Raw genomic sequence first — 55,747 nt, forward strand, 5'->3', positions numbered from 1 at the left:
AGCGTCACGTTGCCGGTGTTGGTGGCCACGAACGTGTAGGTGATCACGTCACCCACCGCGTCGTAGGTCTCCACATTCGCCGTCTTGACCAGATCGATGTCGGGCAGTTGGCTGGCCGGCACCGTCTCGTCGTCGGTGTCGGTCACCGGCTCACCGGCAGGCGGGGTGCCCTCGGTGGTGGCGGTGTTGTCCACAGAACCCGCGTCCAGATCGGCCTGGGTCACCGCGTAGGTGGCCGAGCACTCCATCGAGGCACCCGGAGCCAACGTCGTCGGCTGGGCCGGGACGCAGGTGAGCCCGGACATGCCGGGAAGCGGATCGACGATGGTGACATTGGTCAGCGTCACGTTGCCGGTGTTGGTGGCCACGAACGTGTAGGTGATCACGTCACCGACCGCGTCATAGCTCGCCACATCGGCGTCCTTGGTCAGCTCGATCGCAGGCGACTGGGTGCCGGGGACGGTCTCGTCGTCGGAGTCGGTGACATCGTCGCCGACCGGCGGGGTGCCGGTGGTGGTGGCGGTGTTGTCCACCGAACCGTTGTCCAGGTCGGCCTGGGTCACCACGTAGGTGGCAGTGCAGGTCATCGAGGCTTGCGGAGCCAACGTCGCGGGCTGGGCCGGATCACAGGTCAGTGCCGAGAGGCCCGGGAGCGGATCCGTGATGATCACGTCTGTGAGCGTCACGTTGCCGGTGTTGGTGGCCACGAACGTGTAGGTGATCACGTCACCCACCGCGTCGTAGGTCTCCACATTCGCCGTCTTGACCAGATCGATGTCGGGCAGTTGGCTGGCCGGCACCGTCTCGTCGTCGGTGTCGGTCACCGGCTCACCGGCAGGCGGGGTGCCCTCGGTGGTGGCGGTGTTGTCCACAGAACCCGCGTCCAGATCGGCCTGGGTCACCGCGTAGGTGGCCGAGCACTCCATCGAGGCTTGCGGAGCCAACGTGGTGGGCTGGGCAGGCGTACAGGTGAGGTCCGACAGGCCCGGGAGCGGATCAGAGATCGTCACGTTCGTGAGGGTCACGTTGCCCGTGTTGGTGGCCACGAACGTGTAGGTGATCACATCACCCACCGCGTCATAGCTCGCCACATCGGCGTCCTTGGTGAGCGAGATGGCCGGGAACTTGTCGCCGGTGACCGTCTCGTCGTCCGTGGCCGTCACATCCTCACCCGCCGGCGGCGTGCCGGTGGTGGTGGCGAGGTTGTAGATGGAACCACGGTCAAGGTCGCTCTGACCGATGGTGTAGGTCGCAGTGCAGGTCATGGTGGCATCCGGCGCCAGGGTGGAACCCTGGACCGGGGCGCAGACCAGCGCCGAAAGGCCCGGCAGCGGATCAGCGATCGTCACGTTGCTCAGGGTCACGTTGCCGGTGTTCGTCGCCACGAAGGTGTAGGTGATCTCGTCACCCACCGCGTCGTAGGTGGCAGGATCAGCCGACTTGACCAGCGTGATCGCAGGAGATACATCCGCCGGGACGGTCTCGTCAGCGGTGTCGGTCACATCGTCGCCCACCGGCGGCGTGCCGGTGGTGGTGGCGGTGTTGTCCACCGAACCGTTGTCCAGATCGTCCTGGGTCACCGAGTAGGTGGCCGTGCAGGTCATGAACGCTTGGGGAGCCAAGGTGGTGGGCTGGGCAGGCGTACAGGTGAGGTCCGACAGGCCGGGCAGCGGATCCTCGATCGTCACGTCCGTGAGGGTCACGTTGCCGGTGTTGGTGGCCACGAAGGTGTAGGTGATCACATCACCCACCGCGTCGTAGCTCTCCAGGTCGGCTTCCTTGGTGAGCGAGATCGCCGGGAAGCGTTCTCCGGTCACCGTCTCGTCGTCATCGTCCGACACCGGGTTGTCCGAGGGATCGGTGCCGGTGGTGGTCGCGGAGTTGTAGATGCTGCCCGCGTCGAGATCGAGCTGGGTGACGGTGTGTGTATCGGTCACCGTGCAGGATGCGCCCGGAGCCAGCGTTGCGGCGCAGGGCTCGTCCACGAGGCCGAGCATGGCGTCATCGATCGTCACGTCCGTGAGGGTCGACTGGCCGGTGTTGGTCGCGACGAGCGTGTAGGTGATGACGTCCCCGACAGCGTCGTAGGTTGTCGGCAACGCCGTCTTCGTGAGGGTGATGTCCGGCACGCAGAGGGTGGCCTTCGCGCTGGACGTCTGCTGCGTCTCCGTGATGGTGGCGGTGTTGGTGTACACCTTGCACGCGTCGGCCTCAGCGTCGGCCGCGAGGTTGCGGGTGTAGCTGAACGTGGCCGTCAGGCCATCCACAGTGGCGTCGGGAGCGGTGATCGAGCCGCCGCCGGCTGCCGCGGAGACGGTGCCGAGCGGGCTGGTCGCTCCGCCGAAGGTGTCGGTGACGGTGATGGACTGGTTGACGCGGGCGCCGGCCGAGAACGCATAGTTCGCGGTGCCGGTGGTCGTGGCGTCATCCGAGCCGGTGGGGTAGGCGGTTTCCCAGTTGGCCTTGCTCACCCTGAGGGTGGCGGTGTTGGTGCCGCTGAGCGGGATGTCGCCCAACTGCCCGTCACTGGTGCACGTGTAGTTGTACGTGGTGGTACCAACGGGCAGGTCGAGGTTGCCGGTGCCTTCGGCCACGCCGGCGACGGTGCAGTCCATCCCCGGGGCCAGCTGATCGGTCAGGGCGACCTTCATGGCGACATCCGGGTTGTTGACGGTGATGACACCGCTCAGCGAGTAGTTGGAGCGTTGCACTCCGGCCAGCGAGACGTCGACGTCGTAGCCGGCGACCACTGGAGCGGTGCCGTCGACGTGATAGGTGACCTCCTTGACGCCGTCGATGGTCTTCTCGATGGCCCACACGTAGGTTTCGGTGAACGTGGCGACGGCGGTCTTGGACACCGTCGGCACCTGCGGATCTGCGAACTGCAGGGTGGCACCGGCGCTGAGCGTGACCGTTGCGGTCTTGGTGCGGTCTGCGGCTGCGGGGAGCAGGTAACCGGTGGGCGGCGTGATCTCCTCGACGGTGTACTGACCGTTCTTGGCCTCGTTGAACTTGATGATGCCGGCGGTGGCGGAGTCGTCGCCCGCACCGTTGTCGGTGATGGTCACGGACGCCACGCTGCGGTTGCGCGGATCCGGCGAGATCCGGAAGGTGGCGCCCCCGATGAGGTCACCGTCCATGTCGCGCTTCTCGATCTGGAAGCTGGGGCACGGGTTGACGTCGATGGGGCCGGTCAGGAAGTCCTTCAGAGCGGAGCCGAGGGTGGCAGCCGCCGTGGAACGCAGGTACATCGAGTTGAACGCCAGGCGTCCGCACTCGACCTCGCCACCGCCTGGGACCAGCGCGCTCAGGTTGAAGGTGAACTCGGCAGTGTCGCCCGAGGTGTTGTATGTGAAGGCGCTGCTCGGGACGGTGATCTGGACCCACGAGGAGCCGTTCCACTCGTAGACGACGGGCTGGGAGAAGCCTCCGTTGGTGGACGTGGTGAACGCGAAGCGCAGGTCGCCGACAGTGCGGTTGGGGATGGGCGTACCGTTGCCGTTGACGGTGTTGGGCGCCTGGTTGAGCTCCAGGTAGAAGCCGCCGTCGCCCTGGCCGGAGAAGCGGTTGAAGCCGAAGTAGAGGATGGGGTCGCCGTTGACGTACGCCACGTCGACGCCGGCGCTCACGAGGTCGGTGCTCTGACCGGTGCCGCCGAACTCCTGCTGCCAACTGCTCAGCGCGCCGTCCTCCTTGGAGCCCTGGGTGAACATGTTGTCCGGCGAACTGCCACAGGCGTCGTCGACGTACTCGGGAGTGCCGGACCAGGCGATGGGCGTGAACCGGTCGCGGATGCAGGTCGCGGTGGCGAGCACGCCGATCTCGGCTGCAGGCGCCACCTGCGCCTCCTGCAGGAGGGGGGCCTCGGGCGCCGCGGGCTCGGAGGCCGCGGGCTGCGCCGTCGTGGGATCGGCCTTCGTGGGGGCCGTCTGGGCCGGCTTCTGCGTCACGGGCTCGGCCGTCTCCGCAGCGGGAGCAGAGGGTTCAGTGGCCGGGGCAGGCTCCTCCGTCACCACGGGCTCCGGCGTGGTCTCCTCGACCACCTCGACGGGGACCGGTTCGGCGCTGGCCGGCTCCTCCGACGTCGCGGCTTCCGGCGCAGAAGAAGACGCTGGTGTCTCCTCCGCCGTTACCTGGACTGTTGTCGGGCTCTCCGCCGCCACTTCGCTGAGGGTCACGGAGCCCTCCGCCAGCGCGATTGCCGCCGGCGATTCGGGTTGGGTGCTCTCGGTATCGGCCTGGGCACCCAGGACCCCCATCAGTGGGAGCACCAGGATGAATGCGGACCAGGTGGAGAGAAGCCTCCACGTACGGTTCCGCCACGAATGATGACTTGTGGTGTGCGACTGCCCAGGCATGTGACTTCCTCTTTCGGATCTCCTGGGGAGCAGCGGCTCTGCGCGCCTTCTGCTTCCCCGGGGATGGCCGAGGGAGGTCACTTCGAATTTAGGAGGAAAGCGGCCACGGATCTGGTGACAACCAGTTCCACACAACCGTCCCCCGAGGTCGAAAGGTTCCCCCCTTGTTACCCCTTAGGAGGCACTGTAGGGCACCTTTGCGCTTCTGTCTCGGAGAAAACGTAAGGAAGTTTCTATTTTTCAGACCACTCAGGACTTTCACAGGATCCGCAAAGCGTCCGCCACCCGGCCCCGAACCCTCGCATTCACGCGTAGAACGCACAGGGTGGCCAGGATCGGAGAAAGAAACGCAGTCGAGCCCCGCGAAGGCTGTCACCCGTTTAGCCGACACGTACCTCCGAATTACGCAACGCATTTACGTCACGTAAGTTACTTTTGTCACTGAGCCTCCCGCCGTGACTTTTGTCACAGTGAACCGCCCCTGCGTCAATAGACGCAGGGGCGGCCCTGTTCGATCCAGTCGAGGCCGGACCCGGCATTCCTCCCTGGAGGGACGGGGGGGACGGACCCTACCCGGGAGGTTTCACGCCTCAGCTACGGCGACGCTTCCTGCCTGCCATCGCCGCGGCACCGCCGGCCAGCGCGAGGAGCGCCACGCCGGTGAGCACCAGCCCGGAATCGGGACCGGTACCTGTGGGATCACCACTCCTGACCATCGGCTTCGGAGCCGGGGCCATGGGGCGCGGTGCCGGTGCAGGGGTGGGCTCTGCCGGCACCTGGTGATCGTCCTGATCCGTCACGGGCTTGTCGTCAGGCGTGAGGCCTGTCGTCGTCGCCAGGTTGAGAACCTTGCCCGCCGCCACGTCGGCGGCCGTGACCACGTAGGCCGCAGTTGCGGCGCAGGTGGTGGATTCACCCGGATCCAGCTCTGTCACCGGGCAGGTGACGGAGATACCCGCAGCCATCAGCTTGGGATCATCGACGCGGACGTCGGTCAACAGCGTCTCACCGGTGTTGGTCACCGTGAAGCTGTACATGATCCGGTCGCCGAAGCGGACGGGGCCAGCCTTGTCGGCATGCTTCACCAGGTCGATCCCAGGCGTCAGGACGGGCTCGGACGGGGTCGGAGCCTCGACCAGGGCGTCGTCCTCGTCGGTCACGATCTCGTCATCCGGCGCCGTTCCCTCGACCACGGCGATGTTGTGGATGAACTCGGCATCGAGATCCGCCTGCGTCACTTCGTGCTTCAACTCGATGACGCATTCCTCCCCCGGAGCCAACGACTCGGCGCACAACGCGTCTTCGACGCCGAACATCTCGTCGTCGATGACCACGTTGGTCAGCGTGACGTTGCCGGTGTTGGTGGCCAGCAGGGTGTAGGTGATGATCTCGCCAACTTCGGCGTATTCCTCGCGGTCAGCCGTCTTCACCAGCGAGATCGCCGGATTCTGGTCACCCGGAACCGTCTCGTCATCGGTGTCCGTCACATCCTCACCCTCCGGCGGCGTGCCGACGGTGGTGGCGGTGTTGTCAACGGAACCGTTGTCGAGGTCTGCCTGGGTCACCTCATAGGTGGCCGTGCATTCCATCGACTCCCCCGGAGCCAACGTGCCCGGCTGCGCCGGATCACACGTCAGGTCCGAAAGGCCCGGCAGCGGGTCGGTGATCGTCACATCGGTGAGCGTCACGTTGCCCGTGTTGGTGGAGACGAACGTGTAGGTGATGAGGTCACCCACCGCGTCGTAGCTCTCCACGTCGGCCGTCTTGACCAGGTCGATCGCCGGGAACTGGTCGCCGGTGATGGTCTCGTCATCGGTGTCGGTGACATCCTCACCCTCCGGCGGCGTGCCGACGGTGGTGGCCATGTTGTAGACCGAGCCGGCGTCGAGATCCGCCTGCGTCACCGTGTAGGTGGCGGTGCATTCCATCGACTCCCCGGGGTCAAGCGTGGTCGGCTGCGCGGGATCGCAGACGAGCGTGGACATGCCCGGCAGCGGGTCGGTGATCGTCACATCTGTGAGGGTCACGTTGCCGGTGTTGGTGGCCAGGAACGTGTAGGTGACGAGGTCACCCACTGCGTCATAGGTCGCGACGTCCGCAGTCTTGACCAGGCTGATCGCCGGCATCTGCTCTGCAGGCACGGTCTCGTCATCGGTGTCGGTCACATCCTCACCCTCCGGCGGCGTGCCGACGGTGGTGGCGGTGTTGTCAACGGAACCGTTGTCGAGGTCTGCCTGGGTCACCTCGTAGGTGGCGGTGCATTCCATCGACTCCCCCGGAGCCAACGTGGCGGGCTGGGCCGGATCACACGTCAGGTCGGAGAGGTCCGGCAGCGGGTCCGTGATCGTCACATCGGTGAGCGTCACGTTGCCCGTGTTGGTGGAGACGAACGTGTAGGTGATCACGTCGCCCACCTCGTCGTAGCTCTCCACGTCCGCCGTCTTGACCAGGTCGATCAACGGGAGCTTGTCGCCGGTGATCGTCTCGTCATCGGTGTCGGTCACCGGCGGGCCGCTCGGCGGGGTGCCGACGGTGGTGGCCACGTTGTAGACCGAGCCCGAGTCGAGATCCGCCTGCGTTACCGCGTACGTGGCGGTGCACTGCATCGACTCTCCCGGATCCAGCGTCGTCGGCTGCGCGGGAACGCAGACGAGGGCGGACAGGCCGGGTAGCGGATCAGAGATCGTCACGTTCGTGAGGACGGACTGGCCGGTGTTGGTGGCCAGGAAGGTGTAGGTGATCACGTCGCCGACCGAGTCGTACGTGGTGGGCGAAGCGGTCTTGGTCAGCGTGATGTCCGGCACACAGACCGTGGCCTCGGTTTCCGAGGTCTGCTGGGTCTGGGTGATGGTTGCCGTGTTGTCGTACACCGCGCACTCGTCGCCCTGGGTGTCGGGCGCGAGGTTCCTGGTGTAGGTGAACGTCGCCGTCGTCCCGGACACCGTGGCGGTGGCCGTGGTGCCCACTGCGGTGACCGCGGTGCCGGCGTCATTGGCCGTGACGGTGCCGAGCGTGGTGGTCGAGCCGTTGAAGGTGTCGGTGACGGTCACGCTCTGGTTGGTCTTGGTCGACGAGGCGAACATGTAGTCGGCCGTGGCGGTGACCGTGGCATCATCTGCGCCGGTCGGGAACGCGGTGGCCCAGTTCGCCTTGCTGACCTTCAGCGTGGCGGTGTTGGTGCCGCTCAGCGGAACATCACCCAGCTGCCCGTTGCTGATGCACGAGTAGTTGAAGGTGCTGGTTCCGATGGGCAGCTCGACATTTCCGGTGCCGGCGGCCACGCCGGTGACGGTGCAGTCCATGCCCGGAGCCAGCTGGTCGGTCAACGAGGCTTTCAGTGCGACATCCGGGTTGCTGACGGTGATGACACCGGTCAGTGAGTACGCCGAGCGCTGCACCTCGACGAGCGACACCTCAACCTCGTAGTTGGCGACGACCGGGGCCTCGCCTCCCACGTGGTAGGTCACTTCCGTCTCACCGTCGACGGTCTTCTCGATGGCCCACACGTAGGTCTCGTGGAAGGTGGCGACGGCGGTCTTGGTCATGGTGGGGACCTGCGGGTCGACGAACACGACGCTCACGTCGTCGGTCAACCCGACGGTGACCTGCTGTGTGCGGTCCGCCAGGGCGGGCAGCAGGAAGCCGGTGGGCGGCGTGATCTCTTCGATCGTGTACACGCCGTTCTTGGCCTCGTCGAACCGGATGATGCCGAGCGTGTCGGAGTCGTCGCCCGCGCCGTTGTCGGTGACGGTCACCGAGGCGATGCTGCGGTCACGCGGGTCAGGCGAGATGCGGAAGGTCGCGCCTCCGACGAGGTCGCCGTCCATGTCACGCTTCTCGATGTCCAGGCCAGGGCAGGCGTCGACATCGACAGGCCCGGTGAGGAAGTCCTTCAGCGCGGAGTTCGCCGACGACGAAGCCGTAGAACGCAGGAAGAGGGAGTTGAACGACAAGCGGCCACACTCGACCTCGCCGCCGTCGGGAACGAGCGCCGTCAGGTCGAACGTGAACTCGGCGGTGTCGCCACTGGTTTCGTAGGTGAAGGCCGAATCAGGGACGGAGACCTGCACCCAGCTGTCGCCGTCCCACTCGTAGACGGTGACGCTCGAGAAGCCGCCGCCGGTGGACGTGGTGAACGCGAACCGCAGGTCGCCCACCGTGCGATCAGGCACCACTGCGCCCTGATCGTTGACGATGTTCGGCTCCTGGTTCAGCTCGAGGTAGAAGGCACCATCGCCCTGGGGCGAGTAGCGATTGAATCCGAAGTACAGGATGGGATCACCGTCGACATAGGCGATGTCCACCGCTGCGCTGACGAGGTCCGTGCTCTGACCCACACCGGCGTTGTCCTGGGTCCAGGTCGACGGGGGATCCGGCTCCTGGGAACCCTGCACGAACACGTCGTCGGTGTCGTTGCCACAGGCGTCGTAGACGAACGACGGCGAACCGCTCCAATCGATGGGCGTCACAGCGTCCCTGTTGCAGTCGTCGGTGGCCAGGACGCCGATCTCGGCTTCCGGGGCGGCGAGCGGTGCGGTTTCGTCGAGCGCGGGAAGCTCGCCCTCAGGAGCAACGGCGACCGACGGGGCCGCCTCTTCCTTCACGGGCTCTTCCGGTGCGGCCTCTTCGGCGGGAGCCGGCGCTTCTTCAACGGGCGCCGCTTCCTCGACCACGGGGGCCGGCTCTTCGCTCACCGGTTCCGGCGCCGGTGCGGGAGCCGGCTCTGGTTCGGGCGCGGTCTCCTCAACCACCTCAACGGGCACCGGCTCCTCTGCCTGCGGTGGCGCTGGCTCTTCGAGCGGCGGCGCCTCTTCACTCACTGACGGTTCCGGCGCGGCTGGAGTCTCCTCCGGCGCAGCCTCCGTCAGGGTCACGGTGGGGGATTCCTCGGCCATCGCAGCGACGGCGGAGGTCACCTCCCCCGTTGCGTCAGTATCGGCCTGCGCTCCGAGCATTCCCATCAGCGGGAGTACGAGGATGAACGCGGACCAGGTGGAGACCACTCTCCACGTGCGGCTTCGCCATGGAACATGGCCTAATGTGTGCGACTGCCCAGACATCAATCTTCCCCACTTCGGTCTGCGGGGGCCGCGGCAATCGGCGCCGCAGCTGCCCCGGGATCGGCCCGGGAGGCGTGTGTCGAACGTCGGGGAATGACCGTTGTGTCAGTAGATGTCCCCCACGATGGACGGTGCCCCCCTTTAAACCCTTGTTCAGCACCATATGCCACGCCGGGGGCGTTTGTCGCCACCTTTTAGTAATGAACTTTCAGGCAATTCCTTACGTGCCTGCGAAGTATTGAGCGGCTGGTCAGCGCATTGATCAGGGGCTTGGCGGACGCAGATGAGCCATGGCCGGAAACAGACATCGCGCTCACTGCCGCTACTTCACGGAGTTACGCCTGGCTACGACACCGGAACGGCGGTCACGACGATGTTGTCGGAGTAGATCCAGCCGCGGCTCGTCCGGATGAAATCCCCACCGCAGGTCACCAGGTGGAGCCGGCGTTCGCCGTCTGTTGCGAAGAGCCTGTCCGGGAGTTCGGTCTGGCGGTACAGGTGCACGCCGCTGACCACCCACTCCTGGCGTCGGCCCCGGTCGTCCCAGGTGCTGATGCTGGCGCCCGGTTCGACCTCCCCCAGGTAGTAGAGAGCGCCGCGGTCCCCGCTGTAGACGACATGGCCGGCGAGGAGAGTGGACCCGGTGCCGGCCCGCAGCGGCTGGACGGTGTTGAGAAGGCCCACCTTCGAGAGGTTGCGCGGCAACGTCATGGCGTTGTCCGCGGAGACTCCCTGGTTCACAATGCCGGCATCCACGTAGATCGACGGGATCTGGAGTCGACTGACGAAGCTTCCGCCACCGTCACCATCGGCCGGAGGTTCCTCGACCGGCTCGGTACGCACGAACGGCCCCAGTTCAGCCTTGGCCTCTTCCTCGATCACGAGCGGCTCGACGTCGGGGGCCGCCGACGGCCTGGCCGCGATGGCCTCCTCGGCGCTCATGGAGAACTGCCGGCTGGGTTCCGGGGTCTCCTCCGGCGGACGTTCCTGGAGCCCGGACCAGACGAGGTACCCACCGCCCATGGTCAGTGCCACGGCGAGCAGCACCCACAGGCCTGCCCGCCACCCCCTGCGGCGCGTCGCTCCAGTCACCAACCCAGCCTAACGCGGGGAGCGAAGCGCGACAGTCGCCCAGACGGAGGGAACGAAGTCAGACGGAGGGAACGAAGTTGAGCGCGGTTGACTCAACTCGGACTTGACTACCGACACGCACGGATTAAACTTGAGTCCAAGAGGCTCAACCCAGAGCTGCACACAGAGAAAGGGAAACCATGGCACGCACGTTTGATCCGTTCCGCGACATGGAGCGCCTGTTCGAGCAGCGCTCCACCTCCCAGCCGGGCATGAACATGGATGTCTATCGTTCGGCCGATCACTTCGTGGCCGAGATCGACCTGCCTGGCGTTGACCCGTCGAGCATCGACATCGACATCGACGACCGCACGCTCACCATCCGCGCCGAGCGCCAGAGCAAGGCCGCGGAGGACACCCAGTGGCTGACGCGGGAGCGCGCCACCGGGACGTTCGCCCGCCAGTTGATGTTGGGACGCGGCATCGACGCCGGCAAGATCGAGGCCGACTACACCGACGGCGTCCTCACCGTCATGCTGCCGGTGGCTGAGGAGTCGAAGCCGCGCAAGGTGTCCGTCGCCCATTCCGGCGGTCAGCGCGAGATCCGCTCGGAAGTTGTCGAGGAGGGCAGCGAGGGCTGATCCCTCCTGCTGGAGTTGCCACGGGGCGCCGCACACCACGTGCGGCGCCTCTTTGTCACCCCCTGCGCAGCGCGACGGGGCAGACTGGAGACATGACGAAGCTCGACGACGCATTCGACGTGGTGGCGCGCGCCGACTTCCTGCCGCCGAAGGTCAAGCCCTTCGCTGATCTGGACAGGGCGCTGGCGATCGGTCACGACGCGACCAACTCGCAACCCTGGACGGTGCGCTACATGCTGGAGCATCTGGACCCGCAACCCGGAGACAAGGTGCTCGACGTGGGCAGCGGCTCGGGCTGGACCACCGCCCTGCTCGCCTACCTGGTGGGTGAGAGCGGCTCGGTCGTCGGCGTGGACATCGTGCCTGAGCTGGTGCAGATGGGTCGCCTGCACATGGACAACCGGTTTCCGTGGGCGCGCTTCGAGGAGGCGGAGGAGGGTGTGTTGGGCTGGCCCGAATCTGCGCCCTACGACCGGATCCTGGTCTCGGCCGACGGCGGGAGCGTTCCGGAGGACCTGGAGGCGCAGCTCGCCCCCGGCGGCCGGATGGTGCTGCCCGCGTCGCAGCGCATCATCATCGTGGCGAAGGACGCCGACGGGAAGCTGACGCGCAACGCCGCCGCCGGGATGTTCAGCTTCGTGGAGTTGCGGTAACCGGCTCGGTACTCAGCCGGCGAGGAGCGCCTGCGCGGTGGGCTCGTCGGTGACCAGGGCCGTGATGAGCCGGCCGCGGATCGCGCCGCGGATGGCGCCCACCTTCTCCACACCGCCGGCGACCCCGACGACGTTGCTCATCTCCCGCAACTCGTCCAGCCCCAGTCCGATGCGCCGCTCGGACCACGGGGTGGCGACCACCCGGCCCTCCGCGTCGTACCACTCCCCCAGCATGTCGCCCACCGCTCCACGCGCGGCGAACCCGGCCACCTCCTCGTCGGTGGTCACCCCCGCCAGGACAGCTGATCCGCCGGGGGTCGCCGACCCCATCCCCGTCAGCGTCACGACGGCGGACCGGGCCAGGTCCAACACCTCGCGGACAGCCTGCTCGTCGGCCAGCGCGCTGGCCATCTCGGCGCTCGAGACCAGCAGCGGTGCGGGCACGGTGCGCAGCCGGCGCAGCACCCCCGGGGAGCGGGTGAGCACGTCGTCGATCCCGCTCAGCTCACCGGCGCAGGCGACGAACTGCACACCGTCGAGCGACTCCTCGGACAGCTCGACCAGTGCACGGGCCACCGAATCGCCCCAGGAGACGCCGACGACGGCGCCGGGGTGCAGGTGTCGCCTGGCGTAGGCGGCCAGCGCAGCGGCGACGCGCTCGTTGGTGCGCTCGCGCGAGAGCCTGCCCTCAGCGGTGGGGACCACGATGACGTCGGTCAGCCCAGAGGCCTCTTTCAGCCTGGTGGCCAGCTGCATGGCGGCGAGGTACTGCGAGTCCATCTCGATGCGCACGATCCCGTGCTGGCGGGCCGCTTCGAGTAGCCGGCCGACGGTCTGGCGCGAAACGAACAGCCGCTTGGCCACCTGCGCCTGTGTGAGGTCGTCCTCGTAGTAGAGCCAGGCGGCACGCACGACGAGGTCGAGGTCGTTGGGCGTGGGGGTCAGCACCTTGGTGAGCATATGCCCAGTTCGCGCGGACAGCCTTCCTTCGGACGGCAACGCGCCTAGATTTGATCCGTAGCACTCAGAGAAAGGGTGTCCCTCGTGACCCAGATTCCCGCCCTGCAGCATGCCATCCAGTTCGTCGGCGTCGACGAGATCGTGCTGAACACCGAGAAGCCCGTCGACGAGGTCGGCCCGCATCAGATGCTCCTCCAGGTGGAGGCGTGCGGCATCTGCTTCTCCGACACCAAACTGCTCCACGCCTTCGACTCCCACCCCCGCAAGGCCGAGGTGGTCAAGGGCATCGACCTCGACGCGCTGCCGGAGATCCCGTCGTACCACCCCGGCGCCGCTCCGGTCGTACCGGGGCACGAGCCCGTGGGCCGCATCGTCAAGGTGGGCGACCAGGTCACGCACTTCGCCGTGGGCGATCGAGTGCTCGTGCAGGCCGACTGGAAGCACCTGCGCACCGCCAAGTCGAACGGCGCCTTCGGGTACAACTTCGACGGCGCCCTGCAGGAGTACGCCCTGATCGACGAGCGCTGCGTCGTGGCGCCCAACGGTGAGGAGTTCCTGATCCACGTCTCCGACGGCCCGTCCGCGGCCGCGGTGGGTCTCATCGAGCCCTGGGCCACCGTCGAGGGCTCCTACGCGTGGGCAGAGCGCGACCATCTCAAGGACGGCGGTCGCCTCCTGGTCGTGAGCGACGGCGAGCCCACCGGGCTGGACGCGCTCACCTCGGCACACGTGCCGGCAGAGACCGTCTCCGTGACTCCGGGCGAGGTCGCCTCGCTCGAGGGCCAGGTGTTCGACGACATCATCTACTACGGCTCAGACCCTGAGGTCATCGAGGCCACGGCGCCGCTGCTCGGCACGCGCGCCACCTACTGCCTGGTCCTCGGCGGCGGGACGATCGGCCGCAAGGTGGCCCTCGACATCGGCCGCGTGCACTACGACTTCATCCGCTTCGTCGGCACCACCGGCGACGACCCGGCCGACGGCTACGCCTGGGTGCCGGCCAACGGCGAACTGCGCGCCGGCGACAACGTCGCCATCATCGGCGCAGCGGGCCCCATGGGCATGATGCACACCATCCGCGCCGTCACCTCCGGGGTGGAGGGCATCCGCGTCACCGGCACAGACCTCAGCGACGACCGGCTGACGCACCTGTCGCGCACCGTCGATCCCATCGCCGCCGGCCGTAGCGTGCCGATCACCTACGTGAACACCGGCGACGAGGAACTGCAGCACGGTTTCACGCACATCGCGTGCATGGTGCCCGTCCCGGCCCTGGTCAGCCAGGCCGTGGACCTCGCCGGCGAAGGGGCGATCCTCAACGCCTTCGCGGGCATCCCCGCCGGCACCCTGGGCGACTTCGACCTCCAGGGCATCGTCGAGCGCCGCATCTTCATTCTGGGCACCTCAGGCTCGGATGTCTCGGACATGCGCACAGTGCTGCGCAAGATCGAGGAAGGCATCATCGACACCCACATCAGCCTGGACGCCGTGACCGGCATGAAGGGTTTCCAGGACGCGATCGACTCGGTGATGAACCGCACCAGCGGCGGCAAGATCATGGTGTACCCGATGCTGCACGACCTCGAGCTGACGCGTCTGGTGGACATGCCGGAGAAGCTTCCGCATGTCGCCGCGAAGCTGAACAACGGCGTCTGGACCAAGCAGGCCGAGGAGGCGTTGCTGGCCGGCGCCTAGCCGACTCTAGTGGCCGCGGAGCTGCTCGATCGCCCGGCGTTCACGCTTGGTCGGGCGGCCGGCTCCGCGGTCGCGCACCGCCACGCGGCCCACCATCTCCGGGATGGGTGGCGGCTTCTCGGGCGTCCGGTCGATGTAGGCGGCCTGCGCCAGCGGCGCGCTGACCCGCTTGGCCAGACCGGGGTCCACCACCTCGAGGATCTTCTCGTCCTGGTCCTTACGCACCCGGATGACCTGGCCCGCCACCACATGCTGCGACGCCTTGGGCAGCAGGTCGTTCACCCTCACGTGCCCGCCGCGCACGGCCGAGGTTGCGAGCGAGCGGGTCTTGTACACGCGCACCGCCCACAGCCAGGCATCCAGTCGGGTCATGCGCTGATCCTAATCGCCCGGTCAATGGGCCTCGGGGAGGCCCGGTACGGTGGCGACGAGAGACCTGCCAGAAAGGAACCCCATGACCAGAAAAGCCATCGTCACCGGCCACAGCAAGGGCCTCGGTGCCGCGCTCGCCTCGCAGTTGGAGGCCGACGGCTGGGCCGTCCTCGGCGTGTCGCGCTCTGCCGGCGCCCAGGTGGACCTGGGGTCGGCGTCGGAACTGGCCGCGTGGCTGGAATCCGGCGCACTCGCGGAGTTCCTGGCGGGCGCCTCGGACATCATCCTGATCAACAACGCGGGGGCGGTGTCGCCCATCGGCTTCGTGGGCACGCTGGACCCGGCGGAGATCGAGCGGTCGGTCAACGTCAACGTGACCGCTCCCATCATCCTGACCGACGCCGTGGTGAGGCTGCGCACCGCTGGGGCGCCTCTGCGCGTGGTGCACATCAGCAGCGGGGCGGCGCGCCGCCCCCACGCCACGTGGAGCACCTACTGCGCGGGCAAGGCCGCCGTCGACATGCACGCCGTGGCGCTCGCCGAGGAGAACCTCGAGGGCGTGCGCGTGGCCTCCATCGCCCCGGGCGTGGTGGACACCCAGATGCAGGAAGCCATCCGCGGCACGGACTTCCCGGCGCGAGACCAGTTCCAGGCACTGAAGGACGAGGGCCGTCTGTCATCGCCAGACGAGGCGGCCCGCAGGATCATCACGCTGCTCAACCGCGCAGACTTCGGCGAGAAGGTCATCGCGGACGTCCGCGACGCCGGCTGATTCACTTCTTGTCGACTGCCTTCTCCAGCTCCGCCTTGTTCATCTTCGAGCGGCCCTCAATGTTCTTGCGCTTGGCCTCTTCATAGAGCTGGTCCCGGGTACGGCCACCCGGCCCCTTGTTGGAGCGGAGGCCACCGCGTCGGCCTGACGAGATGTCCTCCCGGGACAACCTGCTGGATTCCTTCGCCTCGCCTGCCCGAGCGCGCTCCTTGTTCACTGTGCGGGCGGCGATCTCCTCAGCCGTGTCCTCGTCCTCGCCGCGCTCCTCGAGGCCCTCCTTGATGTGCTCGTACTGCCGTTCGCGCTTGGCGCTCCATGCCTTGGGGCTCATCTCCACCTCCTGCTCGGTCCACCAACGCTACGGCGGCGTTCCACGTCCGGCTACCCCCTTTAGCGCGGGCCGACGGTGGGCTAGGGTGCTGCCATCCACGCGGGTGCCCTCGGCAGAGGGCTGAGATGGGGCTGATGCGGCCCGGACCGTCCGAACCTGTCCGGGTCATGCCGGCGAAGGAAGTGAACCATGTCACACACCCTTGCAATGCCCACCACCGCGCCCTCCCGGACGCTGCCTCCTGAGGGAAAGGCTGCGCTCCGCGGCGGCGTCCTGGGCAACTACGTCGACCAACTGCACATCTTCCTGCCACTCGTCGCGCTGGCCCCGGCCCTGACCGTGCTCGCGGGGCCGCATGCCGCGGCCACCACGGGCGCCATCGTCGTGATGGCGATGCTGCTCGGCCGCCCCATCGGGGGCATGGTCTTCGGCCAGATCGCCGACCGCCTCGGCCGCACCACGACGACGAAGGTCGCCATCGCCGGCACCGCGGCGTGCACGTTCGGCATCGCGGCCGTCCCCACACACGAGTCGATCGGAGGCGCGGCGATCATGATCGTCATCGCCCTGCGCTTCCTCGGCGGCATCTTCATCGCCGGGGAGTACTCAGCGGCGATCCCGCTCGCGATGGAGTGGTCGAAGCCGAGGCGCCGCGGCCTGTTCTCCGGCCTGATCATGTCGATGGCGCCGTGGGCGCAGGCCACCATCGCGTTCGCCACGGGCATCCTGCTGGTGGCGCTCGGGGCCGAGGACTACGCGGCCTGGGGCTGGCGGGCCTCCTTCGCGGCGGGCGGCCTGGCGTCGGTGGGGATGCTGATCTACTACGGGCGACACGTCACGGACGCGCCGGTGTTCCACCGCAGCCGCGCCACGGGGCGCAGGCTCGGGCTGCTGGAAGTGCTGACCGGCGCCTACGCACCCGCGTTCTGGCAGATGTTCGGCCTGATGAGCGGTTTGTGGTTCCTGACCAACACCACCGTGATCATGCTGACGCCCCGGCTGGGCACCGACGTGGGGCTGGCGCCCACGAGCGTGAGCCTGGTGATGGGGTGCGCCGCCGTCGGTCAGGCCATCGTGATGGGTGTCACGGGGCACCTTTCCACCGTGCTGGGCCGCCGGCGGTTCTTCGTCATCTGGGGAGTGCTCGCGGCGGTGTCGGCGCCGCTGTTGTGGCTGGCGATCATGAGCGGCCCGGCCGTGTGGCTGATCGCCGTGTGCGCCGTCGCCCTGCAGGTGCTGACCGTCACTGCCTACGGCCCAGTGGGCGCGTACCTGTCGGAGCGCTTCCCCACGGCCGTGCGGGCCACGGGTTACGGCACGGCCTACAGCGTGTCCATCGTCATCCCGGCCCTGTACCCCTTCTACCTGCCCACGCTGGAGGGCTGGTTCGGGCGCGACACCGCCGTCGTGGGCCTCATGGTGTTGGGCGGCGCTCTCGTCGCGGTGTGCGGCGCGGTGGGCCCGGCCCTGCGGCCGCGGGAACTCACAGACGACCTCGAGGCTGTCGCCTCCCGTCAGGTGGCCGCATGATCGCCGACGTCATCACGGCCGTGCGCGAACGGGCGCCGCTGGTGCACTGCCTGAGTGCGGCGGTGTCGATGAACTTCGTCGCCGACGCCCTGCTCGCCGCGGGCGCGCGGCCCATGATGACCGAGACGTCGGAGGAGGCGCCGTCGATGGTGGAGGTGGCCGACGCGCTGCTGATCAACCTCGGCACCCTGTCCTCCGACGGTATGGCGGGCATCCCCGCCACCGTCGCCAGGGCCCACTCGCTGGGCACTCCCTGGGTATTGGACCCGACGGCGGTGGGGATCGCGCCGGTCCGCACGCCGCTGGCCCGCCGGTTGCTGTCCGAGGCGCCGGCCGTGGTCCGCGGCAACGCCTCGGAGATCCTGAACGTCGCGGGCACCGGGGTGACGGGGCGGGGCGCCGACACCGCGCACACGCCTGAGCAGGCTGCGCAAGCGGCGACCCTGTTGGCTCGGGCCTCCCACGCCGTCGTCGCGGTGTCGGGACCGCGCGACCTCATCACCGACGGTGAGCGCAGGGTCGGCGTCACCGCCGGGCACGCGCTGTTGACCCGGGTCACCGGAACCGGCTGCACGCTGGGCGCGCTCATCGCGGCGTGCGCCGCGGTGGCTGACCCGTTCGACGCGGCCCACGCGGCGACGGCCTGGCTGTGTCTGGCCGCCGAGGACGCGGCGGCCGTCGCTTCGGGGCCGGGGTCGTTCAAGGTGGCGCTGGTGGACGCGCTCGCCAACCTGGACGCGTCGGCAGCGGATGAAAGGGCAGCAGAATGATCGACCTTCGTTGCTATGTGATCACCTCCGGGAACGGACCGGACGTGGTGGCGACGGCCGCCGCGGCGGCCGGGGCCGGCGCCGGCGTGATCCAGGTGCGGGAGAAGCACCTCTCCGCGCGGGAGCTGCTGCGCCTGACGCTCGACGTGGGGCGGGCGGTGCACGAGGCCAACCCGTCGTCGAAGGTGGTGGTCAACGACAGGGTCGACGTGGCGCTGGCCGCGCTGAGGGAGTCGCCTGAGTGGGTGCAGGGGGTGCACCTGGGGCAGGACGACCTGCCGGCGGTGGCCGCGCGTGAACTGCTCGGGCCGGACGCGGTCATCGGCCTGACGACCGGCACGCTGGAACTCGTGCGCGCTGCGGACGAGCTCGCGGGGGTGATCGACTACGTCGGGTCCGGGCCGTTCAGGCGCACCCCGACGAAGGACTCGGGGCGCGAGCCCCTGGGTCTCGCTGGCTACCCGGCGATGGTCTCCGCGACCCGGCTACCAGTCGTCGCGATCGGCGATGTGCAGGCGGCGGATGCGCCGGCACTCGCCGAGGCGGGGGTGGCGGGGGTCGCCGTGGTGCGCGCCGTGATGGGTGCTGACGACCCGGCGGCCGTGGTCCGGGAGATCCTGGCCGCGCCCTTCGCTAGCTTCGCTCGTTCCTAGGGGGCTCAGGAGGCTGAAGCGCGGGGCGGCGCCCCCAACCGGTCGCGACGGGCTTCGGGAGTGAGCGCCCAGCGCACGATCGTCGTCGAGAAGCGGCCGAGGGGCTGACCGAACAGCACGTCGAACCACCGGCCCGCGGGGAGCCGCAGTTCGCGGCGCGCCCATGGCGGCAGGGTCGAGATGGCGCCGGCGGCCAGCATCCAGTAGCCGGGGCGGGCGGGCCAGGGCACGGGTGGGTTCTTGAGCAGGAAGTCCACGGTGTCGAGGGCCGGCGGCGAGGCGCGTAGTTCGGGCCGGTACTTCTCGATGGCGGCAAGCAGCTCAGCTTCCGTTCGCGGCAGGCTGACGGCGCCGAGCAGCTCACCGACGGGGGCCGCCTGCGCCACGTAATCATCGGTCTCCTGCTGGGTGAGCCGCCGGTCGCCGAAGTGCTGGAAGCTGGCGAGGAAGCTCTGGGTCTCCGCGATGTGGACCCACTCGAGGAGGTGGGGGTCCGAGGCCCGGTAGGGCGTGCCGTCGTCGGTCTTGCCGCGGACCCGTTCGTGCACGTCACGGATCCTGGCGATCAGCGCCTCCGCGGACGGGATGGGCCCGTACGTCGTCATCGCGATGAACTCGGATGTGCGCTGGAGGCGACCCCACGGATCCGACCGGTAGCCGGAATGCCCGGCGACGCCGGCCATGGCGGCCGGGTGCAGCGCCTGGAGCAGCAGTGCCCGGATGCCACCGGCGTACATCGCGGCGTCGCCGTTGACGTGCCAGATGACGTCCTCGCGGCTGTGCCACCGATCGCCCTCCGCGCCCCAGATGAGCGCGGCCTTGGCGTCGGCGTCCTCTCCCGCGACCCGTGAGCGCAGGGTGCGCCCCAGGAGTGACCGGAAGCTGGCGATCGGGTTCATCACCCCAGCCTACGTGGCTGCCGGCGGCGCACGGGCGCGTGGACCCCAGCCCCAGGGGTGGTCTTCACCCGCACCTGCGTCGGTTGTCGCCCGGCGCCGCTACTGTGTGCCAGTAGGAGGAAATCATGAAGATCACCGACAACGGGCCTCAGCCCAACGCGTTCGACATCGAAACCGCCACGCGGGAAAACACCAACTACCGCACGGTCGCCTGGACGGGGAAGTACTTCCAGGTGACCCTCATGTCCATCCCCGTGGGGGAATCCATCGGCCTGGAGATGCACCCCGAGACAGACCAGTTCCTGCGCATCGACGCGGGGGAGGGCAAGTGCGTGATGGGCCCGTCCAAGGACAACCTGGACTTTGAGCAGGAGGTGGAGGACGGCTGGTCCATCCAGGTTCCCGCCGGCACGTGGCACGACGTCCTGAACACCGGCCAGGAGCCCCTTCAGCTCTATGTCGTCTACGCCCCCACGCACCATGCGCAGGGAACCGTCCACGAGACGGCCGCCTTGGCGGAGGCAGACGAGGAGGCGGGCGGCGACGAGCCGCCGAGCTGGTCGCACCAGCCCGCGCCGGATGCTGAGGACAAGTCGGCCTGACGCCGGCCACTTCCACCGCACCATCAGCTGGCGGTTCCGCGCTCGAAGACGAGCGCGGGACCGCCAGTTCGTTCATTCTGTGGACTCCCCATCCTTGGTATTTTGATTAGCTGAGGTAATGAGCTAGGGTAACTTCCGGTCCACGAAAGGAACCCGTGACGAATACCGCACCCACTTCGGCCGGCAACGCGACCGCGCCCCTCGATAAGCCCGCCCTCGCCAACGACCTCCGACTCGCCTGCCAGCGCATCGCGCGCCGCGTCCGGTTCGAGTCCACCAGCGAGCTGCCTCCCCACCTCTTCTCGGTGTTGGCCCGCGTCAATCGCGTCGGCCCCCAGACCCCCACCCAGCTGGCAGAGGACGACCGCGTCAGCACGCCGTCGATGACCCGCACGCTGAACGCCCTCTGCGAGCGCGGCCTCGTGGAGAAGCGGCCCCACCCCCACGACGGGCGCCAGGTGCTCATCCATTCGACGGAGGCCGGTGACGAGGTGGTCCAGGAGACGATCGCGCACCGCGACCTCTGGATGCTCACCCACATCGATTCCCTCGACGACGACAAGTTGGCGCTCTTGAGGAAGGCCGCCGACCTCCTCCTGGAGGTGTCGCATGCCTGAGATCACCACCCGCTGGCGCACATTCGCCTCGTTCGCGGTGCGCAACTACCGCTTCTTCTTCGTCGGCGCCCTGGTCAGCAACCTGGGCACCTGGATCCAGCGCATCGGGCAGGACTGGCTGGTGCTGACCGAGCTGACGGACAACTCCAGCACCGCGCTGGGCATCGTTACGGCGCTGCAGTTCCTCGCCATCCCGCTGCTCGCCCCCTACGCGGGGTCGGTGGTGGACCGCTTCGACAAGCGCAAGGTGCTCGTCATCTCACAGCTCGCGCTCGCCGCCACCGCGCTGGCCCTGTGGGGTCTGGTGGCCACAGGCACGGTGCAGCTCTGGCACGTCTACGTCTTCGCGCTGATCACCGGCGCCATCACCGCGTTCGACAACCCCGCGCGGCAGTCGTTCGTGTCGGAGATGGTGCCGCTCAAACTGCTACCCAACGCGGTGGGGCTCAACTCGACCTCGTTCAACGGGGCGCGGCTCATCGGCCCCGGCCTGGCCGGCGTCCTGGTGGCCGCCGTCGGCGTGGGTCCCACGCTGCTGATCAACGGGCTCAGCTTCTTCGCCTTCATCGCTGCGCTGTGGTTGATGCGCGCAGACGAACTGCACCCCGCGCCCATGGTGAAGGCGCGTGGCGCTGCCATGGACGGCCTGCGGTACCTGGGCGGCCGGCCGGACATCATCGTGCTACTGGTGGTGGTCTTCATGCTGGGCACGTTCGGCATGAACTTCCAGATCTTCAACGCCACCATGGCCACAGAGGTGTTCCACGCCGGAGCCCGCGAGTTCGGCCTGCTCGGCACGATCATGGCCATCGGCACGCTCGCCGGGGCACTCGGCGCCACGCGGCGGGCGAACCCGACGCTGCGCACCGTGCTGATGGCCCTGACGGGCTTCGCGGTGAGCACCTTCGCCCTGACGTTCGCGCCCAACTACACCGTCTACGCGCTGCTCCTGATCCCCTCGGGCTTCTTCGCCCTCACGGTGATGACGACGGCGAACGCGGCGGTCCAGTTGTCCACCGCGCCTGAGTACCGCGGGCGCGTCATGGCGGTCTACGTCGCAATCTTCGCCGGCGGCACCCCGCTGGGTGCGCCGCTGATCGGCTGGCTCGGCGAGGTGCTCGGTCCCCGGGCGTCGGTGCTGGTGGCCTCCCTGGCCACGGGCATGGCCGTCATCGGGGTGCTGGCCTGGTTCATGGTGCACGACGGGCTGCGGCTGCACATCGAGCGGGGTCGTCCCCTCCGGATCCGCGCCACCCTGCCGTCCCGCCCCGCCTACGGAGGCGCGCGCTGAGGGTATCGTCGGTACATGGCGATCAGCGCGCTTGACCTGTTCAAGATCGGGGTGGGTCCCTCGTCGTCCCACACGATGGGCCCCATGCGAGCCGGCGCGCTCTTCCGCACCCAACTCCTCGCAAGCCCCGTGGTCGACGACGTGGCCAGGGTCCGCGTCGACCTCTACGGCTCACTCGCGGCCACGGGGCTGGGGCACGGGACGGACCGCGCCGTCGTCGCCGGGCTGCTCGGATTCCAGCCCCAGCGGGTTGATCCGGACGAGATGAAGGCGGCCGTGGACGCCGTGGTGCACGGCGACGGACTGATGTTCAAGGAGCGCCGGCTGCCGTTCGACTGGTCCACCGATCTGCTGTTCCACCGCGAATCCAAGCCATGGCACCCCAACGCCCTGACGGTCACCGCCCTCGGCGTCGACGGTGCGGAACTGATGACCAACACGTTCTACTCCATCGGCGGCGGGTTCGTCGTCGACGAGGCGCAGGCCGAGGCCGGTGAGACCGGGGTGGCGGACGTCACCGTCGAGTTCCCGTTCAGCACTTCTGAGGAGCTGCTGGCGTTGTGCTCGCTGCACGACCTGAACGTCGCCGAGCTGGTGGCCCGCAACGAACTGGCCTGGCGTCCGGAGGAGGAGACCAGGGCCGCGCTGCTGGAGATCTGGTCCGTCATGCGCGGCTGCATCGAGCGCGGCGTGCTGCAGGAGGGCTTCCTCCCGGGCGGGCTGCGCGTCCCGCGGCGGGCGCCGGACCTGTACCGCCACCTCGTCTCCCGCGACGACGCCCCCAACCTGATCACCCGCACCTTCTCAGCCATGGACTGGGTCAACCTCTACGCGCTGGCCGTCAACGAGGAGAACGCGGCCGGCGGCTGCGTCGTGACGGCACCGACGAACGGTGCCGCCGGCATCATCCCCGCGGTGCTGCAGTACTACATGAAGTTCCAGACCGGCGCCCGGGACGAGGACGTGGTGGATTTTCTGCTGGCGGCCACCGCCGTCGGGGTGCTGCTGAAGATGAACGCCTCCATCTCCGGCGCCGAAGTGGGGTGCCAGGGTGAGGTTGGATCCGCCTGCGCGATGGCAGCCGCTGGCCTGGCCCAGGTGATGGGCGGCTCGCCTGCCCAGGTGGAGAACGCAGCGGAAATCGGGCTCGAACACAACCTCGGGCTGACCTGTGACCCCATCGGCGGGCTGGTGCAGGTGCCCTGCATCGAACGCAACGCCATGGCGTCGGTCAAGGCCATCAACGCGGCGCAGCTGGCGCTCAACGGGGACGGGCGGCACCGCGTGACGCTCGACCAGGCCATCCGCACCATGCGCGATACCGGGCGCGACATGCTCAGCAAGTACAAGGAGACCTCGGAGGGCGGCCTCGCGGTCGCCTTCATCGAGTGCTGACGCGGGCTGAGCGATTCGCTCAAGCGGAGACCCGCACCGCTCAGCGTCCGCTGCACAGGTCTAGAGTTGGGGCTGAACCCGAGGAGGAACCCCACCCATGCGCGTGCTCGTCACCGGTGGCGCCGGCTACATCGGCTCCCACACCACACTTGCCCTTCTTCAGGATGGTCACGACGTCCTGGTCGTCGACGACCTGTCCAACAGCTCCGAGGAGTCGCTGCGCCGCGTCGCAGACCTCGCCGGGCGCGAAGCCCAGTTCGTCGAGGCCAATGTGCGCGACGCGGCGGCTCTCGACAAGGCCTTCGCCGATTTCCGACCCGATTCCGTGATCCACTTCGCCGGCTGGAAGGCCGTGGGCGAATCCACACAGATCCCGTTGACGTACTACCGCGAGAACATCGGCTCCACGATCACGCTGGTGGAGACCATGGCCAAGCACGGCTGCAACCGCATCGTCTTCTCCAGCTCCGCCACCGTCTACGGCGAGGAGTCGGAGCCCCCGTTCACCGAGGACGCGCCCACCGGCGCCACCAACCCGTACGGCCGCACCAAGCACATGCTCGAGCAGATCCTCGAGGACGCCTCGGCGGCCAACCCCGAGCTCTCGGTGGCGATCCTGCGGTACTTCAACCCCATCGGTGCCCACGAATCCGGCCGCATCGGCGAAGACCCCAAGGGCATCCCGAACAACCTGCTGCCGTTCGTGGCGCAGGTGGCCGCCGGTCGCCGCGAGAAGCTGATGATCTTCGGCGACGACTACGCCACCCCGGACGGCACCGGTCGCCGGGACTACATCCACGTGGTCGACCTGGCCGCCGGTCACCTCGCCGCGCTGAACTACCTCGGCGACCACACCGGCTACCACGTCTGGAACCTGGGCACCGGCCAGCCGTCCTCGGTCCTGGAGATCGTGCACGCGTTCGAGGCCGCAGCCGGCCAGGAGATCCCGTACGAGATCGTGGCCCGCCGCCCGGGCGATGTCGCCGAGAGCTACGCCAACGTCGACAAGGCGCACAACGAACTGGGCTGGCACGCGGAGAAGACCGTGGCCGACGCCTGCGCCGACACCTACCGCTGGCAGCACGACAACCCCAACGGGTTCGCTGCCGTCTGACGCAATGCAACTGAACGGGGGCCGGTGTGGATGATCCACACCGGCCCCCGAATTTGTCGACGGTGGCCTTCAGCCGGCGGAAGCTGCGGACCTGGCTCCGCGGCGGGTGTCGATGAGGCGCACGAGGACGCCCACGATCAGGGCGATCCCCGCGGAAATGAGCGAGCCCTGCAGCACAATCCAGAACCTCGCCCACGTCTGCTCGAAGCCCCCCACGGTGAGCGCCGCGTCGAGGACCACATGACCGGCCACGCCCACGGTGACGATGAGTAGCACCGCGAGCCAGGCGAGGATCCGGCGTGGCGTGTCCCACCCGAGGCGGCCGAGCGCGAGGCCGAGGCCGGCGGCCACCACATAGGGCACGTAGAGGATGGCCGCTGAACCCGTCTGGCCCACCACCGCGTACATCAGCCCCGTGAGCCAGTAGACCGTCGGGAGGTAGAGCAGACCCAATCCGACGGTCAAGGCGATGGGGCCTCGCATGAGCAGCCAGTAGGCCAGCACCGCGTAGCCGGAGTAGGCGGCGACGACGGCCATGGTCATCACGAGCATGGCTGGCGGGCTGGGGCTGAGGGCATTCCCGGAGAGGTCGACGAAGCTGACCACCACGAGCAGGGCCATGCCCACCGTCGCGACGAACGCCGCCGGGCCAGCCGCGACCGGCCCTCGCTTGGCGCGCCAGATCCTCAGGCCGAGCGCGGTGAAGGCAGCGGCCATGACGACGACCGAGACCGAGTTGTAGTAGCTGAACAGGTTCAAGGCCAGCCGGAACGGCCCGCCCGCAGAGGCGCCACGGAAGGCCTCACTCACCGCCATGGCCAGGTGCGGCAGGAGCGCCAGCAGCAACGCTGCGGCACCGATGACCAGCGAGCGCCACGGCGCGGTGGCATCCGCGCCGTCCGGCTGGACCGGGTCCTGGTTTCCAGTGGTTGCGCTCACAGGCGAGCCCCCTTCGTCACCCTCACCGTACCGGGGGTGCCGATAATGCGCGTTCCGGCTGCGTGTCTCTTCGTTCCCACCGGCCGGTGCGCATTCCGGGGGGTGAACGATGGAAGGATGAGTGCATGCCCCGCCCGACCATCAAGGACATCTCACGCATCGCGGGCGTCTCGCCCACCGCGGTCTCGTTTGCGCTGAACAACCGCCCAGGTGTCTCCGAGTCGACGCGGGCCCGCGTGCTGCAGGTCGCCCAGGAGATCGGCTGGCACCGGAGCGTCGCCGCCGCCGCGCTTTCCGCGGGGCGAGCGCAGGCAGTTGGCATGGTGCTGCCACGACCCACTGGTGAGTCCACGGGCGAGCGGTTCCTGATGCACCTCATAGCCGGGATCGAGGAAGTGCTGACCGCGCACGGGTTGGCCTTGGTGCTCCAGTTCATCGTTTCCCCCGAGGAGGAACTCGAAACCTACCGCCGTTGGCACTTCGAGCGCCGTGTCGACGGTGTGATCCTCACAGACCCCGTGATGGACGACCCCCGGCCGGCCATCCTGGAAGAATTGACGATGCCCGCCGTGTTGATCGGCTCGCTTCCTGGCAACGAACTGCCCAACGTACGTGTCGACGACGCCGCGGCCATGCGCTTCATCGTGGGCCACCTCGCAGCTCAGGGGCACCGGCGCGTCACGCACATCCCGGCTCCCACGAACCTGATCCACACCCTCAAACGGTCCGCCGCCTTTGCCGAGTCGTGCCGGGAACTGGGCATCGAGACCTTGCGGAGCGAGACCAACCCGGGCACCATCAACGCCGGCCAGGCCATCACGCACCAGTTACTCATGGCCGACAATCCACCCACGGCCATCATCTATGACAACGAGGGCCTGATGCTGGGCGGCCTTGGCGCGATCAATGCCATGGGCGTGCGGATCCCGGACGACGTGGCCATCGTGTCGTTCGAGGACTCCGCGTTGTGCCGGGTGACCTCCCCACCGATCACTTCGCTGGCCTACGATCCGGCCGGTCTGGGCGCGGAAGCCACCACTCTGCTGCTCGACCTCCTCGGCGGTGAAGAGCCACGGGAGGTAGTAGTGGCCGCGCCGACGATCCAGGTCAGGGGTTCGACCCAGACCCGGTCATAAGCTACCCGTCCCGGGGGCGGTCAGTGGCGTCTTCTGATCAGGCCAACCCGGTCGTGCTGGGGTCCGTCGCCGTCAGCGGTGTTGCTCGGGACGGAGCCCTGCCCCCGGCTGGGCGGCGACCTCGGTCCGCTCGTTGAGTTCGATCCACGTGGTGTCGCACCCCGGGCACCGGTAGACCGGCGCGCCTTCGACCAGCTCGTCGGTCTTGATCGTGCCGCAGGCGTCCTGGCACGGCCATGTGGTGAGGAATCGGGCGCTCATGAGCGTCAAGGCTACAGGCGGAGATGCGTCTTTGCCCCACGGGATTGATTCACTACCATCGGCACATGTTGCAGGAGCCGAAACCGACGCGGGATCTGGCCGCGCTGCCCAAGGCACATCTGCATCTCCACTTCACCGGGTCCCTGAGTGTGCCCGCCCTCCGGCAGTTGGCGGAGGCCCGCGACATGGACCTGCCTCCCACCCTCATCGACGGCGTACCCCTGGACGTGCCCTACGACAGGCGGGGCTGGAACCGCTTCCAACACCTCTACGACGTGGCCCGCGCCGCCGTCCGGGGCGAGGAGGCGCTCCGCGCGGTGGTCCGCAACGCCGCAGCTGAGGACGCCGCCGAGGGCTCGCGCCGGCTGGAGTTGCAGGTGGACCCCACGTCGTACGCCTCCTCCGTCGGAGGGCTGCAGGAGGCGCTGGAGATCGTGTGCGACGAGGCCCGGGTCGCCTCCGCCAGCTCCGGCGTGCAGATCGGGGTGGTGGTGGCCGCCTCGCGCATCCGGCACCCGCTGGACGCCCGCACCCTCGCGCGGATCGCCGCGCGGCACGCCGGCCAGGGCGCCGGGGAGGTGTGCGCGTTCGGGCTCAACAACAACGAGCGCGAGGGCCGCACCCACGAGTGGGAGGGCGCGTTCCGGATCGCCCGGCGCGCCGGCCTGCCGGGGGTGCCGCACGGCGGCGAGCTGCGGGGGGCGGACCACCTCGAGCAGGTCGTCGCGCACCTGCAGCCCGCCCGCATCGGGCACGGCGTCCGCGCCGTCGAGAACCCCGATCTGCTGAGCCGGATGGTCGACCGGGGCATCACCTTCGAAGTGTGTCCGGCGTCGAACGTGCAGCTGGGCGTCTACCGCGAGCCGGACGAGGTGCCCCTCCGCGCACTCCTCGACGCCGGGGCCGATATCGCTCTCGGTGCCGACGACCCGCTGCTGTTCCTGTCCAGGCTCACGGACCAGTACGTCACAGCGCGTGAGGTCCACGGACTCGACGACGCGGCCCTGGCCAGGCTGGCGCGCTCGTCGGTCAACGCCAGCTTCGCCCCGGCCGACGACAAGCGCCGCTGGCTGGCGGAGATCGACGACTGGCTCCAGTCACCCGTCGACTGACTCAGCCAAGAAATGACAAGAGCCCCGGCCGAAGCCGGGGCTCTTGCAGGTTGCGATCAGACGATCACTGGGCGACGACCTCGAACGGGACGTACGCGGTGACGGCCTGGTGCAGCTTGATGGCTGCGGTGTGGCTGCCGACCGACTTCACCGGCTTCGGGAACGAAGCGGTGCGCTTGTCGACGGTGGGGCCACCGGCCTTCTTGACGGCCTGAACCAGGTCAGCAGCGGTGACGGAACCGAACAGGTGGCCCGCCTCCGAAGCGCGGGCAGCGACGGTGACCTTGAGGTCCTCGAGCTGCGTGCGCAGTTGCTGAGCGTGCTCGACGCCGCGCACCTCACGGGCGTCGCGCGCCCGCTTGATGCCGTCGATCTGCTTCTCGGTTCCGCGGGTCCAGCGGATGGCCCTGCCCTGAGGCAGGAGGAAGTTACGGCCGTAGCCGTCCTTGACCTCGACGACGTCGCCGGCGATGCCGAGCTTGTCAACGGTGCTGGTCAGAATGAGCTTCATCATGGTGTCTTCATCCCTTCCGATCAGCGGGCGGTCGACGCGTACGGCAGCAGAGCGACTTCGCGCGCGTTCTTCACGGCGATGGCGATCTTGCGCTGGTCCTGGACCGAAAGGCCAGTGACGCGACGGGCACGGATCTTGCCACGCTCAGAGATGAACTTCTTGAGCGTGTTGATGTCCTTGTAGTCGATGTTGGCGACGCGGGTCGTCTTCACCGGCATGATCTTCTTCTTGTTCACAGACTTGCGCTGTGGACCGGCCATTGTGGTGCTCTCCTTCTATTACTGAAAGCCCGTCTTGCGACGGAATGTGCCAGCTAGCCCATGGGAGCTAGATAAGCGATGGATCAGAACGGGGGCTCTTCCGGCTGCGACTGCGCCCACGGGTCATTCCCGCCGCGGTTGCCGCCTCCGGCGTTGCCGGAGCTGGCCCACGGATCGCCCTGCGGGCTACCCTGACCACCACCGGTGTTACCACCACCCTGGTTACCCTGCCACTGGCCACCACCGCCGCCGCCACCACTGCCGGAGCGGGTGACGGTTGCGGTTGAGAAGCGGAGGGTGGGTCCGACCTCGTCGACATCGATCTCGAAGACGGTGCGCTTGACTCCCTCACGGTCGTCATACGTACGCGACTTCAGACGGCCCTGAATGATGACCTGCATACCCTTGCGAAGGGTTTCGGCCACATTCTCGGCGTACTGGCGCCACACGGAGCAGCTGAGGAACAACGCCTCGCCGTCCCGCCACTCGTTGGACTGACGGTCGAGCACACGGGGTGTCGACGCAATCCTGAAGTTGGCCACCGCTGCGCCGTTGGGCGTGAAGCGGAGCTCGGGATCTGCGGTGAGGTTTCCGATCACCGTGATCTGGGTTTCGCCTGCCATGTTTCTGATGCCTCCGATAAGTTCGGACTTGGTGACGACGCAGCCTGGGCCTTGCCGTCGAGGTCTGAGTGAAAATCTATCTGTCTACCACTTTGGCCGGTGGCGCCGACAATTTTCCACTCAGTATTTTTGCTGTGGAAAACTCAGTCCTCGCGGCGCAGCACCTTGGTGCGCACAACCCGCTCGTCGATGGTCATCAGGCGATCCATCTCAGCAACGGTCGCCGGATCCGCAGTCACCTGCAGGACGGCGTAAATAGCCTCGGACTTCTTGTTGATGTCGTATGCGAGCCGACGACGTCCCCAGATGTCCTGGTTGTCGACGGTGCCACCACCCTTGGTGATGACTTCGAGATGCTTCTCGACCAGCGCGGGGACCTGACGCTCGTCGACATCTGAGTCGATGAGCACCATAACCTCGTACTTGCGCATGCTTCAGCCCCACCTCCTTCGGACTAACGGCCGCGAGTCTGTCCCGCGGCAGGAGGGCAAAACTGACCTGGGGTCAGCCAAGGAGCCAGACTACCGGCTGCGGGCTGCCGATCCCAAACCGCCCGTCGCGGCGGGAAGGGCCGCTCAATCCGTCGGCTGCAGCTTCTCGACGACCCCGCTGGCCTCGATGGCGGCCCAGTAGGCGTCGGCCCACCCCTCGTAGCCGAGGTCGTTGGGGTGGAACCAGTCCCCGGCGGTGTAGCGGTGGTAGCGCCAGGTTCCCGCCTCGCGGGTGGCGCGGTGCAGCGGCACCAGGTGGTGCTTGTGGCGCTCGATGAGGATCGACGCGACGGCGGCCATCTTCTGCGACTGGCGGCCCAACACCGGAACCATGAACCACGGCACGTCGGCGACGAAGGAACCCTCCGGCAGCGCCGCGAGGACCACGTCCATGTTCGCCTCGAAGGACGCGGGCGAATGGCCGGGGAACACGACGTCGTTGCCGCCGATGTCGAGGGTCACCAGATCCGGGGTGAAGGGGAGGTCGCGGAACTGCGGCAGCTGGTCGCGCACGACGTCGGCGCTGGTCGCGCCGCTCACCGACAGGTTGGTGATCAGCACCTCGCGGCCGGTCACCTCGGCGAGCTTGCGCCCGATCCGCGGCACATAGCCGTGGTCCACCTGGGATGCCCCCACGCCCTGGGCCGCGGAGTCGCCGAGCGCCACGTAGCGCAGGGCGTCCTCGCCGCCGTCGCGGGACTCGCCCCAGTGGATGCGGTAGTCGTTGACGTGGCGGACGATCTCGCGCCGGCCCATCAGGTACGACGCCGCCCCGGCGGACACGAGGGTGCCCGCGGCCGCGCCGGCCAGGAGCCCCACCAGCCGCTTCATCGCCGGCCCCGGTACGGACCGGGCAGCACGGGGTTGCCGTCCTTCGCCCAGGCGCGCAACCCACCGCTCACGGATTCGGCCAGGAGGCCCTTCTCACGGAGCAGGGCGGCCATGAAGGAGGAACGCAGCCCCGTGTCGCACATGACGATGATGGCCGCATCGCGCTCCGCCAGCGGGTCGTCGCCGTGGATGGCGTCCACCGGGTTGTCGTGGAGGGCCCCGGTGTCCACCGGGCGCGCGCCGGGTGCGTGACCCGCCTCGTATTCGACCTTGGTGCGCACGTCGATCAGGACGGCACCCCTGCTCAGTGCCAGCAGCGTCTCATCGATGCTCAGCCCGTCGTCGGAGCGCTTCCCCAGGAAATCCAGCAAACCCATGCGTCCATTGTCCCTCACGCCGGGCTGCGTCAGACAACGCCGAAGAGACCCAGCCCGATGGCGCCGAAGACGAAGCTCAGGCCCAGCGCGAGCAGGACGTAGCCGAGCCAGGTGCGGCGGGCCCAACGCACCGTCAGGAACGGCAACACCACGGCTGCGGCGAGGGAGATGATCCCGAAGACGCGGTGCCAGAGCGGCACCTCTTCCACGGCGAAGTCCACGCCGGCGCCGCCCGTGTCAGGAATCAGCAGCGTCAGCAGCCCGGCGAGCGCCCCCGGCAGCACCAGCAGCAGCGACAGGAGCCCGAGCGCCAGCGCGCCGGGCCAGGTGCCCCACCAGATCCGCTTCGTCACGCCGTCGAGCTTACGGGCTGCCGGACCCACCCAAGCGTTGTTGAGTTGTGCAGCGGACTTGGTGCACAACTTCACTCTGCCCAGCGCGGTGGCGGGGCGACGACGGCGGGGCGACGACGCGCGGTCAGGCCTGCGGGATGTGGCCGTCGAGCACCCAGGCGAGGAACTCCTTGAGGTCGCCCGTCTCACCGTCGCGGCCGCCGCGGCCGATGACCAGCGGCGCCAACTGCGGCTGCAACTTCACGCCCGTGAACCGCGACATCAACCCTCCGGGAACCGTGAGCGAGTAGTAGTTGCCCTCGGTGTCAACGGCGACGGAGTGGTTGGTGCGCAGGTACCAGCCTGTCTTGTCCGTCTTGACGGTGTGCCCGTCCAGCGTGACGGCCTTCAGCGGGCGGGGCGCCAGACCCTGCTCGCGGGCAGCGACGAGGAACTCGTCGATGAGCACCTTTGCGCGCGCGGCCTCATTGCGGGCGTGGCTCGCGTTCAGTTCCGCGCGGATGCGCGCTGCCTTCTGGCGCTCTGTCAGGTGCTCGTCCATCCCCTCAGCCTAGACTCGCCGATCCGCCCCCCGTCAGATGGAGTAGCCACCGTCGACCAGGATCTCCTGGCCGGTGATGTAGGCCGCCTCCTCGGAGGCGAGGAACGCCACCGCCGCCGCGACCTCCTCCGGCTCACCGAAGCGACGCGCCGGGATCTTGTGCCGGATCTCGTCCGCCGCCTCGGGATCAGTGTGCAGCCGCTTGAGCCGGTCCGTGGCCGTGTACCCGGGCGCCACCGTGTTGCAGGTCACCCCGTCGGCGCCCACCTCGAGCGCCAGTGTGCGCAGATGGTTGGTGACCGCCGCCCGCATGGCGTTGCTCACCGGCAGCGTCAGCGATGGGCGACCCACCGTCAGCGACGTGATCGCGATGACCCTGCCCCAGCCGTGGGCGCGCATGCCCGGCAGCACCGCGTCGACGAGCCGCGCCGTCGACATGAAGGTGGTCTCGAAACCCGCGTGCCACCCCTCGTCGGTGACCTCCGACGGCAGGCCGGGCGGGGGTCCGCCGGCGTTCGACACCAGGATGTCGACCTCCCCGGCGGCCTCGACTGCGGCGCGCACACCGTCGATCGTGGAGACGTCCGCCACCACCCAGCGGGCGCCGATCTGGTCAGCAGCCACCCGCAGGTCCTCTTCGGTGCGCGCGGCGATGGTCACCTCGGCACCCATGTGGCGCAACAACTTCGCCGTCGCGAACCCGATGCCCTTGCTGGCGCCGGTGACGAGGGCACGCTTCCCGCTCAGTGACAACATGCCCCCACGCTAACCCACGAAATCGTGCGTGGGAGACTGAATCGATTGCTTTACAAGGAGGTCCGATGCCGGAGTTTCGCTACGCAGACATGCTGCCCACCGGGGGCGACGACACCCCCTACCGTCTCCTCACCCATGAGGGTGTCGAGGTGGTCGAGGGGCCGGAGGGACGCCAGTTCCTGAAGGTCGCTCCGGAAGCACTGACGCTGCTCGCAGAGACGGCGATGCACGACATCGCGCACTACCTGCGGCCGGCCCACCTGCAGCAGCTGCGCACCATCATGGACGACCCGGAGGCCTCCGCCAACGACAAGTTCGTGGCGCTCGACCTGCTCAAGAACGCCAACATCGCCGCCGGCGGCATCCTGCCGATGTGCCAGGACACCGGCACCGCGATCATCATGGGCAAGCGTGGCCAGCAGGTGCTGACCGAGGGCACCGACGAGCGGCCGCTGTCGCTGGGCGTCTACAACGCCTACACCAAGCTGAACCTGCGCTATTCCCAGAACGCGCCCATCACCATGTGGGAGGAGCGCAACACCGGAAGCAACCTGCCGGCGCAGATCGAGCTCTACGCCGACACCGCGCCCGGGCACGAGAACGGCTACAAGTTCCTCTTCATGGCCAAAGGCGGCGGCTCCGCGAACAAGAGCTACCTCTACCAGGAGACCAAGGCCATCCTGAACCCCGACTCGATGATGACGTTCCTCGAGGAGAAGCTGCGCTCGCTCGGCACCGCGGCCTGCCCGCCGTACCACCTGGCGATCGTCGTCGGCGGCACGTCGGCCGAGTTCGCGATGAAGACCGCCAAGTACGCCTCCGCCAAGTACCTCGACACCCTCCCGACGACGGGCTCCATCGAGGCGCACGGCTTCCGCGACGTGGAACTCGAGCAGGAGGTGCTGGAACTCACCCGCAAGATGGGCATCGGCGCCCAGTTCGGCGGCAAGTACTTCTGCCACGACGTGCGGGTCATCCGCCTGCCGCGCCACGGCGCGTCGCTCCCGGTGGCGATCGCGGTGTCGTGCTCCGCGGACCGGCAGTGCCTCGGCAAGATCACGCCTGAGGGCGTGTTCATCGAGCAGCTCGAGACCGAGCCCGCCCGCTTCATGCCGGACCCCGTGGACGAGGACCTCGACGCGGAGACCGACGGCGTGACCGGCACGGGGAAGGGCGCCGTCGTACGCATCGACCTGAACCGGCCCATGACAGACGTGCTGGCCGAGCTGTCCAAGCACCCCGTGAAGACGCGCCTGTCGCTGACCGGCCCGCTGATCGTCGCGCGCGACATCGCCCACGCCAAGATCAAGGAACGCCTCGACGTGGGCGAGGAGATGCCGCAGTACCTGAAGGACCACCCCGTCTACTACGCCGGTCCGGCGAAGACCCCCACCGGCATGGCGTCGGGCTCGTTCGGGCCTACCACCGCCGGCCGGATGGACTCCTACGTCGACCAGTTCCAGGCAGCCGGCGGCTCGATGGTGATGCTCGCAAAGGGCAACCGCTCGCAGGCCGTCACCGATGCATGCGGTACGCACGGCGGCTTCTACCTGGGCTCGATCGGCGGCCCCGCCGCCCGGCTGGCGCAGGACTGCATCAAGCACGTCGAGGTCGTCGAATACGAGGAGCTCGGCATGGAGGCGATCTGGAAGATCGACGTGCAGGACTTCCCGGCGTTCATCGTGGTCGACGACAAGGGCAACGACTTCTTCGCCGAGGTCAACAAGCCCCTGGTGCTCACCATCCCGAAGCGCGAAGGGCTCTGAGCCGCAGCCGCTGAGGCCCGCAGCCACAACGGCAGATGAGAGTCTTCTCATCTGCCGTTCCGCTCCCCTTCATCCTGGCACCCTTCACTAGAGGCAGGAGGCAAGCGCATGGACAGGAAACGCGGGGTGACGGCCGGGCTGGTGGCCGCTGCCGTCGTGGCCGGGCTGCTCGTGGGCTGGCTGCTGGTCGCGCTCGCCGCGCCCCTCGCGCAACCGCCGGCGGAGCCGGCCATCGTGGTCACCGCCGTGCCGTCCCCGGCCAGCACGACGACGACTCCCAGCCCTTCGCCGACGCCCAGCCCCACCGTCGACGCGGCCACCGCGACACCGGAGCTCAGCCCGACGCCCACCACCGCGTCGACGCCCGCGACGACGACTCCCGCGCCCACCCGGACGACCGTGGCTCCGCAGCCCGTCAAGCCCGCGCCCCCGGTCAGGCCGGCACCGGCCCCGTCCACCTATGACGACGATGACGACGACGACGTGGATGACGATGACGACGACTAGCCGTCACGCCAGCCGGTAGCCCATCCCGCGGACCGTCTCGAAGCGGTCCTTGCCCAGCTTGCCCCGCAGGTATCGGACGTAGACGTCGACGACGTTGCTGCCCGGGTCGAAGTCGAAGCCCCACACATTGCTCAGCAGCTGCTCGCGGCTCAGCACCTGCCCAGGGTTGCGCAGGAACGTCTCCGCCAACGTGAATTCGCGGGCGGACAGGTCCACCCACTCGCCGTCCACCTGGGCCTTGCGCGTCCGGAAATCCAGCACCAGGCCGTTGTGCGACAACTGCGTCACGCTCTGCCCGGCCGGCTGGGGCGACTCGGTGCGCAACCGCAGCCGGATCCGCGCCAACAGTTCCTCGAACGAGAAGGGCTTGGGCATGTAGTCGTCCGCGCCGCCCTCGAGCCCGGCCACGCGGTCAGCGACGGAGGACCGGGCCGTGAGCATGATCACCGGCACGGCGACCCCCTGCCCGCGGATCTGTTCGAGCACCTCGAAGCCGTCGATGTCCGGCAGGCCGACGTCGAGGATCACCAGGTCGAAATTGCCGTGCACCGCCAGCGTGGCGCCCTCGGACCCCGACGCGGTGGTGTGGGAGGTGAAGCCCGCCGCCTTCAGCCCCTTGGCGATGAATCCGGCGATGCGGGTCTCGTCCTCGATGATCAGGATCGTGCTCATAAGTTCTCCATCTTGAGGGTCGGTTCGAGTTCGGCGGGTTCCACCGGACCGAGCGGCAGCACGAGGGTGAACCGGGAGCCGACACCCACCGTCGATTCGATGTCCAGGCGGCCACCGTGAGCGGCCATGATCGACTCGACGATACTGAGCCCCAGCCCCGCGCCCTGTGCGTGGGCCGCCCCTACGCGGCTGCGACCGAAGCGCTGCCGGACCACGCCCAGCTGATCGGGCTCGATGCCGATGCCCTCGTCGCGGACCCACAGCAGCACCTCCCCGCGCTCGAGCGCCGAACCCAGCGTGATGGCCGAGCCCTCGTCGGAGTATTTGACGGCGTTAGCGGCCAGTTGCAGCCAGGCCTGCGTCATGCGGCCCGGGTCGAGGAACGCCTCGGCCGAGGCGATGCGCTCGAGCCGCCACGCGCGGTCGCCCAGCGCCCGTGCCTTCTCCAGCACCTGGTCCGTCAGTGTCGCCACGTCGAACCAGCGGGGCTGCACGAAGTCTGACTCCGTGGCCTTCGCCAGCATCAGCATGTCGTTGACGAGCACGCCCATCCGGTCGGCCTCGTCGATGACGAGGTCCCGCGTCTCCCGCACGTCGACGGGGTCGTCGGGGTCGACGAGTTCCATGTGGCCGCGCACCACGGTGATGGGCGTGCGGAGTTCGTGGCCCACGTCGTCGAGCAGCTGGCGCTGGCCCTCGACGGAGCGCTGGACGCGGTCGAGCATCCGGTTGATGGTGCTGGACAGGGCGGTGAGGTCGTCGCGGCCGCGCACCGGCACCCGCGACGTGAGGTCGCGCTCGTCGATCGATTCCGCGGCCTTGCGCAGTTCCTCGATGGGCCGCAGCAGCCTGCCCACGGAGATCCAGGCGACGAGCACCAACAGCAGCACGGTGCCGACGGCGACCACGGCGTACAGCGTCATCGTGCGGCGCAGTTCCGCCTCCACGAGGTCCAGGTCGTAGACGTGCACCAGCGCACCCGTCGACGCGGGGTACTGGACGGGCGCCACGAGCACGCGGTAGTGCCTGTCGGCGGTGCGGACGGTGTCGATGAGGATCTGGCTGCCCGCAGCCATGGGCATCAGGTGGCCGACGAGTTCCTCGTCGTTCTCGGGGCGCAGCGGCACGTCCGTCGAAGCCACCCAGCGCACCTGGCCGTCCACGACGGCCAACTCCCCCTCGGCCTGGCCGATCACGGTTCGGGCCAGGAAGGTGTGCAGCAGCTCCGACGGCCCGGCGAAGGACTGGCCGGTGGCGGGGTCGATGCCCTCCGTTGCGAGCACGCGGAGTTCGTCGCGCGTGCGCATCAGCTGGTCGTCGACACCGCTGTGGATGGCACGGTGCTGCAGCACGGCGACGATGGCGCCGGACGTCAGCAGCGCCAGCCCCGCGAGCAGCACCATCGTGGTGATCAAGCGCGCCCGCAGCGTCACCTTGGCGACGAGGTCGGGTTGCTGGGAGATCATGTCCCTATCCTGCCCTGAGCCCGGACCGGGCGCTCACGCGGTGGCGACCGGCGTGCCCTCGTGACGAAGCCCGTCACGCATGAGAAACCTCTCACGATTCCCGCGTGGTTCCCCTCATCTGCGACCGGTGTGATGGTCTCAACAACCACTTCGAAGGAGTATTCAGATGGCTCTCAAAACCTCCACCACCTGGCTCGCGGCGGCCGCGTTCGGTGTAGCCGCAGTCGGCGGGGGGCTGCTGGCCTCCGCCGCATCCCCCACACCCGCGCCGGCCGTCACCTCGCCGGCAGTCTCGCCCACTCCCGACATGGAGCCCATCATCGTGGTGGCCCCGACGGTGAGCGCCAGCCCAGACGCGGACCCCAGCACGCCACAGCCCACGCCCGCCCCAACCGCCACCGAGACCATCGTGATCACCGGCACAGACCAGTGCGACGACCTCGACAACGATTACACCTGCGACGACGAGCAGGGCCTGTCGTCCACCGTCGACAGTTCGCCCACCCCGGCTCCGGGCATGGCCCCCGCCCCGGCCAAGACGTCGGTCGGCGCCCCCGCGCAGACGAGGGCCACCACCGTCAAGAAGACCACCTCCACCCCGGTCTACAACGGCGACGATGACTGGGACGACGATGACCGGGACGACGACCACGACGATGACTGGGACGACGACCGGGACGACGACCACGACTGGGACGACGACGACCACGACGACGACCACGACGACGACTGAGCCCGCATCGCTTCCTGATCAGGCCGGTCCCGGCGCGTCCCCCAGCGCGCTGCGGGCCGGTCCTATGTCTGCCCCCGCGCTGCGCGGCCCTAGGATGCAGGGAGTCACAACCCCGGAGGCCCTCATGGACGAGACCCGCACCGTCATTGAAGTCGATGCGCCGAAGGAGCCGCTCTTCCCCGGTTCCGCGTTGGTGGGCACCGTCCTGTTCCCGATCTTCGCGGTCGTGGCGCTGGTGCTGGCCATCGTCTACGAGATGCCGTGGCTGGTCACCTCGTCGCTGGCCATCACCCTGGCGCTCTCGGCGATCCTCATCTCCCAGTACCTCAACCGGCGCGGTCGCTCGGGCACCCTGCGCCTCTCGCTGGGCGACGGCGTGACGCGGATCGGCCCGGCGCCGTCGTCGCGGCTCATTCCGCTGCTGCTGACCGGCCTCGCCGGCATCGTGGTGCTCGTCGACATCACCCTGCGCCTGACCGGCTACCTCACGGACGACGGCGGTATGAGCTTCGCCGTCATGCTGGCGCTGATCGTCGGGTGGGGCATCGCCGACGGCTGGTTCGCGTACCGGAACCCGCCCGGTCTGGTGCTCTCACCCAGCCATGTGACCACCGTCGCGAGCATGGGGAAGGAGACCCGCGTGCCGTGGGCCCAGCTCACCGGCGCGCCGGAGATCAAGGGCGCCCGCTTGCTGATCCCCACCGACAAGACCCACCTCCAGGTGGGCGTGAGCCAGATCGACTCCGACCCCCGGGTGGTGGCGGCCCTCATCGAGGCCTACCGCGGCAGGCCCGTCCGGCAGGGCGAACTCGGCGACGGGCGGGTCGCGCAGCGGGCACGCTCGCTGACGCTGCGCTGAACAGGTGATGAAATCCCACCTTGGGAAATCGTCTCGATCTCGCTCCTGGAGCGACATCGGCGCATTATCCCAAGGCGAGATTTTCCCCCTCGTTACCCAGCCGGTCGTTCACTTCGCCGCCCCGCGCTCCCACCGCTGGTCATGGCGTGATCTAATACCTCGCAACGCGGGCTTCGACGGTCGGACCCTGCACAGGGGGGACCATGAGCACCACCACTGGGTTACGTAGGCTCGGCGCACTCACAGCCAGCATCGTTCTTGCAGCTGCAGGCCTGACGATGGGCTCAACACCGGCGCAGGCGACTGTCGACGTCTACATCACGGCCGGGACGCACACAGTGAACGGCCGGGTCTGGCGCACGGCCTGCGAGCCCTACTCCTCCACCGAGCGTTGCCGGACCGAGATCCAGGCGACGGTGGTGAAGTTCGAGACCGGCCGCTTCGTTCCGGTCAACGGCTGGGCGTTCAACAACCTCACCTACAAGGCCTCCCCGCGTTCGCTGTGGGCGGGCAACCCGATCGCCGCCAACGGGAAGGTCGGCGGCACCGCGACGTGGACCTCTACGGACGGCCGAAAGTGGCGCACCGAGTGCGACACCGCCGCGACCGGTCAGGGCGGGTGCCGCTCCTACATCGAGGCGAGCGTCATCGCCAAGACCGCCGTCGGCTACGAGTGGCGCACGCAGTGGCTGCTGAACAACATGGTCCGCTTCAGCGCCCCGAAGCCCGCTGCGCCCACGTTCGACTTCATCAAGGACCCCGCTCTTCGCTCCTGCGTCAAGGCGCAGTGGGCCATCAGCTCAACGTCGATGGTGATCTGCGACGCCAAGGGGGTGAAGACCCTGGAGGGTATCAAGAGGCTGGCCGGGCTGACTGGGCTCCAGCTGCTGGACAACGAGATCACCGACCTGAGCCCTCTTGCCAACCACCCGACGCTCAGCCAACTGGACATCACCCACAACCTCGTCGACGACCTGACCCCGCTCGCCGGTGTGCGCAACCTCGAACACCTGAAGGCCTATGACAACCTCATCGAGGATCTCCGGCCCCTCGCCGGGCGTAACCTCTGGACGTTGGACGTCGGCGACAACCTCGTCACAGACCTCTCCCCCCTGGCGGGGATGCGAAACCTGTGGACGCTCGGGCTGGGCCATAACTACGACATCCAGGACCTCTCGCCGCTGCGCGGGCTGACGAACCTCACCCAGCTCAACCTCGAGACGAACTCGGTGGACGACCTGACGCCACTGCGCGGGCTGACCAAACTCACGTGGCTTAACCTCAGCGACAACTTCATCGACGACATCAGCCCCCTCGCCGGGTTGACCAAGCTGGAGATGCTGTACCTGAGGGAGAACTACCTGGGGGACGTGGCCCCCCTGAAGGGCCTCACGTCGCTGCAGCAGCTCTGGTTGGCCGGGAATCCGTCCATCTCCAACCTGGCGCAGCTGAAGCCGCTCGTCGACAAGGGATGCGAGATCGACATCTGGCCGTGAGCAGGTGAACGTGGAGCACCCGCCTGCGGCGACCTACTGGAACCAGCCGAACATCGTGCACCCCACGGCGAAGACCACCATGGAGACGAACAACAGGACGGTCAGGATGGCGCTCTCCGCCTCGCTGGGCTGCTTGTGTTCGGCCTGGTACTTCTCGACGTCGAACTGTTCCCGGTTCTCGGTGCTCACGACATGCCTCCCAATCGGCTGAGATCAGATACAAGTGCCACGCCCAGCACCACGAACACCACCGCCATGAAGCCGGTGTACATCCAGCGCTGGCGATGGTCGGAGCGCCAGAACCTCTTCATGCTCACGATTCCGTTGACCACCGCGTAGACGCACAGGGCGATGCCGATGGGGGCCGCCACCCAGCCCGCCAGGCTGAGCACCGGCACGAGCACCGGGATCAGCAGGTAGGTGATCAGGCAGCGCACCCCGGAGAACATCACGGACACGCGGAACGCCGCGTGCGCTCCGGCGCCCGAGGCGGTGTCGGCTTCGGTCACGCCGAGGAGACGGCGCATGAACCGGTCCGGCGCGGCGTTCGAACGGAACCGGGTTGCGGGGGGCGACGATGTCGCCTGGGCCGCGTCGTCGAGGATGCTCACGGCGCTCACGCTACCGCTTCTGCGGCTTCGTCCTCGAGGTTCCGAGTGTGACGCAGGTGGCGCCACAGGCGGATGCCGCCCAGGACGGCCAGGACCACCCCTGCTCCGCCCACGAGTACGCCGACGAACAGGCCGATGTAGAGCGGGCTGAAAAGCACTTCCTCCTGCGGGCGCTGGCGCATGACGCCGAGCAGGAAGCCGAGCAGCGGGGCCAGGGCGGCGATGCACACGCCGAGCGTGAGCATCCAGAAGCCGGGCGCGGTGGGCACCAGGCGGACGGGCCGCCCGGTCACGACGGGATCGAGATCTGTCATCGGGATCATCCTTCCAAGGGGCGGTCGACGACGGCCAGGCCCGGCTTGCGGGCCGGCGGGGTGGCGTCGTCGTCTCCGTTGAATTTCTTCACGGCCTGTACGAGCGGGCCGACGATGTCCATCGGCAGCGGGAAGACGACGGTGGAGTTCTGGTCCGCGCCGAGTTCCAGCAGGGTCTGCAGGTAACGGAGCTGGAGCGAGGCGGGCGCCTCGCTGAGCGTGAGGGCGGCGTCGCGCAGTTCCACCGACGCCTGGAGTTCGCCCCGGGCGCTGATCACCTTGGCGCGACGCTCGCGCTCGGCCTCGGCCTCCCGGGCCATCGCCCGCTGCATCATCTCCGGGATCTCCACGTCCTTGATCTCCACCACCGACGCCTCGACGCCCCACTCCTTCGTCTGCGTGGCGATCGAGTGGGCCAGGTCCTCGTTGAGGTCTGCCCGGTGGGCGAGCAGCGTGTCGAGTTCCGCCCGGCCGACGACCGAGCGCAGCGTCGTCTGCGCGAACTGGGAGGTGGCGACGGCGTGGTTCTCCACGGACATCACCGACAGCACCGGATCTGTCACCCGGAACATCACCACGGCGTTGACGCGGGCCGTGACGTTGTCCCTGGTGATGACCTCCTGCGGAGGAATGGTCAGGGTGACCGTCCGCAGGTCCACGCGGATCAGCTTGTCGAGGAACGGCAGGCGGAACACCAGGCCGGGGCCGAGAGCGCCGCGCAACCGCCCGATGCGGAAGGCCACCACCCGTTCGTACTCCCGGACGATCCGGAAGGAAGAGATGAGGAACGCGACCACAAGGAGGAACGCGAGAATTGCCAGAACGACCTCAGTTGGCATGGTCAGCTCTCCTGTCTGATGCGTAGCTGCTGCGTTGGCGGGCCAGGGCTGCGGCCGCAGCCTCGCGGTCCCGCTGGGTCTGGTCCGCGGTCCTGACGACCGCGCCCAGGGGGTCTGCCGGGGTGTGGCGCAGGAAGAGCCAGAGCGGCACCGACCCCGCGGCGATCAACACCGCGGCGACGAGGGCCAGCACCTGGCTGGTCCAGTTCTCCACCACCAGCGCCGTCACGGCCGGCCACACGACAGCCAGCACCGTCACGGAGCAGGCGATGCCGCGGTGGAAACGCGCGGATTCCGACGAGGGCCACGGGTCCACCGACCGGCGCATCTCGCGCCCGTCGTCGGATTCGGTGCAACTGTCCTTGACGGGGCACGAGTTACAGACCAGCGGGCTGCCCCGGTAGCGCATCACGCGGTTGTCCGGGTCGAAGGACCGCGGGTACAGCCACTGGTCCTCCGGGCAGAGCCACGCGTCGTGACTCTTGTGGTAGACGAAACCGCCGTTGCGGTCGTCCTGCGTGCGGCTCTGCGCCCGCCTGGCGAACGAGTCGATGCCGTAGGCGACCAGCAGGAGCACCAGGCCGTAGCCCGCGCCCAGCCAGGCGGCGATCTCGATGTCGATCATGAAAGGTCCTCATTCTCGGGAGGAACCCGCCTGTCCGAGGCGTAGCGACTGCGGCTGGGCGGCAGCTCGTCGGCGACGACGCCCGCCTGAACCGGCAGACCGGTGCGGTCCTCCTTGGCCTCGTCGTGCTCGATGACGAAGAGCGTCTCGGGCTCCATGACGGTGACCGTGGCGGGGATCGCGTGGCGGATACCGCACCAGGCGAGCCACACGAACGGCAGGATGCCGCCGACGAGGAACACCACGTCACCGGGCATGCGCAGCCATTCGAGGATGACGTTGCCGGGCTCGGCGATGTAGCCCAGCGTGCGGGCCTCGTAGTAGCCCTCGTTGACCGAGTACCACAGCTGCAACACGCCCAGCGGCAGCAGCGTCGCGAACACCATCCAGGCCAGGCCGATATTGAGGCACCAGAACGAGATCTTCGCCATCCGGTCCGACCACTTCTCCGGCTTGATGATGTAGCGCAGCGCGAAGAGCGCCATGCCGACGGCGAGCATGCCGTAGACGCCCATCATCGAGCCGTGCGCATGGTTGGCCGTGAGCGCGGTACCGATCTGGTAGTACGACACGATCGGCAGGTTGATCAGGAAGCCGAACACGCCGGCGCCCACGAAGTTCCAGAAGCCCACGGCCACCAGGAACATGACGGCCCACCGGTGCGGGAAGGGCGCGCTGCTGCGCGACTCCTGCTTCGAACCCAACTGCAGGAAGGCCCACGCCTCCACCGTCAGGAACGTCAGGGGAATGACCTCGAGGGCGGAGAAGAACGCGCCCAGCGCCATGTGCTCGACGGGGGTGCCCGAGAAGTACAGGTGGTGCATGGTGCCGATCACGCCACCCACCGAGTACAGGATGACGTCGAGGAAGATGATCTGGATGGCGATCTTGCGCCGCACCACACCCAGCATCACGAAGATGTAGGCGACCATCACGGTGGTGAACAACTCGAGGAAGTCCTCCACCCACAGGTGCACCACCCAGAAGCGCCAGAATTCGGCGACGGTGAGGTGCGTGCCGTTGGTGGCGAGGAGCCCGACGGCGTAGAAGGCCGGGATGGCCAGGCCCGAGTAGAAGAACAGCCACGGCATGTTGAACTTCGACTCGGAGCGCAGCCGCGAGCGGATGGCGCGGTAGATGATGATGATCCAGATGAAGAGGCCGATCACCAGGAGGATCTGCCAGAACCTCGGCAGGTCCAGGTACTCCCACTGCTGGTCGAAGAAGATCGAGCCCTCTGCCCATTCGGGGCCGAACGTGCTGATCGCCGTGCCACCCAGCATGCCGAGCACCACCACGGTGAGCGCGCCGAGGAGGCCGTAGGCCAGCCAGTGCTGACGCTTCGGTTCGCGGCCGGAGATGATCGGTGCCAGGAAGATGGCGGCGGCCAGGAAGGCGGCGGCCGTCCACAGCAGCGACAACTGCAGGTGCCAGGTGCGGGCGAGGTTGAACGGGAGGATGCGGGCCAGGTCGATACCGAAGAAGCTGTCGATCTCCGCGCGGTAGTGCTCGACGGCGGCGCCGAGTGTCGCCTGCGCCAGGAAGAGCAGTGACACGACGAAGAAGAACCAACCGGTGGCCTTCTGGGCCTTCGTGATGCCCACCTTGCCGGGCTGCAGGAACGACAAGGTGGGTGTCTCGCTCGACTGCCAGCCGATCTTCTTGCTCCACCTGCCGTACAGGGCGAACAGTGCGCCGAGACCCGCGAGCAGTGCGATCAGCGACATGGCCGACCAGACGAGGATGTCCGCCGTCGGGCGGTTGTCGACGCGGGGCTCCGGCGGCCAGTTGTTCGAGTAGGAGTAGTCGTGCCCCGGGCGGTCCGCGGAACTGGCCCAGGCCGTCCAGCCGAAGAACGCGGTCAGGTCGTGGATCTGGTCCGGATCCGTGATCGCCGAGGGGATCAAGCCGTACTTGGTGGAATCGGTGCCGAAGAAGTCAGCGTAGTGCTGCTTGAGCATCTCGAAGGCGCTGATCTGCTCGGGAGTGAAGACCAGCACGCCGGTGCTCTCGTCGTAGCGGTTCTCCCGCATGTGCTCGACGGTGGCCGCCGAAGGATCCTGCACGCCGCCGTCACGCAGTTGTTCGGTGACGTGCTCGGTGGCCAGACGCAGGTACTCGGCCGTGTAGTCGGGGCCGAGGTACGCGCCGTGGCCCATGATGGAGCCGTACTGCTGGAGCCCCCGTCGGAGGAAGATCTGTTGACCGGAGGTGATCTCCTCTTCGGTGAACACCACCTCCCCCGACTCGCTCACCACCTGTTGCGGGAGGGGCATGCCGTCGGTGTAGGTGCGGTAGGCGAGGAAGCCCATCACGAAGAAGCCGAAGACGAAGACCAGGGCTATGCCCTGGACCCATCCTTTGGAGATGACCAGCTCAGCTTTCGACGGCTGTAGATCGGGGTTGTTGTTGACGAGGCTCACTGTGCCCACCACCTGGATTCATCTGGGGATGCGGATGACCGCGCGGCCATGATGTGGGAACCCTAGGGCACGAGTGGGTCTTTATTGGCGAAACTTTGGACAAAGTCCCTCGGCTGTTCAGGTGTGAGCCTGCTCAGCAGTCGCACGGCGTCGTGGGGAGCGTGTCCGCGGGCGTCGTTGTCGAAGTAGACGTGCGCGTCCAGCCCCGCGCCCATCCATTCGCGGCACTGCTGGGCCCAGCGGTCCAGCGACTCGTCCGTGTACGCGCTGGCGTACAGCTCCTCCTCCCCGTGGAGCCGGACATAGCGGAAGTCGCTGGTGGCGTCGCGCATGGTGGGCCACACGCCGGCGCTGTCGGCGATCACCATGGCCACCCGGTGCTCGGCCATCAGCGCGTGCGCCTCCGGGGAGTTGAAGCTGTCGTGTCGTGGCTCCACTGCGTGGCGGACAGGCGATGCCGGATCGACGTCCGGCGACACCTCCAAGAGCACCCGATCTGGCGCGAGCTTGTCGTCATGCCCGGCGGACAGTTCGGCGATCTCCCCGTGGGTGCGCGGCAGCATTGACAGGAAGTGCCCGATCTTCTCGCGGTCGAACGACATCCGGGGCGGCAACTGCCACAGCACGGGGCCGAGCCGCTGGCCCAGCGCCAGCACGCCCGAGGCGAAGAAGTTGGCCAGCGCGGTCTCCACGCCGCGGAGTTGCAGCATGTGGGTGAGGTAGCGGCCGCCCTTGACTGCGAACGTGAATCCGGGTGGCGTCTCCGCCGCCCAGGCGGCGTACGAGCTGGGCCGTTGCAGCGAGTAGAACGAACCGTTGATCTCCGCCGAGTTCATCCGCTCGGCGACATAGCGGAGTTCGTCCCGTTGCCGCAGGCCCACGGGGTAGAAGTCGCCGCGCCAGCCCTTGTATCGCCAACCGGACACCCCGACGAAGCACCTGCCCATGGGGCGAGCCTACGTCCAACGGCCTCCCGGCAACTGGTTTCGCACGCCACCGGGCCGAGTCGCGGGATGGGCACCGCCACGCGTCGTGCCAGCACCTGCGGGCGTCCGCTCCCGGTTCCAGACCCGATGGTTGTCCCCCAGGTGGGGGCACCCTGCCCAAAACGAGGGGGGTCACCCCAGGTGGAGGACACCTAGCGGGTCCGGATCATGGCGAGCGCCTCCTGCATCTGCGGTACCAGTTCGTCCATCGAGTTCGCCGTGAAGTGGAGCAGCGTCCAGCCGTCCAACGCCAGGTCGTTCCACTTCCTCCTGTCGGAAACGAAGGAATCGAAGCTGCGATGGAACTGCCAGCCGTCCACCTCAGCTGCGAGCTTCACGCCGGGCACGGCGAGATCAATGAAGTAGAGCTTGTCCCTGACCATGACCGGGTGGTTGGCCACCCATTCCGGAACATGCGCTTTCCGGAGCAGCACATGAGCCTCGCGCTCCAACTCCGACCATGGTTCGTGTCGTGCTTCACGCACCAGTTGGGCGCGGCGCCGGTTCCCAGGCCTGCCCTTGGTCAGCTCCAGCGCCCGCTCCAGGCTTTCCACCGTGACGACCTCACGACGCAGGGCATCGCTGATCACGGCCGGGCCGGACGAGTCCGTGAGGTCGAGCACCGTGAGAGCGGGGTCCGCAATGAAGTGCTGACCGTCCCACACCGTGAGTTCGGCAGGGACGGAGCGCCGCTCGAAGCCGAAGCCGGTGAACTGGCGACGCCGATCGGTGGCCACCTGCACCCTCCCTACGTTGATGTTCCGCCATGCCGTGAGTCGGGCGGCCGTCTCCCGGAGGAAGACGCCGTTGGGGTACACGGCGCGGGCGGCGGCGACGCGCACCTCGAAGGATCCAGCCGCTTCGACGGACGAGTAGTAGCCACCCAACACGTGGCGGAGCCGCCCTCTGCGGGCGAAGTGCTCGATGGACAGGGCCAGCGTGGGGTACCCGCGCGGCGAAATGACGAGCTCCTCGCTGAGCACCAGAACAATCTCGGGGTTCACACCTCCATCTATGGCCAGAACGGCGCCCCGTTCACCGCGGATCCCAGCGCTGTGGATAACTGCGGGTCGAAAGAGACCCGCCAGATGTCCCCACGACGGGGTCACCCTCCTCGAATCGAGGGGGGTGGGGCCGCCTGAAGGACATCTAACGGGTAGTGACATGACGGGCCGAGTGAGCCAGGTGAAGTGCGGCGGGATCTTCGAACGCCTCCGCACGAGGTGGCCCCATACCCCATGCCCATCGGCCTCTGCTGTCGGGTTCGAACAAAGTTGGGCGTCGAGATTTGGTTTCCGCGTGGAGCGCCCGAAAATCCCCTGACAACATGGCCGTGTCGTTTTCCAAACGAGCCGTTAACCTGACAGATTGTCGCCAACCCCCAACAGGGGGCTGTTGTCGTGCCAGGAGGTTCGAATGTTTCGACGCATCGCCATCGTCAACCGTGGAGAGGCCGCCATGCGGCTCATCCACGCCGTGCGCGATCTCAATGCGGAACATCCGGACCGGGAGCCCATCGTCACCGTCGCGCTCTACACCGACGCGGAGCGCTCGGCGATGTTCGCCCGCGAGGCCGACGAGGCCTACCCGCTCGGACCGGCGTCGGAGCGCCCCTACCTGAACCACGACCTGCTCGGCCACGTGCTGACCGAGGCCCGCGCCGACGCGGTGTGGGTGGGCTGGGGCTTCGTCGCCGAGGACCCCGCCTTCGCGGACCTCGTCGAGTCCCTCGGCATCACGTTCATCGGCCCCTCGGGCGACGCCATGCGCAAACTCGGCGACAAGATCGGCTCGAAGTTGATCGCCGAAGAGGTCGGCGTCCCCGTGGCGCCGTGGTCGCGCGGCGGGGTCGACACCCTCGACGACGCGCTGGCCGCCGCAGACGCCGTCGGCTATCCCCTCATGCTCAAGGCGACCGCCGGCGGTGGCGGCCGCGGCATCCGTCGCGTCGACTCCGCCGAAGACCTCGCCGACGCCTACCAGCGCACCCGCGACGAGGCGCAGCGCGCCTTCGGCTCCGGCGTCGTCTTCCTCGAGAAGCTCGTCACCGGCGCCCGCCACGTCGAGGTGCAGCTCATCTCCGACGGCGACACCGCCTGGGCCGTCGGCGTGCGCGACTGCACGGTGCAGCGCCGCAACCAGAAGGTCATCGAGGAGTCCGCCTCGCCGCTGCTGACGCCCGAGCAGAACGACGAGATCAAGGCCTCCGCCGAACGCCTCGCGCTCGCGGTGGGGTACAAGGGCGCCGGCACCGTCGAATTCCTCTACCACCCGGGCGAGCGTCAGTTCGCGTTCCTCGAGGTGAACACCCGCCTCCAGGTGGAGCACCCCATCACCGAGGAGACCAACGACTTCGACCTGGTCAAGGCCCAGATCCGCATCGCCGCCGGCGACAAGCTCGAAGGCAAGCCCGTCGAGTTCGGCCACGCCGTGGAGGCCCGCCTCAACGCCGAGGACCCTGACCGCGACTTCGCGCCCTCGCCCGGCCTCATCACCCGCCTGGACCTCCCCGCCGGGCCCGGCATCCGCGTCGACACCGGCGTCGCCGAGGGCGACTCCATCCCCGCCGACTTCGACTCCATGATCGCCAAGATCATCGCCTACGGCCGCACCCGCACCGAAGCGCTGGGTCGCCTGCGCCGCGCCATGGCAGAGACCACCGTCGTCATCGAGGGTGGCGCCACCAACAAGAGCTTCATCCTGGAACTCCTCGCCCAGCCCGAGGTCACGGGCGCCGAGGCCTCCGGCCGGCGCGCCGCCGCCGTCGCGTGGGCGGACACCGGCTGGATCGACCGGGTGCGCGCCGAGGGTGGCCTCGTCGCCGACGAGCACGCCGGCATCGCGCTGGTGGCCGCGGCCATCGAGGGCTACGACGACAACGTCCACGTCGAGACCGAGCGACTGCTCACCACCGCCCACGGCGGCCGCCCCCAGACGCAACACAAGTCCGGCCTCACCGTCGACCTGAAGCTGCGCGGCGTCGTCCACTCCGTGACCGCCTACGCCACCGGCCCCGGCCGCTACCGCGTGACCGTGGACGGCAACACCGCGGATGTCGCCGTCGAGAAGCTCGACGAGGTACACGGCCGCATCACCGTCAACGGAGAGCGCTTCCGCCTGGTGACGGCCACGCACGGCCCCGTGCACCTGATCGAGGTCGACGGCGTCACCCACCGCGTCTCCCGCGACGAGGGCGGCGTGCTCCGCTCCCCCGCCCCGGCCCTGGTGGTCGCCACCCCCGTGTCCGTCGGCAGCGAAGTGGAGGCCGGCGCCCCTGTCGTCGTGCTCGAGTCCATGAAGATGGAGACCGTCATCCCCGCCCCGTTCGCGGCCCGGGTGAAGGAGCTGCACGTGATGACCGGCTCGCAGGTGGAGTCGATGGCGCCGCTGGTGCGCCTGGAGCCCCTCGGCAACGGCAACGGCGGCGTGGCCGTCGACGAGACCAACGCCGTCGACCTCCCCGAGGCGCAGGAAGTCGACGCGGCCACGCGGCTGGCGCAGCTGCGCGCCGAACTCTCGGCCGTCCTCATGGGCTACGACGTCGACCCGGCCGCCAAGACGCTCAAGGCCTACCTGGCCGCCCGCGACGAGGCCCGCGCGCAGGGCATCGACACCCTCCCCGGCGAGATCGAACTCATCGCGCTGTTCGCCGACCTCGCCGAGCTGTCGCGCAACCGCCCCGTCGGCGAACAGGACAACACGGAACTGCGCGTCCACTCGGACCGCGAACACTTCCACCGCTACCTCACCACCCTCGACGCGGAGCGCGCCGGCCTCCCCGGCCAGTTCATCAATCGCCTCGGCCGCGTGCTCAGCCACTACGGCGTCGACTCCCTGGACCGCCTCCCCGCACTGGAGCAGGCCGTGTTCCGCGTCTTCCTGGCGCAGAAGCGTCAGGCCGCCGACGTCCCCATCGTGTTGGGCATCCTCGACCGCTGGATCGACGAGCCGGCCCCCGACGCCGACCGGGCGGCCTCGGCCCGCGCCGACCTCGAGCGCCTCCTGCGCGCCACCCAGCTGCGCTTCCCCGTCATCGGCGACATCGCCCGCTCGGTCAGGTTCCGCTGGTTCGACCAGCCGCAGGTGGACGCGGAGCGCGCCTCCATCCTGGCCGGCTTCGGCGCCGAGCTGGAGGCCCTAGTCGCCAACCCGCAGGCCGTCGACTACGAGGAGCGCGTCGCCAAGCTCGCCGGCGTGCACGAATGGACGGCGAACTACCTCGCCAGCAGGCTCGCGCAGGGCGTGCCCGCCCACGAGCCCATGCTCGAGGTGCTGCTGCACAAGTACTACGCGGACTACGATCTCAGCAACATCCACCGCTTCACCGTCGACGGCCGCGCCGTCGTCATCGCCGACTACGTGCTCGAAGGCCGACCCCGCCGCTTCGTCACCACCGTCGGCACCCGTGACGAACTGACCGACGGCGCCCTGGAGCGCCTGGTCAACGAGCAGTTCGCGGCCCGCCCCGAGGGATACGACGCTGTGGCCGAGTTCTACGTCGCCTGGCCGGAGACGCCCGACGAGGAAGGCATCGGCGTCGAGCTGGCCGAGCTCCTCAACACCTGGGCCTGGGACCCGGCCACCCGGCGCGTGGCGGTGGGAGTCTGCCTGGCCGACGGCACCGTCGAGTACCGGGCGTTCACCTTCGACGACATCGACGGCGTGCGGACCCTCCGCGAGAACACCAACGTCCGCGCACTCCACCCGATGACCGGTCGCCGCCTCGACCTGTGGCGTCTCCGCGAGTTCGACACGACGCGGCTCCCCGCGCCGGAGGACGTGCTGCTCTACGAAGCGGTGGCCAAGTCCAACCCGGACGACCGCCGCCTGGTGGCCATCGCCCAGGTGCGCCAACTGGGCGTGGTCCGAGACGACGCCGGCCAGCTCATCGGCCTCCCCCACGCCGAGCGGGCGGTCTCCAACTGCCTCGAGGCGATCCGCCGCACCCGCTCCGCGCGGGGCTCGGCCGGGTCGAAGCTCGACATGAACCACGTGTGGGTCTACGTGTGGCCGCCCGTCGACCTCACCGTCAACGACATCAAGCCCCTGCAGGACCGCATCACCCCCCTGTCCGACGGCGCCGGCATCGAAGAGGTGCTCTGCCACGCCCGCTTCCTCACCCGCGACAGTGCGGGCACCCAGGAGTTGCGGCCCCTGGCCGTCCGGTTCCACGCCAAGCCGGGCTCCGGCGTCACCACGTCGGTGACGGCACCGCCGTCCGAGCCGCTCAAGCCGCTCGACGACTACGCGGGCAAGGTGCTCCGCGCCCGTCGTCGTGGCCTGGTGTACCCGTACGAACTGTCGGCCAGCCTCGCCGGCGAGGGCGGGTCCCTCGTCGAGCTGGATCTGGACGCGGACGGTCGGCTGGTGGAGGTGGACCGCGAGCCCGGCCGCAACAAGGCCGGCATCATCTGCGCCCGCGTCACGACCCTCACCGCGCTGCACCCGGAGGGCATGACCCGCATCGTGCTGTCCGGTGACCCGACGAAGGGCCTGGGCGCCGTGGCCGAGCCCGAGTGCGCACGCATCATCGCCGCCATCAACCTGGCCGAGGAGATGCGCGTCCCCGTCGAGTGGTTCACGCTGTCCTCCGGCGCCCGGATCTCCATGGAATCCGGCACCGAGAACATGGACTGGGTGGCCGCCGCGCTGCGCCGGATCGTGGAGTTCACGCAGGCGGGCGGCGAGATCAACGTCGTGGTCGCCGGGATCAACGTGGGCGCCCAGCCGTACTGGAACGCTGAGGCCACCATGCTGATGCACACCAAGGGCATCCTCGTCATGACGCCGGATTCGGCGATGGTGCTCACCGGCAAGCAGTCGCTGGACTTCTCCGGCGGCGTCTCCGCCGAGGACAACTTCGGCATCGGCGGCTACGACCGTGTGATGGGCCCCAACGGCCAGGCCCAGTACTGGGCGCCGAACCTGGGCGCCGCCATGGGCATCCTGATGTCGCACTACGACCACACCTACGTGGCCCCGGGCGAGACGGGGCCGCGTCGGGCTGAGACCACTGACCCGGGCAACCGCGACATCTCGGACTTCCCGCACCACTGCGACGGCTCAGACTTCGCGACGGTGGGCCAGATCTTCTCCCGCGAGCACAACCCGGACCGGAAGAAGCCGTTCGACATCCGCGCGGTCATCGCCGCGGTGTGCGACCAGGACCACCCGCGCGTGGAGCGCTGGGCGGGCATGGCCGACGCGGAGACCGCCGTCGTCATCGACGCCCGGATCGGCGGCCATTCGGTGAGCGTGCTGGGCATCGAGTCCAAGCCGGTCCCGCGCGCGGGCTTCCCGCCCACCGACGGCCCGGACACCTTCACCGCCGGCACGCTGTTCCCGCGTTCGTCCAAGAAGGCGGCCCGCGCCATCAACGCCGCGTCGGGCAACCGTCCGCTGGTGGTGCTGGCGAACCTGTCCGGCTTCGACGGCTCGCCGGAGTCGATGCGCAACCTGCAACTCGAGTACGGCGCAGAGATCGGCCGGGCCATCGTCAACTTCGACGGCCCCATCGTGTTCGTGGTGATCTCGCGCTACCACGGCGGCGCGTTCGTGGTGTTCTCCAAGCAGCTCAACGAGAACATGACCGTGCTGGCCATCGAGGGCTCCTACGCCTCGGTGCTGGGCGGCGCCCCGGCAGCGGCGGTCGTCTTCGCGGGCGACGTCGCGAAGCGCACGGCGGCCGACGCCCGGGTCAGGGGGTTGGAGAAGCGGCTGCAGGAGGCGGCGCCGCAGGACCGGGCCCCGCTGCAGCTGGAACTCGCCGACGCCCGGGCCGCGGTGCGGGCCGAGAAGATCTCCGAGATCGCGGGCGAGTTCGACGGCGTGCACTCCATCCACCGCGCCGTCGAGGTGGGCTCTGTGGACCGCGTGATCACCCCGGCAGAGCTGCGCCCGGCGATCCTCGAGGTGATCGAGGCGCCCGGCCGCTGACCTTGCGCGCGCCGAATCTAGATTCGGGGTCTCTGATGACGTTGGATCTAGATTCGGCCCACGCCCAGGCTCAGGCAGAGTGAAGTTGTGCAGCGGACTTCCTGCACAACTTCACTCGGCCTTGACCCGCACCCCGACGCGGAATATTGAATGTTCAAGTATTGTTGTACCTGACATGAACGTCGACACCGTCGTGATCGGAGCCGGACAGGCAGGGCTGTCCGCGGCCCACCACCTGCAACGCCTCGGCATCGACTTCGTCGTGCTCGACGCCAACCCGGCACCGGGTGGCGCCTGGCAGCACCGCTGGGACTCGCTCACCATGCACGACGTGCACGGCGTTGCGGACCTCCCGGGCACCGGCGTGCCGGCCTGGGACAGCGCGGCCCGGGCCAACGTCGAGGTGCCCGAATACTTCGCTGACTACGAGCGGCGCTTCAACCTTCCGGTCGAGCGCCCGGTGCGCGTCAGCCGCGTGGAGTCGGACCCCGGCACCCGCGACCTGCTGGTCCACACCACCCGCGGCACCTGGCGTGCCGGGTCCCTGGTCAACGCCACCGGCACCTGGGACACGCCGTTCATCCCGTACTACCCCGGAGCCGACACCTTCCGCGGCGAGCAGTTCCACACCGCCCACTACCCCGGGCCGGCCGCGCTGGCGGGCAAGAAGGTGGTCGTCGTCGGCGGCGGCGCCTCGGCCGTGCAGTTCCTCGGCGAGCTCGCGGGCCGGGCGGACCTCACCTGGGTCACCCGCCGGCCGCCCGTGTGGCGCAGCACCGAGTTCAATCCCGACGCCGGGCGCGAGGCCGTCGCGCTCGTCGAGGAGCGCGTCCAGCGGGGTCTGCCTCCCAGGTCCGTGGTCAGCGTGACGGGCCTGATGCTGCGTCCTCAGGAGCAGAAGGCGGCCGCCATGGGCGTCTACGCCGCCCGTCGGCCCATGTTCACCCGCATCGAGCCCGACGGCGTGCGTTTCGCCGACGGATCGTTCCAGCCGGCCGACGTCCTGCTGTGGGCCACGGGCTTCCGGCCCAGCATCGGCCACCTGGCGCCGCTGCGGCTGCGCTCCCCGGAGGGCGGCATCGAACTGCTCGCGCCACGGGATCCGCACACCTTCACCACGTCGGCCGTCGACGGCCGGATCCACTTCGTGGGTTACGGCCTTCGGCCTCGACGATCGGCGCCACCCGGGCGGGGCGGGTCGCCGCGCTGACCATCCGTGAGCAATTGGATGGGGTCGCCGCCTGATCAAGCCGCATTTCCCGGGGCGGATTCAATCGGTGGGTGCAACACCAACTAGTTTGGCCAGTTTCTCAGCAGGGGTCTCGTAATCCAAGCCCTTCCGGGGGCGGGTGTTGAGTTCGTACTCGGCCGCGGCGACTTCTGCGTCGGTGACACGGGTGAAGTCGGTGCCCTTGGGGAAGTACTGACGCTTGAGTCCGTTGCTGTTTTCGTTGGTGGGACGCTGCCACGGGGAGTGGGGATCACAGAAGTACACCTTGCAGGAGGTCTCGTCGGTGAATCGGTGATGGGCGGCCATCTCTACGCCCTGGTCCCAGGTCAACGAGCGCCACAGCGAAGCGGGTAACTCTCGGGCCATGATCGTGAGGATGTCGGTGACGGTGAAGGTGTCATGGACACAGACCCGCCGCATCATCGTGTACTTCGTGTGACGCTCATCGAGGGTGACCAGCGCGGAGCGTAGATCCGACCCGATGATCAGGTCACCTTCCCAGTGGCCTGGCACCCGCTTGTCGTCAGCCTCCTCGGGACGTTTCGCCAGGACCGCGTCCTCCCCGATCCAGCCCCGGGGTTTAGCAGGCAGCTTCGATCTCGGTCGACGTTTGCTGCGGCCCTGACGTAACGCCTTGTCAACCGTCAATTCGTGACGCAGTGACCCGGCGGTCTGGATGTAGAGCGCCTGGTAGATCGTCTCGTGACTCACCCACATGTCCTCCCGGTCAGGGAATTCGAGTTTCAACCGGCCCGAGATCTGCTCGGGAGAATCACGCCGCTTCAACCGCTCGACCACCTCAGCACGCACCGCGCTACCAGGGGCCAGTTTCCCAGGCTTCGGCCGTTTCCGGGCCTGGTCGGCACGTGTCTGCGCGGGACGCCACCGGTACTTACCCTCAACGGATCCGCGTTGACGCTCCCGCCACACCGTCGAACGGGCCACCCCCAACTCGGCAGCGATCCACGTGTCACCACGTCCCTCGCTCAGCCGGATCGCGATCACCATCCGACCCGCCTGAGTCAGCCTGCCATTGCAATCGACCCAGTCCCCCTCGGGCACCCGACGCGGCTCCCGCGCCGCCCGCGGCCGCAGCTCGGGCACACCCCCGAGCCGCCCATGCTGCAACTTCACACCCTCGAGTTTGGCCCACCTCCACACCATCCCAGGCGAGATACCCAACCCCCGTGCGACTTCTCGCGCACTGAGCCCCTCAGCCAACCCGGCAAGGGCAACCCCACGCTTCTCCGCGACCGACACAACACATCCCCTTCAGATCTGTTGCACTCACCCCCTGAACTCGCG

Annotated in this window: 49 protein-coding genes, 1 pseudogene and 1 riboswitch; of the genes and pseudogenes, 21 read left to right on the forward strand and 29 right to left on the reverse strand. The window is 68.4% G+C overall.

What is annotated here, in order from left to right; all coding sequences use genetic code 11:
* The 3 genes from ACZK4S_RS14460 to ACZK4S_RS14470 form a co-directional block, all read right to left on the reverse strand.
* On the reverse strand, window positions 1-4,271 hold a 4,271-nt coding region (locus tag ACZK4S_RS14460), incomplete at its 3' end, for a CLIPPER-2 domain-containing protein (RefSeq protein ID WP_463644761.1).
* Window positions 4,272-4,948: 677 nt separating this feature from the next.
* Window positions 4,949-9,319, reverse strand: a complete 4,371-nt coding sequence (locus ACZK4S_RS14465) for a CLIPPER-2 domain-containing protein (protein ID WP_463644762.1) — start codon at window positions 9,317-9,319, stop codon at window positions 4,949-4,951.
* A 444-nt stretch (window positions 9,320-9,763) separates the two neighbouring features.
* Entirely contained in the window at window positions 9,764-10,510 is a 747-nt protein-coding gene (locus ACZK4S_RS14470; protein ID WP_143571038.1) for a class F sortase, read from the reverse strand.
* Between the two features lie 179 nt (window positions 10,511-10,689).
* On the opposite strand from ACZK4S_RS14470, the gene ACZK4S_RS14475 reads away from it, so the two are divergent.
* Together ACZK4S_RS14475 and ACZK4S_RS14480 are read left to right on the forward strand one after the other, a co-directional pair.
* Window positions 10,690-11,130, forward strand: coding sequence for an Hsp20/alpha crystallin family protein (locus tag ACZK4S_RS14475; RefSeq protein ID WP_076063374.1), 441 nt, complete (start codon window positions 10,690-10,692; stop codon window positions 11,128-11,130).
* A 92-nt stretch (window positions 11,131-11,222) separates the two neighbouring features.
* Entirely contained in the window at window positions 11,223-11,783 is a 561-nt protein-coding gene (locus ACZK4S_RS14480) for a protein-L-isoaspartate O-methyltransferase family protein (RefSeq protein ID WP_076063376.1), read from the forward strand.
* Window positions 11,784-11,795: 12 nt separating this feature from the next.
* Here ACZK4S_RS14480 and ACZK4S_RS14485 read toward each other — a convergent pair whose 3' ends face one another.
* A complete protein-coding gene (locus tag ACZK4S_RS14485; RefSeq protein ID WP_076063379.1) occupies window positions 11,796-12,743 on the reverse strand; it encodes a sugar-binding transcriptional regulator in 948 nt (315 codons plus the stop codon).
* An 84-nt stretch (window positions 12,744-12,827) separates the two neighbouring features.
* Here ACZK4S_RS14485 and ACZK4S_RS14490 point away from each other — a divergent pair, with 84 nt between their 5' ends.
* Complete coding sequence (locus tag ACZK4S_RS14490; protein WP_463644763.1) at window positions 12,828-14,438, forward strand: alcohol dehydrogenase catalytic domain-containing protein; 1,611 nt, start codon at window positions 12,828-12,830, stop codon at window positions 14,436-14,438.
* A 6-nt stretch (window positions 14,439-14,444) separates the two neighbouring features.
* Here the strand turns inward: ACZK4S_RS14490 and hslR are convergent, their stop codons facing one another.
* Entirely contained in the window at window positions 14,445-14,810 is a 366-nt protein-coding gene (hslR, locus tag ACZK4S_RS14495) for an Hsp15 family ribosome-associated heat shock protein (RefSeq protein ID WP_182762975.1), read from the reverse strand.
* An 82-nt stretch (window positions 14,811-14,892) separates the two neighbouring features.
* On the opposite strand from hslR, the gene ACZK4S_RS14500 reads away from it, so the two are divergent.
* A complete protein-coding gene (locus tag ACZK4S_RS14500; RefSeq protein WP_463644764.1) occupies window positions 14,893-15,582 on the forward strand; it encodes an SDR family NAD(P)-dependent oxidoreductase in 690 nt (229 codons plus the stop codon).
* Window position 15,583: 1 nt separating this feature from the next.
* Here the strand turns inward: ACZK4S_RS14500 and ACZK4S_RS14505 are convergent, their stop codons facing one another.
* Window positions 15,584-15,913 carry a plasmid stabilization protein gene (locus tag ACZK4S_RS14505; RefSeq protein WP_463644765.1) on the reverse strand — a complete coding sequence of 110 codons (330 nt, stop codon included), beginning with the start codon at window positions 15,911-15,913 and terminating at the stop codon, window positions 15,584-15,586.
* 89 nt (window positions 15,914-16,002) lie between these two features.
* Window positions 16,003-16,112, forward strand: a riboswitch (TPP riboswitch).
* Here ACZK4S_RS14505 and ACZK4S_RS14510 point away from each other — a divergent pair.
* From ACZK4S_RS14510 to ACZK4S_RS14520, 3 genes are all read left to right on the forward strand, one after another.
* Window positions 16,103-17,443, forward strand: a complete 1,341-nt coding sequence (locus ACZK4S_RS14510; protein WP_463644766.1) for an MFS transporter — start codon at window positions 16,103-16,105, stop codon at window positions 17,441-17,443. (Overlaps the previous riboswitch by 10 nt.)
* Window positions 17,440-18,213: a hydroxyethylthiazole kinase gene (gene thiM / locus ACZK4S_RS14515; protein WP_463644767.1), complete on the forward strand. Its 774-nt coding sequence runs from the start codon at window positions 17,440-17,442 to the stop codon at window positions 18,211-18,213. The genes ACZK4S_RS14510 and thiM overlap by 4 nt, the downstream gene beginning before the upstream one ends.
* Window positions 18,210-18,866: a thiamine phosphate synthase gene (locus ACZK4S_RS14520; protein WP_463644768.1), complete on the forward strand. Its 657-nt coding sequence runs from the start codon at window positions 18,210-18,212 to the stop codon at window positions 18,864-18,866. The genes thiM and ACZK4S_RS14520 overlap by 4 nt, the downstream gene beginning before the upstream one ends.
* Window positions 18,867-18,871: 5 nt before the next feature.
* Here ACZK4S_RS14520 and ACZK4S_RS14525 read toward each other — a convergent pair whose 3' ends face one another.
* Window positions 18,872-19,765: an oxygenase MpaB family protein gene (locus ACZK4S_RS14525; protein ID WP_463644769.1), complete on the reverse strand. Its 894-nt coding sequence runs from the start codon at window positions 19,763-19,765 to the stop codon at window positions 18,872-18,874.
* A gap of 125 nt (window positions 19,766-19,890) precedes the next feature.
* Between ACZK4S_RS14525 and ACZK4S_RS14530 the strand changes: the two genes are divergently transcribed.
* The 5 genes from ACZK4S_RS14530 to galE all read left to right on the forward strand — a co-directional run bounded on the left by ACZK4S_RS14530 (window position 19,891) and on the right by galE (window position 24,784).
* Complete coding sequence (locus tag ACZK4S_RS14530) at window positions 19,891-20,367, forward strand: cupin domain-containing protein (RefSeq protein WP_076063400.1); 477 nt, start codon at window positions 19,891-19,893, stop codon at window positions 20,365-20,367.
* A 155-nt stretch (window positions 20,368-20,522) separates the two neighbouring features.
* On the forward strand, window positions 20,523-20,984 hold the full coding sequence (locus tag ACZK4S_RS14535; RefSeq protein ID WP_463644771.1) for a MarR family winged helix-turn-helix transcriptional regulator: 462 nt from the start codon (window positions 20,523-20,525) through the stop codon (window positions 20,982-20,984).
* The gene (locus ACZK4S_RS14540) at window positions 20,977-22,275 is read left to right on the forward strand and encodes an MFS transporter (RefSeq protein ID WP_463644772.1); all 1,299 of its coding nucleotides are present in this window, start codon (window positions 20,977-20,979) and stop codon (window positions 22,273-22,275) included. Before ACZK4S_RS14535 ends, ACZK4S_RS14540 begins: the two co-directional genes overlap by 8 nt.
* Window positions 22,276-22,290: 15 nt before the next feature.
* Window positions 22,291-23,670: an L-serine ammonia-lyase gene (locus tag ACZK4S_RS14545; protein WP_463644773.1), complete on the forward strand. Its 1,380-nt coding sequence runs from the start codon at window positions 22,291-22,293 to the stop codon at window positions 23,668-23,670.
* 97 nt (window positions 23,671-23,767) lie between these two features.
* Complete coding sequence (gene galE, locus ACZK4S_RS14550) at window positions 23,768-24,784, forward strand: UDP-glucose 4-epimerase GalE (protein ID WP_076063409.1); 1,017 nt, start codon at window positions 23,768-23,770, stop codon at window positions 24,782-24,784.
* A 69-nt stretch (window positions 24,785-24,853) separates the two neighbouring features.
* Here galE and ACZK4S_RS14555 read toward each other — a convergent pair whose 3' ends face one another.
* Window positions 24,854-25,723, reverse strand: a complete 870-nt coding sequence (locus ACZK4S_RS14555; RefSeq protein ID WP_463644774.1) for a hypothetical protein — start codon at window positions 25,721-25,723, stop codon at window positions 24,854-24,856.
* A 125-nt stretch (window positions 25,724-25,848) separates the two neighbouring features.
* On the opposite strand from ACZK4S_RS14555, the gene ACZK4S_RS14560 reads away from it, so the two are divergent.
* Entirely contained in the window at window positions 25,849-26,859 is a 1,011-nt protein-coding gene (locus ACZK4S_RS14560; protein ID WP_076063414.1) for a LacI family DNA-binding transcriptional regulator, read from the forward strand.
* Window positions 26,860-26,931: 72 nt separating this feature from the next.
* On the opposite strand, the gene ACZK4S_RS14565 is transcribed toward ACZK4S_RS14560, so the two are convergent.
* Window positions 26,932-27,120, reverse strand: coding sequence for a hypothetical protein (locus tag ACZK4S_RS14565; protein ID WP_076063416.1), 189 nt, complete (start codon window positions 27,118-27,120; stop codon window positions 26,932-26,934).
* A 65-nt stretch (window positions 27,121-27,185) separates the two neighbouring features.
* On the opposite strand from ACZK4S_RS14565, the gene ACZK4S_RS14570 reads away from it, so the two are divergent.
* Window positions 27,186-28,232, forward strand: a complete 1,047-nt coding sequence (locus ACZK4S_RS14570) for an adenosine deaminase (RefSeq protein ID WP_463644775.1) — start codon at window positions 27,186-27,188, stop codon at window positions 28,230-28,232.
* 64 nt (window positions 28,233-28,296) lie between these two features.
* Here ACZK4S_RS14570 and rplI read toward each other — a convergent pair whose 3' ends face one another.
* The 9 genes from rplI to ACZK4S_RS14615 all read right to left on the reverse strand — a co-directional run bounded on the left by rplI (window position 28,297) and on the right by ACZK4S_RS14615 (window position 32,978).
* Window positions 28,297-28,743: a 50S ribosomal protein L9 gene (gene rplI / locus ACZK4S_RS14575; RefSeq protein WP_076063453.1), complete on the reverse strand. Its 447-nt coding sequence runs from the start codon at window positions 28,741-28,743 to the stop codon at window positions 28,297-28,299.
* 23 nt (window positions 28,744-28,766) lie between these two features.
* On the reverse strand, window positions 28,767-29,006 hold the full coding sequence (rpsR, locus tag ACZK4S_RS14580; RefSeq protein ID WP_076063420.1) for a 30S ribosomal protein S18: 240 nt from the start codon (window positions 29,004-29,006) through the stop codon (window positions 28,767-28,769).
* 83 nt (window positions 29,007-29,089) lie between these two features.
* On the reverse strand, window positions 29,090-29,629 hold the full coding sequence (locus tag ACZK4S_RS14585; protein ID WP_076063422.1) for a single-stranded DNA-binding protein: 540 nt from the start codon (window positions 29,627-29,629) through the stop codon (window positions 29,090-29,092).
* Window positions 29,630-29,772: 143 nt separating this feature from the next.
* The gene (gene rpsF, locus ACZK4S_RS14590; RefSeq protein ID WP_076063424.1) at window positions 29,773-30,060 is read right to left on the reverse strand and encodes a 30S ribosomal protein S6; all 288 of its coding nucleotides are present in this window, start codon (window positions 30,058-30,060) and stop codon (window positions 29,773-29,775) included.
* A gap of 144 nt (window positions 30,061-30,204) precedes the next feature.
* Window positions 30,205-30,951, reverse strand: coding sequence for an SGNH/GDSL hydrolase family protein (locus ACZK4S_RS14595; RefSeq protein WP_463644776.1), 747 nt, complete (start codon window positions 30,949-30,951; stop codon window positions 30,205-30,207).
* The gene (locus ACZK4S_RS14600) at window positions 30,948-31,328 is read right to left on the reverse strand and encodes a rhodanese-like domain-containing protein (RefSeq protein ID WP_076063429.1); all 381 of its coding nucleotides are present in this window, start codon (window positions 31,326-31,328) and stop codon (window positions 30,948-30,950) included. Before ACZK4S_RS14600 ends, ACZK4S_RS14595 begins: the two co-directional genes overlap by 4 nt.
* Window positions 31,329-31,357: 29 nt before the next feature.
* Window positions 31,358-31,681 (reverse strand): hypothetical protein, encoded by a 324-nt coding sequence (locus tag ACZK4S_RS14605; protein ID WP_143571039.1) that lies wholly within the window; start codon window positions 31,679-31,681, stop codon window positions 31,358-31,360.
* 124 nt (window positions 31,682-31,805) lie between these two features.
* Window positions 31,806-32,222, reverse strand: coding sequence for a hypothetical protein (locus ACZK4S_RS14610; RefSeq protein ID WP_076063433.1), 417 nt, complete (start codon window positions 32,220-32,222; stop codon window positions 31,806-31,808).
* A gap of 33 nt (window positions 32,223-32,255) precedes the next feature.
* The gene (locus ACZK4S_RS14615) at window positions 32,256-32,978 is read right to left on the reverse strand and encodes an SDR family oxidoreductase (protein WP_463644777.1); all 723 of its coding nucleotides are present in this window, start codon (window positions 32,976-32,978) and stop codon (window positions 32,256-32,258) included.
* 65 nt (window positions 32,979-33,043) lie between these two features.
* Between ACZK4S_RS14615 and ACZK4S_RS14620 the strand changes: the two genes are divergently transcribed.
* Window positions 33,044-34,744, forward strand: a complete 1,701-nt coding sequence (locus ACZK4S_RS14620; protein WP_463644778.1) for a fumarate hydratase — start codon at window positions 33,044-33,046, stop codon at window positions 34,742-34,744.
* Window positions 34,745-34,852: 108 nt separating this feature from the next.
* Window positions 34,853-35,251, forward strand: coding sequence for a hypothetical protein (locus tag ACZK4S_RS14625; protein ID WP_463644779.1), 399 nt, complete (start codon window positions 34,853-34,855; stop codon window positions 35,249-35,251).
* Between the two features lie 3 nt (window positions 35,252-35,254).
* On the opposite strand, the gene ACZK4S_RS14630 is transcribed toward ACZK4S_RS14625, so the two are convergent.
* Both ACZK4S_RS14630 and ACZK4S_RS14635 read right to left on the reverse strand, forming a co-directional pair.
* Window positions 35,255-35,923 (reverse strand): response regulator transcription factor, encoded by a 669-nt coding sequence (locus tag ACZK4S_RS14630; protein WP_182763006.1) that lies wholly within the window; start codon window positions 35,921-35,923, stop codon window positions 35,255-35,257.
* Window positions 35,920-37,389, reverse strand: a complete 1,470-nt coding sequence (locus ACZK4S_RS14635) for a sensor histidine kinase (RefSeq protein ID WP_463644780.1) — start codon at window positions 37,387-37,389, stop codon at window positions 35,920-35,922. Before ACZK4S_RS14635 ends, ACZK4S_RS14630 begins: the two co-directional genes overlap by 4 nt.
* Window positions 37,390-37,555: 166 nt before the next feature.
* On the opposite strand from ACZK4S_RS14635, the gene ACZK4S_RS14640 reads away from it, so the two are divergent.
* The 3 genes from ACZK4S_RS14640 (at window position 37,556) to ACZK4S_RS14650 (ending at window position 40,477) form a co-directional block, all read left to right on the forward strand.
* Window positions 37,556-38,122 carry a hypothetical protein gene (locus tag ACZK4S_RS14640; protein ID WP_463644781.1) on the forward strand — a complete coding sequence of 189 codons (567 nt, stop codon included), beginning with the start codon at window positions 37,556-37,558 and terminating at the stop codon, window positions 38,120-38,122.
* Between the two features lie 124 nt (window positions 38,123-38,246).
* Window positions 38,247-38,981 (forward strand): hypothetical protein, encoded by a 735-nt coding sequence (locus ACZK4S_RS14645; protein WP_463644782.1) that lies wholly within the window; start codon window positions 38,247-38,249, stop codon window positions 38,979-38,981.
* A gap of 203 nt (window positions 38,982-39,184) precedes the next feature.
* Complete coding sequence (locus tag ACZK4S_RS14650; protein WP_463644783.1) at window positions 39,185-40,477, forward strand: leucine-rich repeat domain-containing protein; 1,293 nt, start codon at window positions 39,185-39,187, stop codon at window positions 40,475-40,477.
* Between the two features lie 33 nt (window positions 40,478-40,510).
* Here the strand turns inward: ACZK4S_RS14650 and ACZK4S_RS14655 are convergent, their stop codons facing one another.
* From ACZK4S_RS14655 to ACZK4S_RS14690, 8 genes and pseudogenes are all read right to left on the reverse strand, one after another.
* On the reverse strand, window positions 40,511-40,666 hold the full coding sequence (locus tag ACZK4S_RS14655) for a hypothetical protein (RefSeq protein WP_158069071.1): 156 nt from the start codon (window positions 40,664-40,666) through the stop codon (window positions 40,511-40,513).
* The gene (locus ACZK4S_RS14660) at window positions 40,663-41,088 is read right to left on the reverse strand and encodes an HIG1 domain-containing protein (RefSeq protein ID WP_209455162.1); all 426 of its coding nucleotides are present in this window, start codon (window positions 41,086-41,088) and stop codon (window positions 40,663-40,665) included. Before ACZK4S_RS14660 ends, ACZK4S_RS14655 begins: the two co-directional genes overlap by 4 nt.
* A 5-nt stretch (window positions 41,089-41,093) precedes the next feature.
* Window positions 41,094-41,402, reverse strand: a complete 309-nt coding sequence (locus ACZK4S_RS14665) for a hypothetical protein (RefSeq protein WP_463644784.1) — start codon at window positions 41,400-41,402, stop codon at window positions 41,094-41,096.
* Between the two features lie 5 nt (window positions 41,403-41,407).
* Entirely contained in the window at window positions 41,408-42,241 is an 834-nt protein-coding gene (locus ACZK4S_RS14670; protein WP_463644785.1) for an SPFH domain-containing protein, read from the reverse strand.
* The gene (locus tag ACZK4S_RS14675; RefSeq protein ID WP_459396649.1) at window positions 42,231-42,866 is read right to left on the reverse strand and encodes a hypothetical protein; all 636 of its coding nucleotides are present in this window, start codon (window positions 42,864-42,866) and stop codon (window positions 42,231-42,233) included. Before ACZK4S_RS14675 ends, ACZK4S_RS14670 begins: the two co-directional genes overlap by 11 nt.
* A 128-nt stretch (window positions 42,867-42,994) precedes the next feature.
* A pseudogene (locus ACZK4S_RS14680) lies at window positions 42,995-45,178 on the reverse strand (nitric-oxide reductase large subunit); the annotation flags it as partial.
* A gap of 173 nt (window positions 45,179-45,351) precedes the next feature.
* The gene (locus ACZK4S_RS14685) at window positions 45,352-46,236 is read right to left on the reverse strand and encodes a DUF72 domain-containing protein (RefSeq protein ID WP_463644786.1); all 885 of its coding nucleotides are present in this window, start codon (window positions 46,234-46,236) and stop codon (window positions 45,352-45,354) included.
* Window positions 46,237-46,427: 191 nt separating this feature from the next.
* Window positions 46,428-47,279: a hypothetical protein gene (locus tag ACZK4S_RS14690; RefSeq protein ID WP_463644787.1), complete on the reverse strand. Its 852-nt coding sequence runs from the start codon at window positions 47,277-47,279 to the stop codon at window positions 46,428-46,430.
* A 412-nt stretch (window positions 47,280-47,691) separates the two neighbouring features.
* Here ACZK4S_RS14690 and ACZK4S_RS14695 point away from each other — a divergent pair, with 412 nt between their 5' ends.
* Together ACZK4S_RS14695 and ACZK4S_RS14700 are read left to right on the forward strand one after the other, a co-directional pair.
* Window positions 47,692-53,211 carry an ATP-binding protein gene (locus ACZK4S_RS14695; RefSeq protein ID WP_463644788.1) on the forward strand — a complete coding sequence of 1,840 codons (5,520 nt, stop codon included), beginning with the start codon at window positions 47,692-47,694 and terminating at the stop codon, window positions 53,209-53,211.
* Window positions 53,212-53,386: 175 nt separating this feature from the next.
* Window positions 53,387-54,421: an FAD-dependent oxidoreductase gene (locus tag ACZK4S_RS14700; RefSeq protein WP_463644789.1), complete on the forward strand. Its 1,035-nt coding sequence runs from the start codon at window positions 53,387-53,389 to the stop codon at window positions 54,419-54,421.
* A gap of 60 nt (window positions 54,422-54,481) precedes the next feature.
* Here ACZK4S_RS14700 and ACZK4S_RS14705 read toward each other — a convergent pair whose 3' ends face one another.
* Complete coding sequence (locus ACZK4S_RS14705) at window positions 54,482-55,450, reverse strand: IS30 family transposase (RefSeq protein ID WP_386086559.1); 969 nt, start codon at window positions 55,448-55,450, stop codon at window positions 54,482-54,484.
* Between the last annotated feature and the right edge of the window lie 297 nt (window positions 55,451-55,747).

This window comes from Tessaracoccus zhenghani, assembly GCF_055326325.1.

Coding starts and splice junctions, on each gene's coding strand:
- ACZK4S_RS14465 (WP_463644762.1), bottom strand. CDS start 9,319: ATGGGAATGCTCGGAGCGCAGGCCGATACTGACGCAACGGGGGAGGTG.
- ACZK4S_RS14475 (WP_076063374.1), top strand. CDS start 10,690: ATGGCACGCACGTTTGATCCGTTCCGCGACATGGAGCGCCTGTTCGAG.
- ACZK4S_RS14480 (WP_076063376.1), top strand. CDS start 11,223: ATGACGAAGCTCGACGACGCATTCGACGTGGTGGCGCGCGCCGACTTC.
- ACZK4S_RS14485 (WP_076063379.1), bottom strand. CDS start 12,743: ATGCTCACCAAGGTGCTGACCCCCACGCCCAACGACCTCGACCTCGTC.
- hslR (WP_182762975.1), bottom strand. CDS start 14,810: ATGACCCGACTGGATGCCTGGCTGTGGGCGGTGCGCGTGTACAAGACC.
- ACZK4S_RS14500 (WP_463644764.1), top strand. CDS start 14,893: ATGACCAGAAAAGCCATCGTCACCGGCCACAGCAAGGGCCTCGGTGCC.
- ACZK4S_RS14505 (WP_463644765.1), bottom strand. CDS start 15,913: ATGAGCCCCAAGGCATGGAGCGCCAAGCGCGAACGGCAGTACGAGCAC.
- ACZK4S_RS14510 (WP_463644766.1), top strand. CDS start 16,103: ATGTCACACACCCTTGCAATGCCCACCACCGCGCCCTCCCGGACGCTG.
- thiM (WP_463644767.1), top strand. CDS start 17,440: ATGATCGCCGACGTCATCACGGCCGTGCGCGAACGGGCGCCGCTGGTG.
- ACZK4S_RS14520 (WP_463644768.1), top strand. CDS start 18,210: ATGATCGACCTTCGTTGCTATGTGATCACCTCCGGGAACGGACCGGAC.
- ACZK4S_RS14525 (WP_463644769.1), bottom strand. CDS start 19,765: ATGAACCCGATCGCCAGCTTCCGGTCACTCCTGGGGCGCACCCTGCGC.
- ACZK4S_RS14530 (WP_076063400.1), top strand. CDS start 19,891: ATGAAGATCACCGACAACGGGCCTCAGCCCAACGCGTTCGACATCGAA.
- ACZK4S_RS14540 (WP_463644772.1), top strand. CDS start 20,977: ATGCCTGAGATCACCACCCGCTGGCGCACATTCGCCTCGTTCGCGGTG.
- ACZK4S_RS14545 (WP_463644773.1), top strand. CDS start 22,291: ATGGCGATCAGCGCGCTTGACCTGTTCAAGATCGGGGTGGGTCCCTCG.
- galE (WP_076063409.1), top strand. CDS start 23,768: ATGCGCGTGCTCGTCACCGGTGGCGCCGGCTACATCGGCTCCCACACC.
- ACZK4S_RS14560 (WP_076063414.1), top strand. CDS start 25,849: ATGCCCCGCCCGACCATCAAGGACATCTCACGCATCGCGGGCGTCTCG.
- ACZK4S_RS14565 (WP_076063416.1), bottom strand. CDS start 27,120: ATGAGCGCCCGATTCCTCACCACATGGCCGTGCCAGGACGCCTGCGGC.
- ACZK4S_RS14570 (WP_463644775.1), top strand. CDS start 27,186: ATGTTGCAGGAGCCGAAACCGACGCGGGATCTGGCCGCGCTGCCCAAG.
- rplI (WP_076063453.1), bottom strand. CDS start 28,743: ATGAAGCTCATTCTGACCAGCACCGTTGACAAGCTCGGCATCGCCGGC.
- rpsR (WP_076063420.1), bottom strand. CDS start 29,006: ATGGCCGGTCCACAGCGCAAGTCTGTGAACAAGAAGAAGATCATGCCG.
- ACZK4S_RS14585 (WP_076063422.1), bottom strand. CDS start 29,629: ATGGCAGGCGAAACCCAGATCACGGTGATCGGAAACCTCACCGCAGAT.
- rpsF (WP_076063424.1), bottom strand. CDS start 30,060: ATGCGCAAGTACGAGGTTATGGTGCTCATCGACTCAGATGTCGACGAG.
- ACZK4S_RS14595 (WP_463644776.1), bottom strand. CDS start 30,951: ATGAAGCGGCTGGTGGGGCTCCTGGCCGGCGCGGCCGCGGGCACCCTC.
- ACZK4S_RS14600 (WP_076063429.1), bottom strand. CDS start 31,328: ATGGGTTTGCTGGATTTCCTGGGGAAGCGCTCCGACGACGGGCTGAGC.
- ACZK4S_RS14610 (WP_076063433.1), bottom strand. CDS start 32,222: ATGGACGAGCACCTGACAGAGCGCCAGAAGGCAGCGCGCATCCGCGCG.
- ACZK4S_RS14615 (WP_463644777.1), bottom strand. CDS start 32,978: ATGTTGTCACTGAGCGGGAAGCGTGCCCTCGTCACCGGCGCCAGCAAG.
- ACZK4S_RS14620 (WP_463644778.1), top strand. CDS start 33,044: ATGCCGGAGTTTCGCTACGCAGACATGCTGCCCACCGGGGGCGACGAC.
- ACZK4S_RS14625 (WP_463644779.1), top strand. CDS start 34,853: ATGGACAGGAAACGCGGGGTGACGGCCGGGCTGGTGGCCGCTGCCGTC.
- ACZK4S_RS14630 (WP_182763006.1), bottom strand. CDS start 35,923: ATGAGCACGATCCTGATCATCGAGGACGAGACCCGCATCGCCGGATTC.
- ACZK4S_RS14635 (WP_463644780.1), bottom strand. CDS start 37,389: ATGATCTCCCAGCAACCCGACCTCGTCGCCAAGGTGACGCTGCGGGCG.
- ACZK4S_RS14640 (WP_463644781.1), top strand. CDS start 37,556: ATGGCTCTCAAAACCTCCACCACCTGGCTCGCGGCGGCCGCGTTCGGT.
- ACZK4S_RS14645 (WP_463644782.1), top strand. CDS start 38,247: ATGGACGAGACCCGCACCGTCATTGAAGTCGATGCGCCGAAGGAGCCG.
- ACZK4S_RS14650 (WP_463644783.1), top strand. CDS start 39,185: ATGAGCACCACCACTGGGTTACGTAGGCTCGGCGCACTCACAGCCAGC.
- ACZK4S_RS14665 (WP_463644784.1), bottom strand. CDS start 41,402: ATGACAGATCTCGATCCCGTCGTGACCGGGCGGCCCGTCCGCCTGGTG.
- ACZK4S_RS14670 (WP_463644785.1), bottom strand. CDS start 42,241: ATGCCAACTGAGGTCGTTCTGGCAATTCTCGCGTTCCTCCTTGTGGTC.
- ACZK4S_RS14675 (WP_459396649.1), bottom strand. CDS start 42,866: ATGATCGACATCGAGATCGCCGCCTGGCTGGGCGCGGGCTACGGCCTG.
- ACZK4S_RS14685 (WP_463644786.1), bottom strand. CDS start 46,236: ATGGGCAGGTGCTTCGTCGGGGTGTCCGGTTGGCGATACAAGGGCTGG.
- ACZK4S_RS14695 (WP_463644788.1), top strand. CDS start 47,692: ATGTTTCGACGCATCGCCATCGTCAACCGTGGAGAGGCCGCCATGCGG.
- ACZK4S_RS14700 (WP_463644789.1), top strand. CDS start 53,387: ATGAACGTCGACACCGTCGTGATCGGAGCCGGACAGGCAGGGCTGTCC.
- ACZK4S_RS14705 (WP_386086559.1), bottom strand. CDS start 55,450: ATGGTGATCGCGATCCGGCTGAGCGAGGGACGTGGTGACACGTGGATC.